Raw genomic sequence first — 57,487 nt, 5'->3', positions numbered from 1 at the left:
CTCCCCAGATCCAAGGAGCGATCATGAGTGTTGCAGGCGAGTCCGGCAGCCGTGCCCAGCAGATGCGTGACCAGGCGCAGAAGATTGAGCAGGCCGCGGAGCGTGCCACCGACCCGGCGGAGCGTCAGCGGCTGAAGGAAAAGGCCCGCCGGATCTTGGAACAGAGCAAGATGGAGAGCGGCAGGGGCAGCGGGGACGTCGACCCCATGTGACGGCTCTGCGACATGTACCGGCCGGTTGCTGCCCGCGCGATCCTCTCTGCGCCGGGGGAGACAACCGGCCGACGTTTGGTGTCCGAGCGCCGCAACCTACGTCGGGTGGTGACGAGCGGGTCCGTGGGCCGGGCCAGGGCGGCGGGGGTGATGCCTCGGTTCGCGGGTGCGTGCCAACGGAGTGGCAGATGGACGCGTCCTCGGCGTCGGGGGGCGGCGCGAAGGCCGTTTGCGCCCCGGACTTGATCGAGCGGCGCGCCCTGGAGTTCATCGACGCCCACGCCGACGAGCCGTTCCTGCTGCTGCTCACCCCGAACGTGTCGCACGCGCCCAGCGACGTACCCGACACCAGCGCCTACGCCGACCGCGGCTGGACCGTGGCCAACCAGGGGCACGCGGCCCAGGTCAGCCACCTCGACACCGTCGTCCTCGTCACCAGCGACAACGGCCCCCACGAGGAGGGCGGGATCAACCCGGACCTGTTCGACGCCAACGGCCCACTGCGCGGCTACAAGCGCAACCTCTACGAGGGCGGCGTACGGGTCCCGCTCATCGCCTGGGGACCCGGCCGCGTCCGGCAGGGCACCAGCGACCGTCCGACCCCGCTGACCGACCTGCTCCCCACCCTCGCCGAACTCGGCGGCGCCCCCTCCCCCACCGATGTGGACGGCCTGTCCGCCGCTCCCCTGCTCGCCGGCAGCGCCGACTCGGCCCGCCACGGACACCTGTACTGGTTCCGCGACGAGTGGGGTGTCACCAGCCGGGCCAACGCGCAGGACAACAAGCGCGCCACGTGGCTGGCGGAGGCGGCCCGCAGGGACGACTGGAAGGCCGTCCGCTTCGCCCCCGAACGAGACCACAACCTCCCCGACGACAAGTGGCAGGTGGAGCTGTGCGACCTGGCCACCGACCCCGGCGAGACCCGCAACGTCATCGACACGCACTCGGCGGTGGCCGGCGAACTCGTGGCACTGATGCGCTCCTCCTGGAAGGACACCTGTCCCCGCAAGCCGTTCGGCACGCGGCTGACCCTGCCCCGGCCGGCCGTCCCCGGTGAGGCGTTCACCGTGACCGCCACGCTGGACAACGGCTCCGCACGGCTCTGGACCGACGCCGCGCTCGTCCTGCGCGCCCCCACCGGCTGGTCCGTGGCCCCCGTCTCCCCGGCCACGACGGGCCGGCTCGCCGCGGGCGGTCGCCTCACCACCTCCTGGCAGGTGACCCCGCCCGCGAACGCCACCCCGGCGAGCGCGTGGGAGCTCACCGCGGAAGGCACCGCCGAAACTCCGTCCGGACCGGTCCGCTACCCGGCGACGGGCACCGTCCCCACCCCGCCGCCCGCTCCCGTCCGCGACGCGCACCTCTCCGACCTCACCTGGATCAGCGCCACCAACGGCTGGGGGCCGGTGGAGCGCGACACCTCCAACGGCAAGAACGCCGCCGGCGACGGGCCCCTGATCTCCTTCGGCGGTACGACGTACCCCAAGGGCCTGGGCGTCCACGCACCCAGCGACATCGCCTACCACCTCGGCGCTGCTGCCGTGCGGTTCACCTCCCTGGTCGGCATCGACGGGACCAGGCCCGGCAGCTCGCCGACCTGCTGCGCCACCAGATCCTTGCGGGCGGCTTCCCCGGCAACATCGGCTTCCGCGTGGCCGCGGACAGCACCGAGCCCGGCCCGTAGGCCGACGGAGGGCATCACGGGCCGGAGGCTCGCACCTCAGCGGTGCGGGTCGGCGGTGGCTTCGATGTGCTCGGCGACTGCGACGAGCAGCACCCGGGTGCCGGGGGTGGTGGCCCGCCAGTGGTGGCGAACACCGCCGGACAGGTAGAGCGTGTCGCCGCGGCCCAGCCGGTGGACCTGCCCCTCCGCCTCGACCTCCGCGGCACCGTCGGCGACGTACATCAGCTCGTCGTTCCGGTGCCGGAACTCGCGCCGGCCGTCGTGGTCACCGGTGAACTCCAGGGCGTGCAACTGGTGATGGCCGCGCACGAGGGGGCGTACGCGGCTCGTCGTACCGCCGGCCTCCTCGCCCGCGGCGGCGAGGCCGGGATCGTCCTCGGCCCGTACGACATCCACCCGGCGCGGGTTCTCGGAAGCGGCGAGCAACTGCACGGCGGTCGTACCGAGTGCGTCCGCGACAAGCTGCAACGAGCGCATGCTGGGCCGGGCGCGGTCGTTCTCGATCTGACTCAGGAACGGTACGGACAGGCCGGTTCTGGCGGCGATGTCGGCGAGGGTGAGGTCCAGCGCGCGCCTGCGCCTTCGGACACCGGGGCCCAATCGCGGCACGGTTGCCTCGCCCATGATCCCTCCCGACCCCCACGCTTCGTTCTGCCCGCACCCTAACGCGCTCCGGCGGCCGCCGACGCCGCGGTCGGCAGGGCGGCCCGCGGCATCGAGCGATTTCGTACTGCCGTCACAGCGCTGACACACAACCCCCCTAGCGTCTAAGTCACTTGAACTTGTCAAAGAAACTTTGACCGCAGAGATGTGAGGGACACCCATGCCCCCCGTGGACCAGAACGCCCGCCGCCGGCGCGGCACTGGCCTGATCGCGATCGACACCGAAGCCGCTTCCCCCGGATACACCTTGTTCGCCCCGCTCACCGGCACCGGCGAGGTCTACCTCGTCGACCTGCACGGCCGCGTCGTACACGAGTGGCGGTTCCCGTACCGCCCGGGCCGCCACGCCCGCCTGCTCGACAACGGCCACCTCGCCTACAACGGCGTGCTCCCGGACGAGCCCGCCCTCTTCCCCATGTGGCACAAGTACCGCGGCGGCATCATGCTCGAAGCCGCACCCGACGGCACGGTCCTGCGCGAGCGCCGCGACCCGCTCCAGCACCACGACGCCCACCACCTCGGCGACGGCCGCATCCTCTACACCGCGCTGGAGCCCCTGCGCGGCGGCGAGGCGACGGACGTGCGCGGCGGGGTCGAGGGTTCGGAGGCCGAGGGCGGCACCGTCTGGGCCGACACCATCAGGGAAGTCGATGCGGACGGCAACGTGCTCTGGTCCTGGCGGGCCGCCGAGCACCTGGACCGGGACGCGTACGCCTTGCACCGCGACTATGCCCGCGAGCACTGGCCGCTGATCAACAGCGTGACGCCGCTGGCGGACGGGAACATCCTGGCCAGCCTGCGCAGCGTCTCCGCGGTCGTCGTCATCAGCCGGGAGACGGGCGAGATCCTGTGGCGCACCGAGCCGGGGGCGGTCTCCCAGCAGCATGCGCCCACCGAGCTGCCGAGCGGCAACTTCCTCATCTTCGACAACGGCGTGTTCCGGCCCGGCCGGGACGTGCCGTTCTCCCGGGTCATCGAGGTCGAGCGGGCGAGCGGTGCGATCGCGTGGGAGTACCACGACCCGGCGCGCGAGTCCTTCTTCGCGCCCTTCATGGGCAGCGCGCAGCGGCTACCGAACGGCAACACCCTCGTCACGGACTCGCCGTCGGGCCGGCTCTTCGAGGTGACGGCGGAGGGCTACCTCTGCTGGGAGTACGTGGTCCCGTACTTCGGCGCCTACCACGAGTCCGAGGTGCGGCAGCTCTTCCCGGCCGAGCCGAACGCCGTCTTCCGTGCGTATCGTTACGGCCCCGAGCAGCTGCCATGGCTGACTGCCGGGGTGCGGCCATGAGCACCTCCGCCGGGACGCCCGCGGCCTCGGGCGCACCTGCCGCCGCCGTCCACCCCGTCGACGAGCGGCTGCCCCTGCGGCGGCTCGCGCCGCTCTCCGCCCAGCACGTCCTCGCCATGATCGCGGCTCCTGTCTCCACCGCGTTCCTGGCCGCCGACGCACTGGGGCTGTCCGGCGAGCGCACCGCGTCGCTGCTCAGCGCCACCCTGGTCCTGTGCGGCATCGGCGCACTGCTGCAGTCCTTCGGGACGTTGCGGGTCGGTGCCCGGCTGCCGTTCGTGATGCTGCCCGGCGGAGCCGCGACCGCGATCTTCCTGCAGGTCGCGGCCGAGCACGGAGCGGCGACCGCGAGCGGCGCGGTACTGCTCGCGGCGGCCCTGCTGCTGGCCGTCCTACCGCTCTACTCGCGGATCGTACGGCTCTTCCCGCCGCTGGTCATGGGCGTCACCGTGCTGCTGATCGGAGTGGCCATGGTGCGCGTCGCCGCGCAGCTGATCGTCGGGCCGGGTGGCGGCCGGCCCGCCGCACCGGCCGCTGTCGCCCTCGCCGGGCTGACCGTCGGCTGCACTCTCGCCGCGTACCTGCTGTTGCGCGGCGTGTGGCGGCAGATGGCGGTGCTGATCGGCATGGCCGCGGGGACGGGGATCGCGGCCGCCACCGGGTTGGGCGCGTTCAGGCCGACTCAGGGATCCGGGCTCGCGCTCCCGCACCCCTTTCCGTACGGGACCCCGCACCTCGACGTCCTCGCCGCACTGCCCCTGCTGATCTTCAGTCTGGCCTCGCTGGCGGAGGCGACCGGGCAGACCGTCCTCAACAGCGAGACCGTGGGCCGTACTCCGGAACCGGGACGGGACGTGCCGCGCGTCGTCCGCGCGGACGCCGTGGTCTCCCTGCTGGGCGGTGTCTTCGGCACCTCCCTCTTGGTGACCAGCTCGGAGAACATCGGCATCGGCAAGCTGACCGGCGTGCGCAGCCGGTTCGTCACGGCGGGCGCGGGCGCGCTGCTGATCGGCGCCGGGCTGCTGGCGCCGGTCTCCCGGCTGCTGGCGGGCATCCCGGCGCCCGTCGTCGCGGGCTCCGCGCTGGTGGTGTACGCGGTGATCGTGGTGATGGGCGTGGAGATGCTCAACCGGGCAGACCTCACGGACCGTACGACCTCCATGGTCGTGGCGGTCTCGCTGGCCGCGGGGCTGCTGCCGGTCGTCTCCCCGGGCCTGTACGACGGCTTCCCGGGCTGGGTGCGTACGGTCCCGGGCAGCGGGGTGGTCGCGGGCACCCTCACCGCAGTCGTGCTGAACGCGGTGTTCCGGTGGGCACGGGGCTCGCACACTCAAGCTGTCGCTACGCGGCGCCCGCTGCGGTCAGGGCCGCGATCGGCAGGAGGAGGATCCACTGCGGCAGGCGGAGCAGCGGGTTCGGCCAGCCGACCGAGAGGGTGACGACCAGGAAGGCGGCTGTGTACGCGAGGAAGTGTGCGGCCACGAACCATGCCGTCAGGCCGGTCGCCGACGTGTCGTCCGCCAGGGCCAGGTACACCAGGGCGGCCGCGGAGAGCACCAGGTCGACGCTCACTATGTGCCAGACGGCGTGGAGGACGCGTTTGGGTTCGTCCGCGAGTCCGCAGGACAGCAGCGGGCGGACCACGTCCCGGTGCCCGGCGACGATGTGCACCGCGGCCACACCGAACGCGGTGATGCCCGCTGCGAGAAGCCAGCCGTTCATCGGATCTCGATTCCTTTGGCTATGGCGGCGGCCAGCCAGTCGGCCAGCTGCGGGTCGAGGTGTTCGCCGATCAGACCGACGTGGAAGAACACGGCTCCTGCCAGCGTGTCCAGGACCAGGTCCACGGGCGTGTCGGCCGCGATCTCTCCGCGCGCCACGGCTCGTCCGAAGACGATCAGCAGCCGCTCCTTCGACGGGGCCAGGAAGTCGCTGCGGATGCGCGCCTTCAGTACCGGATCGGCGGCGAAGTCGGCGAGCAGTCCCGGGAGGGCCGCGGCGGCGGCAGGCGCGTGGAACTCGTCGATCAGGCCCCGCAGGAGTGCGGTCAGGTCCCCGGCCAGCGTTCCGGTGTCGGGGACCGGAGCGTCGTCGGTGGTCGTGAACACGGCCTCGAAGACCAGCTCCGGTTTGCCCCGCCACCGCCGGTAGACCGTGTCCTTGCCGACGCCGGCACGGGCGGCCACCGCGCCGATCGAGGTCGCTGCGTAGCCGACCTCGGTCACCAGCTCTGTGGCCGCGCTGACGATCGCCTCGTGCGAGCGGGGATCCCTGGGACGTCCCCTGGAGGACGGAGAGGAGCTCATACGAATTACGATACGGGTCGACCCGTTTGGTAAGCAAGCCCCTGGCCCCCTAAGGCCTGGCGGACGGCCCCGGGTGGCCCTGGTGGATGAACGCGGCCCAGGTCGCAGGGCGGCTCAGGTCCGGGCCGCGGGTCAGCTCGTCGAGGAGGCTGCCGCCGAGCGACCCCGGGGGTTTGCGCTCCGGGTCGAGCATCCACCGCTGGGCGACGTGGAGCGCGTCGACCGGGCTCAGGCCCTCGACGGTCAGGTAGTGGTGGAACACGGCCATCATCAGCGCCGCGGCCGAGTCCCGGGTCGCCCACCGGGAGCCCACCACGTCCCGCGCGCCGCCCGCCACGAAGGCGGTCGTCAGGGTGAGCGCCTCGTCGTGGTCGCGCTTGCTCAGGTCCGTCTCGCAGGCACTGAGCACCACCAGCGGCCCGTCCGGGCGGTCCTGTTCGTCCGTCGGGCGGTCGAGCAGCCGCGAGACGGTCAGCAGGTCGGTGTCCGCGTCGGGTGCCAGGCGCAGCGCGGAGGTCGTCGGGTTGGTGCCGGCCGATCCGTGGCACGCCACGTGGAGCAGGGACGGAGTGCCGGCGAGTACGTCGAGGAGGTCGCCCGGGGTGCCGGCCGCCGCGCCCCCGGCGGGCGGTTCGTAGAACTCCCCGTACAGACGCGCCCGCGGGTACAGGGACTGCTGGAGCGCCGCCACCTCCAACTCCGCGTACGGCAGGCTCATCGTGGGGTCCGACACCAGGACGGGGGCGTCGGCCGGGGCGCGCCGGGCGCGCCGGACCGTGTTCAGGAACTGGCGGCCGGACGCCGCGTAGCTGATGACCATGATCTGGCAGGCGTAGTCGCTGGGGGACTTGGCCGGCAGGCGGGCCGCGTGCCAGGGAACGATCCCGAGGCGGCCGCAGGGCACCAGCACGATCCTGGGCGGGCCGGGGCGGTCCTTGCGCCGGTTCTCGTTCTCGGCGAGCCGTTCCCCGATGCCGCTCATCACCGGGAGGATCACCGCGGACGTCGCCCAGTCGCAGAGATCGGACAGGGCGTCCTCCCAGGTCTGCGCGGCGGCGGGGACGCCGGGGCGCTCCTGGTGGGCGGCCGCGGCGTCGAGGTACCGCTCCAGGGGGCCGCTCCGCTCGCCGGACAGCAGGGGGAGTGCCCGTACTCCGGTGCCGGTGTCCGGGCCCACGATCACTGCCATGCCGGGCGTGGCGCCCTCGCCCGCGAGCAGGTAGACGAGCGCGTCCGCGTTGCCCTCGGCGACCCCGGCCTTGAGCTCGTCGACCGTGGGAGTACGGAAGAGGACACCGCCCGGCTCGCGCGGGCCCAGGGCCTCCAGGGCGCGGCGCCGCAGGGAGCTGGGCAGTTCCCAGAGGACCGTGTCGGGTGCCGCGCCGCTTCCGGCTCCGGGTCGGGGTCCGGCCACGGCGCGTTCGCGTTCCGCCGCGCGCCATTCGCCCGCGAGGTCGTGGTGGCCGCGGGACTCCAGCAGTTCGGGCACGGCCCGGGAGGTGGACGCCGCGCGCAGCACCAGGGCCCGGCCCAGTTCGAGCGCGGCGACCGCATCCTCGACCCGGCCCTGGGAGGCGGCCCAGACGGCGGCCCGCACGCCGCGGTCGGAGCCGGACCGGGCGGCCAGCAGGCCGTGGTCGGAGCCGGCCTGCAGGACGACCTCACCGGCCAGCGCCTGTAGCGATTCCATGGCCGCGTCCGTGGCGGCGTCCCGGTCCGCCGGGTCCCGGGTGCGGTCCAGGCGGCGGCGGTAGTTCTCCGCGAGCTGCCACAGGGCCGAAGCCGCGAGCTGCGGAGCCCGGCCCTGCCGGATGTCGTCGCGGACCTGCTCCAGTCCGCTGATGGCTGCGTCCAGGTCGGCGTGGTCCTGGGTGGTGGAGTGCCGGAGGGTTGCCGTCAGGGCGGCGAGGTAACGGGTGCCCGTGTCGGCGCCCGGGGCCGGCGGAGCGGGGTCGGGCATGAGGCCGGGGGTGTCGCCCAGCACGGCCCGCGCGGCCCGGAGCGCTTCGCCGAGCGCCACGATCTGCTCCGGGGGAAAGCCCGCTTCCGTCGCGGCCCGGCCCGAGAGGGCGGCTTCCTGCCGCGCCAGGCCGCGTACGAGCATCTCCTTGTCGCCGGTGCGCTCGGCCATCGAGGTGAGTGCGGTGCCGTGGATGAGTTCCACCAGCCAGCGGAAGCCGTGCTCCGCCGGCGTCGCCCGTTCGAGAGCCTCCACCTCGCCGACCAGCCTCAGGTGCTCCTTCTCGTTCCCCGCCTCCTGCGCCGCGTTCATTCTGGTGAACAGTTCGTACGCGCGCACCAAGGTGGTGAGGTCGGCCGCTCCGGGATCTCCGGCCGTCCACTGCGCGAAGTGCTCCACGACCGAGTCGATCTGCCCGTGGGCCGCGCCGCTGTCCGCCCGGCTGCCTCCCAGCGGCCCGGCCGTCTGGAGCACCATGCGCATCAGGTTCTCGATCTCGGAGGCCCGGCCGTGCCCCGCGGGCAGGCGGTCGAGCTGCCCGCCCAGCCGGTGGAGAAGCCGGTTGAGGGACTCGGGATCGCCGGTTTGCAGGGCATCCGGCAGGCCGAGCATGGCGGTGAACCACGCGCTCGTGACGGCCGTGGTGGCCTCGGATTCCGACTGCGGCTCCTGGCCGGCGGCCTCCGGTACCGGCAGCTCGCGCGATTCGGATTGGTCGGCCGGGGCGGCTTGGTCGGGCAGGGCGGCTTGGTCGGGCGGGGCGGCTTGGTCGGGCAGGGCGGCTTGGTCGGGCAGGGTTGCCAGGATGTCCGTCAAGATCCGCAGCTGCTCGCGGAACGGCAGGTCGGGGGGCAGCATGGCCAGCAGGGCCTCGGGGTCGGAGAGGCCGGTCTCCGACACGTACGCCAACGCGTCCTGCATCTGCCCCAGCCGGGCCCGGAGTTCCGGTGGCACCGGCAGTTGCCCGACCTCGGCGGCCAGCGCCGACATCCGGGCCGCCTCGGCAGCGGCCCCTTCCGGCCCCGCCGCCATCGCCCGGTCGAAGACGGACCAGAAGTCCGGGGGCGCCCCCGCCGGGCGGCCCGGCTCCGTATGACCCGACACCATCATCAGGAACATCGCCGCCCACTGCCTGCCGTCCTCCGCCATCCGCTCCCCGACGGCCGTCGTCCGGTCCCGGACCTCCTCCAGCAGCCGCCGGGCCCGGACCGGGTCGTCCGGTGTGCCGCGCCCGGTGGCGTGGCGGGTGGCGAGCAGGGTGCCGAGCACCAGGGTGACCCTGCCGAGCAGCTCCGGGGCGTGGTCCAGGAGGGTCCGTAGCCGCGAGAGTTCGGCGACGGACCCCTCGAACTCCTCGGCGGACACGGGGTCGCCCTCGCCTCCCCGCCCCACCAGCCGGGCAGCGCGTTCGGCCGCCTCGGTGGCCCAGGCCCGAAGGGCCCGTACCCCGCCGCTCTCCCCGTCCTCCGCCATGCCCCCACACCCCGTCCGCCTCGGTGGATCCGTCCGCCCGTTCCCGCCGCCCATGATGGCCGCGGAGTGCTCCCGTGGTACCCGATCGCGGTCAACTCTCCCCGCCCGACCGGAAATCAACCGGCGACCACCCCGGCACCGCCCATGGCACCCCCCGCTCCCGGCACCACTGGGCGGCAACGGGTCGGGCACCGGTCGAAGTCCGGGCCGGGCCTTCACCCGGCGCACCCTCCCCTGCTTCGCTTGTCGTGCGGGGAATGAGGGGGGGCCGCGTGGACATCGGTGTGGTGACCGCTCCGCTGACAGCGGTCGCGGGTGTCGTCGGCACACTGATGTCCGCGCTGCTGACGCAGCGGGCGGCTGATCGCAGCCGCCAGCGCGAGCAGGAGCGGACCGAGGAGTTGTGGGACCAACGCGCCGCGGCCCAGGACCTGTGGGCGTGCTACGTGGCCCTCAACACCTCCGGCCGGCACTATCTGGCCGCGCTCACCGACCAGTTGTACGCGCTGGGACGCGACGCCGACGCGCCCCACGCACGGCAACGGCTCGTCGGTGCGCGCGACCACCACCGGGAGGTGTACGCGGAGGCGCAGATGCGGCTGCCGGAGCGGGTCCTCGATCACGCGGCCGCCGTCAGCCACGGTCTCGGAATGGTCTACGGCATGGTCCGAAGGCTGGATGGCGGCGCGCGGCGCCCGGGGGACTCACCGGCCGCCGCACACGCGGCCATCGAGTCGCTGTGGTCCCGACTGCGCGCGATGCGGCGGGAGATGCGGGCCGATCTGGGCACCTCGAGGTCGGAAGCCGGTCGTTGACCGGGAGAAGCGGAGAACTCGCCTCCACGCCCCGCCACGGATGTGCATAGTGGGGATTCGTGGGCTGTTGGGGACGTGTGGGGGCCGTTCGTGGCCCGGAGAGGCGGATTGCCGATGAGCCGGGAGGAGAGCGGTGGCGTCGAGGGCCTGCGCGCCTGGGTGTCGGACGCGGTGGAGCGGGCGAAAGGGCTGCTCGCCGGCCTCCAGGGAGCGGCCGGTCCGGTGTCGCCCCGCGCCTGCGAGGCCTCGGTCGCGGAACTCGAACAGCTCGCCGGGCTGCTGGACCACGACGAGCAACTGCGCGGCTCGGTGAACGTATGGCTCGCGGGTGCGCTGACCGTGCGGCACGCGAACGGGGGCGGTACGGCGGCGGACCGGGACCGGGCCGCGGCGCTGCTGCGGGCCGCCCGGGACCGTACGACACCGCTGGGCGCGGTGGTGACCGAGGAGGAGCGGCGATGGGCGGCCCTCTTCCTGATCAGCCACGTCTCACCGATCCAGCCCCAGCAGGGATACGGCGGCGCACCCGACCTCTCCGGCTATCTCGACTGGCTCACGCGGTCGGGCCCCGCCGAGATGATGACCTCGGCGACGGAGATCCGCGAGCTGGTGCTCGACATGGCGCAACTCTCCCTGCCGGACGAGGTGATGGGTCAGCTGCGCCAGCTCCAGGAGAACCTCGCTGCCCCGTCCCTGCAAGGGCTCTCCGAGATGATGGCGGGCATGGTGCCGGGCGGGTCGCCGATCGCGGATCAGTACCGGCAGATGATGGAGCAGGTGTTCGCCCGCGCCGGGGGCTTCGCAGGCGGTCGGGCGAACGGCGGGACGACGCCGACCGCCCCGCCCTCGCCGCCCGCCCCGCCCCCGCGGCCGGAGCCCGCCCCGCCTCCGCAGCCGGAAGCGGAGCCGGGGCTCACTCCTGACGCCCTGCGGAACATGGTCCGCGCCTGGGACGCCGTCCACGCGACTACCCAGGGACTGGACCCCGTCCTGCGCAGCGGTGATCCCGAGGCGCTCAACGGCCTGTTGCGCAAGCTGCGTTCGGCACAGGACCTGCCGCTCCCGGATCCGGCGCAGACCTCCGCGCTGGAGGGCATGAGGGCGCTCCTGCTCGGCATCAGTCCGGCCGTGGGCGGCACCCGCCAGGACATGTCGGCCGGCCGCGCCCACATGGGCTCGATCATCGCCCACCTGGAGGCGGTCTCCGGCTCGCTGCCCGAGGCCCTGGGTGACCCTGCCGCCCTGGGCCGTGCGATGGACATCGGGTCCCGGGCGATGGACGCGCGGGAGGCGCAGGACGTGCCGGCGATCCACGCGCTCGTGGCAGAGGCGGAGGCCCTGGCGGCGACCGTCCCCGAGAGCGCTCCGCTCCGGTTCGCGGTCGACGGTGCGCTCGCCGCGGCGTACGGCGCGCTCGGGATCGTCACCCGGGACCGGGAGACGCTGCTGCGGACCATGGCCCTCATGGAGCAGACGATGAACCGCGCCAAGGAGAGCGGACTGCCGTTCGCCGACGAGCTGCCCCTCCACGGAATGGGGGACCTCGCCCTCATCCGCGCCGCCCTCGCCGGGGAGCCGACGAGCTCGGTCTACGACCACGTTCCGCTGCCCCCGGACGCCTCGATGGAGGATCTCCACGCCTCCACGCTCTCCCTGATCGTGCGCGTCAGCCTCGACCGCGACCCGGCCGTGCTCGATGTCCTGATCGGCGAACTCGAACGCCTCCGGGACGGGGTCCGGGAGGGCAGGGCGCCGCGGATCGCGGCCGACGCGCTGTGGCACCTGGCCGAGGCCTACGAACTGCGCCGTCGGCTTCGGAAGGACGCCGCCGACCCGGCGGACAGCGGCGGCGCGCTCGAAGCCGCCGAGGAGGCTTTGACGGCCCTCGCCGGCGACGTCCTGCTCCAGGCGGGCGCCGAGCACGGCCTGCTGGCCGCCCGCACCGGAGCCAGCCGGGGCGTACGGGCGGCCCGGATCGCCGCCTCGTACGGAAAGCTGCACGAGGCCGTGGCCGCGCTGGAACTGGGCCGGGCCCTGGTGCTGCAGGCGGCCTCCACCTCCTCGGCCGTGCCCGAACTCCTGGACGCGGCCGGGCACCAGGACCTCGCGGAGGCCTGGCGGACGGCCGCCGGCGACGGCCGCGGGCCGGACGGTGCGGGCGAGGTTCCCGGTCTGCTGCCGAGCACCCTGCGCCGCCAGGCCCTCGACGCCCTCGGCTACCGCCGGGACGGTGGCCTGCTGGGCACGCCCACGCTGAGCGAGCTCGCGGACGGGCTCGCCGACGCCGGTGCGGACGTACTCCTCTACCTGGTGGCCGGGGACGACGCGGGCCCGGGCCTGACGATCGCGGTGGGGCCGCAGCTGGGGGCGGGGGCGGGCGCCCTGCCCCAGCTCCGCGACGGCGAGGACGGCCCACTGGCACGGTACGTCGAGGCAGCAGCGGCACGGGACCGCGACCACGGCGACGCCGCCGTCGCCCGGGCGTGGGAAGAGGCCCTGGAGGAGTTGTGCGACTGGGCGTTCCAGGCGCTCGGCCCGGTCCTCAGCGGCATCGAGGAGCGCCTGGCGGCGGCCGACGAGGGGCGGGGGCGCGAGGACGGGGGCGACGACGGGGGCGAGGACGGGGACCGGCCGCTCCGCGTCGTACTGGTGCCCTGCGGGCGCCTGGGGATCGTGCCGTGGCACGCCGCGCGGCTCCCGGCCGAGGCGGACCACGAGCGGCTCTGCCAGGTGGCGGTCATCAGTTACGCGGCATCCGGCGGCCAGTTCCTGCGGACGGCACGACGGGCGCCGCGGGACCCGGTGGCCGCCCCCGTACTGGTCGCCGACCCGACGATGAGCCTGGGGTTCTCCGACACGGAGGTCACCGCCCTGCGGGACGCCTTCTATCCGGACGCCCGGCTGTTCGGCGCGCTCTACGGCGAGGAACTGCCGCCCGGCACGCCCGAAGCGGTGCTGGGGTTCCTCGGCGACGACACCTCCATGCTGCACGTGGTCTCGCACGGGTCGGCGGGCACCCGCCCCACGGTCTCGGCCCTGGACCTCGCGGCCGACGAGCAGTGCACACCGGCGCCGTTGACCGTGACCCGACTGCTCGATCGGAAGGGACAACAGGACGGAGCCGACGGGCCGTTGGTCGTCCTGAGCGCATGCCAGACAGATCTGAGCAAGGGCGACCACGACGAGGCGCTGACCTTGACCACGGCGTTCGCGGCCGCCGGAGCGCGGGACGTCGTGGGATCGCGGTGGCTCGCCCAGGACAGCGCCTCGGCGCTGCTGATGGCGGTGTTCCACCACCATCTGGTCGTCGACGGGCTCAGCCCCGTGGACGCCCTGCGGGCCGCGCAGTTGTGGATGCTCGACCCCGGCCGCGAGAACCCCGGCTCCCTCCAGGGCGACCTGCTCAGGGAGATGGGACGGCCGGGACTGGAACGGGCCGCGCTCTGGGCCGCCTTCATCCATCAGGGGCATCCGGGACCGGGTGCGACGAAGACAGCAGAAGGGACAGCATGAACGAGGAGGGCCGCGGACCATCCGCGGAGCCGCTGCTCGCCCTGATCGGCGAGCACCGGGAGTCGATCCGCACGGCGCTCGACGACGAGCAGCACGCGCTGCTGCTCACCCGGCTGACCGCGCTCGCCGAGGCGCCGCCGGACGACACGATGGCGGTGCGCAGGGCGCTCCAGGGGGTCCGGCTGGCGCTGCGGCCGCTGCCGTTCGAGCATCCGGTACGCGTCGCGCTGGACGGCGTACGGCTGGTGGCCGCGCCCCCCGGGCCGGCGACCGTGACGGAGGCGCTGGCACTGATCGACCTGATGTCCGCCCCGGATCCGGTGCCCGCCGGGCCCCCTCCCGCCGCCCCGCCCGCCGTGGGGGCCGGCGACGACCGCGCGCCCGACCCGCTGCTGCGGGAGCCGGCGCTCTCGGCGGCCGAGGCGACCGCCCGCTGCGGTGGTGCGCCACCGCCCGAACTGATCAGGCTGCCGGACCCGCCGAACGGCGACCGCTACCCGCGGTTCCAGTTCCCCACCGGGGGTGGCGCCCCGCACGAGGTCGTCCTCGAAGTCAACCGGCTGCTCCTGGCGGACATCGATCCCCGGGGCGCCGCTTCCTGGTGGCTCGGCGCAAACACCTGGCTGGGCGGGACCCCCGCATCGTTCCTGGGACGGCTGCCCGACCACGAACTCGTCGGTGCGGCCACCGCACTCGTGGAGGGAGAGTGATGAGCAGCCTCCTGCCCGCAATCAAGTTCTTTCCCATGATCAAGAACGAACTGGACCCCAACCTTGAGGTGATCCCGGCCGGCACGGAGCTGTGGCGGGTGCACAGGTCCAAGTACAGGCCCACCCAGTTCAACCCGACGCTCGCGGACCTCCACTTCAACGGCGGCCGCTTCGAGGGCACGGTGCTGGACCCGTACCGGAGTCTGTACGTGGCCAACAGCGCCTTGACCGCGGTCGCGGAGAGCGTGCTGCGCTCGGTGCCCTGGACGGGCGGCCGCCGGGAGGTCCCGTACGCCGCCGTGCGCGAGCGGACGCTGAGCGTGCTGCGCACCACGCGCGAGCTGACCTTGGTCTCACTGCTGGAGGAGAAGGACCTGGCCGCCGTCCATCAGACCGCCAACCTCCTGGACGACGAGCGGAGCTATCCGATGGCACGGCGGTGGGCGAGCGAGATCCGGGCGCAGACCCCCGACGCCATGGGGCTGGTCTGGCTGTCCCGCCGCAACCGGCCCATGCACGCCATGGTGCTCTTCCACGACCGCTTCGACGACTGCCACTGCAACGCGCTGGAGGTGCTGCCGGGACGGGGCATCGCGGACCTCGGCTCCCCGGAGGGCCTGGAGGAGGTGAACGCACTGCTCGATCCTCTGCGGGCGCAGGTGTCGGAGCCCGTGGCGCGGTGAACCTTCCCGGTCACGGCACCGGCTAGGCGCCGATGCGGGCGACGAGGAGGGCTACGTCGTCGTCGGCGGCAGCCGGGACGAGGTGGGTGATCAGCGAGTCGCACAGGTGGTCCAGCTGCCGCTGCGGGTCCGCGAGCAGTCGGGTCAGCTCGGCCAGTCGCTCGTCGAGGTCGCAGCCGCGGGCTTCGATCAGCCCGTCGGTGTAGAGCACGAGGAGGCTGCCCGGGGGTACGTCGATCTCGGTGGGAGAGAAGTCGATGCCCCCGACGCCCAGGGGGACCCCGGGCGGGGTGTCGAGGAGCCGGACCGTGCCGTCGGGGAGCACGAGTGCGGGTGGCGGATGTCCGGCCCGGGTGACGGTGCAGTGCCCGGTGGCCGGGTCGCAGACGACGTACAGGAAGGTGGCCAGCATCGGCTCGGCGAGATCGCCGAGGACTTCCTCCAGCTGGTGCAGCAGTTGTACGGGTGGAAGGTCCAGGCGGGCGAGGGCCCGTACGGAGGCGGCCAGCCGGCCCATGACCGCGGCCGCGGCGATGCCGTGGCCCATCACGTCGCCGATGAGCAGGGCCGCCTTGCCGCCCGTCAGGGCGAGTACGTCGTACCAGTCCCCGCCGACCTCGTTGACGTCGCTGGCGGGGAGGTACCGGTGGCTGACCTCGATGCCGGACGGCGGGGTGATGTGCTGGGGCAGCATGCTGCGCTGCAGGATCACCGCGGTCTCGTGCTCACGGTGGTAGAGCCGGGCGTTGTCGATGCTCAGCGCGGCGCGGGCGGCGAGTTCACCGGCGAGGGTGACGTCCTCGGATCCGAAGGGGCCTATCGGGCGGGTGCGGTAGAAGGTGGCGACGCCGAGCACCGTCTCGCGCGCTACCAGGGGTGCCATGACGAACGAGTGCACTCCCACCGCGAGCAGTTGGGCGGGTTTGGCCGAGTGCCGGGCGGCGGGGGCGATGGCCTCCTCGTCGAGGCGGGCGACCAGGAAGGGCTGCCGGGCAGCCAGGGACTGGGTGTAGGGGGCGGCCGCGGGGAAGGTGAGCGCCCTGCCGAGGGGGGCGAGGATGTCGGTCACCCTGGATCCGGACAGCGGGGCCTTGCCGAGGCGCCGCAGGGCGACCCCGCCGGCCAGCCCCATGCCGGGCTCGTCCCCGCCCGCCAGCGAGTCCAGGACGTCCACGGTGACGGCATCGGCGAGGCGCGGCACGGCGAGATCGGCGAGTTCCTGCGCGGTGCGCTCCAGATCGAGGCTGGCGCCGACGCGCATGCTTGCCTCGCTGAGCAGGGCGAGCCGGCGCCGGGCCGCTTCGGCCTCGACGTGGTCGCGCTGCTGCTCGGTGATGTCGACGAGCGAGGCGATGACGCCGATCGGCATCCGGGCGGGGTCCTCCACCCGGACGTACGAGCAGGACCACACCCGGTCGTGTTCCGGTTCGGCCGGCGTCCGCCCGACACGGCGCCGGTCGAGGACCGGCCGCCCCGTCTCCAGCACCTGCAGCATGGCCTCCTCCATCTCCCGGGCGTTCACCTCCGGGAGGATCTGGGCCAGGCGGCGCCCCACGTGCGCCGATTCCGGCAGGCCGTTCATGGCTTCGAGCGCGGCGTTGACCTGGAGGAACCGCAGCTGCGTGTCGAGGATGGCGATTCCGACCGGGGAGCGGGCGAACAGGCCGTCCCACACCGCCGACGCTCCCCGGATGCGGCGTGCGGCGTGGGCGTCGGCGGCGAAGACCAGGACCGTGGCCGCACCGTGCCTGCGATCGGACACCGGGCAGGCCCAGATCTCCAGCTCCAGCGGGTGTCCGTCACGGTGCCAGGCGGTCACCGTGCCCATCACGCCCCGCCCGGTGGCCGCGGCTTCCCAGAGGGAGCGGCCCAGACTGCGGTCGGATCCCGGGTGCAGGAGGTCCGCGATGTTGCGTCCCAGCATCTGGGGCGGGGCGTAGCCGAGCAGTTCCTGCGCGACCTGGTTCCAGCGCACGATCGTTCCGTCGGCGCTGGTGGCCACCAGGGCGACCGGCAGCGCACCCAGCCATCCGCCGGCCGCCTGCGCGGCGCCGCTGATCAGCTCGTCGACCGGGAGCTCGTTCATCCGGCCGCCCGTACCGGCGGACCTTCCCGGAACCGTGTCTCCACGGATCCATCGTCTGCCGGTACGCGCGGCGCCGCCTGCTGGTCGAGCCGCCTGACGCGCCGTACTCGTTCAGTCGCTCACGGTCACGGTCACGGTCGCTACAGCTTGCGGCACAGCAGGGCGTCCGGTGTCCTGCCCTTGGCCCAGGCTCCGGTGAAGGCGATGCCCGCGGCGTACTCGTCGGTCGCGCACTGCCCCTTGTAGTTGCCGTGGGCGAACTCTCCTCCGGGGCCTCCGGCCGGCCGGCTGTCACCGCGGTCGAACCAGACGGTACGGCCGCTGGTGCCGAGGGTCCGGGCCGCCTGGGCGCACAGGACCGCGGAGACGGCCTGGCCGCGCACGCTGTAGCCGATCATGAACTGGTTGGGGCCGCACTGGTACTTCGTGTAGCCGCCCGCCCAGTCGCCCTGCTGTACGTAGCGCTCGTCGGTCACGACGGTCGGCGCCGGGCCGGCGGCCGCCAGGCCCGCGGCCCCGGCATCGGTGCACAGGCCGCGCCCGTCGCGGTGTGCCAGGCCGACGAGCCGCTGCCCGTCGGGGCACACGCCCTTGCGGGCTCCCGAGTCCCAGTCCCCGGCCGACCGTACGCGCACCGACTGGACCGCGTCGGCGTGGTCGAGGTTGAGCATGTCCCAGGTGGCGGGGACGGCTACCTGGCCGGTCTTCTGGGGCGAGGTGACCAGGCGGTTCCAGTTGGCGGCGCGCCAGTCAGCGCCGTCGAGGATGCCGGAACGGCGGCCTGCCGCGTCGAAGTTGAGGATGGACCAGGTGCCGTGTCCGGACCAGCCGACCAGGGGCCAGTAGGCGAAGTCGGTGTCGTTGGCGACCAGGTAGTCGACGAAGTTGCCGAACCAGGCGCGCGCCTGGGGGTTGGTCTCGTCGCTGCCGATGCCGAACTCGCTGATCCACAGGGGTGCGGTGAAGTGGCTGCCCGTGTCGGACGCGACGTAGAACGCCTGGCGCTGGAGGGTCGCGAACAGGTCCTCGCGGGAGAGTTCCTGGTAGCGCGGGTCGTGGGTCTCGCCCATGCCGGTCGCGCCGGTGTGGTTCGGTCCGGTGTAGCCGTAGAAGTGCGCCGCGTACACCAGCTTGTTGGAGGCGACGAGGGTGTGCGAGAGGGTGCGCACCGGTTCGAGCGTGGGGCGCCCGTGGGGCAGTCCGTCGGCGGGGATGCCCTGCCAGTTGATGCCTTCGACGATCACCAGGAGGTCCGGGCTCACCTCGGTGAGGAGCCGGTCGCCGAGGCGCTGGGACGCGGCCCACCAGTCGTGGTCGTTGCCCCAGTTCCAGTTGGCGTCGTCGGTGACGGTGCGGCGGACCTCGTTGTAGAGGTCGGCGCCGACGACGCGCTTGTTGTCCTTGTAGCGGCGGGTGAGGTCGATCCAGTCGTTCTCCCACTGCGCGGTGGACTGGCTGGTGTTCCAGCGTTCGTTGCCGTCGAGGCCGCAGCAGAAGCGTGAGGTGTTGGTGTGGTTGTTGAGGATCACCGCGAAGCCGTCGGCCGTGGTGGCGGCGATGACGGCGTCGAAGACCTGGAGCGGGGTCTTGCCGCGCAGGTGCGGGTTGGCTGCGACCGAGGCGTCGGAGACGGGGCGCTGGTCGTGCAGCATCTCGTTCGAGAACGGCAACCGGATGCTGTTGATGCCCAGTTCGTGGAATCCGGCGAGGATCTGCGGGATCGGGGCGCGGTCCAGGCCCAGGGGCATCTGGTCGGCCTTCTCGCCGTCGTGGTGGCTGGCCGGGTCGTTGATGTCACCGGAGCCGCTCCAGGACCCTTGGGCGCCGTGCCAGTTCGCGGACTTGAGCTTGAAGCGGTTGCCGTCGGCGTCGACGACGTAGCGGCCGCGGGTGCTGAGGGGCGGCCGCCAGGAGTCGGCCAGGGACGCCGCGGCGCCGACCGCCGCCGGGGTCGCGGTCGTCTCGGCCGCGGTGGTGGACGCGAGCGTCGGGGAGGCGGCGCCTAGTGCTCCGAGCAGGAGCGCCGCGGCGAATATCGCCGGCAGTACGGGTCTTCTCACAGTGTCCTCCGAATGCCTGGGGGGGGTGGGGACGTGCGTGGTGGACGTGCCTGGTGGGGCGACGGGGCGCTCGACTCCCTCAGCTGCCGAGGACGGCGACGCCCCGCGGTTCGAGGGTCAGGCGGCGGACGAGCGGCCGTTGGTCGTCGAGGAGGTCCCGTCGGGCGGCCGGCAGCATCAACTGGTAGGTGTCCTCGGTGTGGTTGAGCAGGACGAGGACGTCGTGGTCCGCGCCGTGGCGGATCGCCGCCTGGATTCCGGTGGGCAGGCCGGGCACGACGGGGGCGACTCCCGCGTCGGCGAGCGAGCGGTCGACGATGGCCCGCATCGTGACGGGATCGGGCCGCGTCGCGACGTAGCGGGCGGTCCCGCGGCCGTGGGTGTGCACGGTGGCCGCCGGGCGGTCGTCCCAGTCGGGTCCCGCGAAGAGGAGTTCGGGGCGGGCGCCGGTGAGCTTCACGTCCTCGCGCCACAGCGACGCCGGCGCGGGCACGGGGTCGCCGCCCGCCGGGGCCCGCAGCGGGACCGCCTCACCCTCGGCGGCCGGCCAGAACTCCTCGACCCGTACGCCCAGTACGTCGCCGAGCGGGGCGGGGTAGCCGCCCGTGTGCACGCGGTCGTGCTCGTCGACGATCCCGGTGAAGAACGAGGCGAGGAGGGAGCCCCCGTCCGCCACGAAGGCGCGTATCCGCACGGTGGTCTCGGCGGAGAGCAGGTAGTGGCTGGGCAGCACGAGCAGCTTGTACGGCGAGAGGTCCGCGGAGGGGTGGACGACGTCGATGCCTACGCCGGCTTCGAACAGGGGGGCGTAGTGGTCGAGGACCCGGTCGAGGCAGCGCACGCCGTCCGAGGGGTGCGAGTCGAGTTCGAGCGCCCACCAGTTGTCCCAGTCGAACATGACCGCGACCTCGTTGCGGATGCGTGTACCGGCCAGCTCGGGCACCAGGGCCAGTTCACGGCCCAGCTCGCGCACCTCGGCGTGCACCCGGGTGCCGGCCCCCGCGTGCGGGACCATGCCGGAGTGGAACTTCTCCGCGCCGCCCCGGGACTGCCTCCACTGGAAGTACATGACGGCGTCCGCGCCCTGCGCGACGGCCTGCCAGCTCCACAGGCGCATCCGGCCGGGGCTCTTGCCCCCGTTGCGGCCCCGCCAGTTGACGGCGGACGGGGCCTGCTCGGTCAGCAGCCACGGCTTGCCCCCGGCCGCCCCGCGCAGGAGGTCGTACGACAGGGCGGCGCCGATGTGTGCGGCCTCCCAGTGGGGGTCCGGGTAGCTGTCCAGGGCGAGTACGTCCATCTCCGGCGCCCAGGAGTGGACGTCGACGGCCTTGTGCCCGGCGAGGAAGTTCGTGGTCACCGGGGTATCGGGGGTGATGCGCCGCAGCACGTCGCGTTCGAGGGTGAAGCACGTGCGCAGCGCGTCGCTGCTGAAGCGCTTGAAGTCGAGCTGCTGGGAGGGGTTGGGGTAGGTGGGGGCGGCGCGCGGGGGCAGGATCTGGTCGAAGGAGGTGTAGCACTGCGACCAGAAGTCCGTGGACCAGGCGTCGTTGAGCGCGTCGACATCGCCGTAGCGGGCGGTCAGCCAGTTGCGGAAGTCGGCGGCGGAGACGTCGCAGAAGCATTCGGCGACATGGATCCCGTACTCGTTGCCGATGTGCCACAGGCCCAGCGCCGGGTGGTCGCGGTAGTGCGTGGCGACGGCTTCGACGAGGCGGACGGCCCGGTCGCGGAAGACCGGGCTGGAGGGGCAGAAGTGCTGGCGGCCCCCCGGGGACAGGATGCCGCCCGCGGCGGTGACCGGCAGGATCTCGGGGTGCTCGACGGCGAGCCACGGGGGTGGCGACGCGGTCATGGTGGCGAGGTCGGCGGTGATGCCGTGGGCGGCCAGGTCGTCCATGACGGTGTCGAAGAAGCCGAAGTCGTAGGTGTCGCGGGAGGGTTCGACGCGGGCCCAGGCGAAGATGGCGAGGTTGACGAGGTTGACGCCCGCCTCGTTCATCAGGCGCAGGTCTTCGGCACGGGTGGCCTTGTCCCACTGCTCGGGGTTGTAGTCGCCGCCGAATCCGAGGCCGCCCAGTCGCGCACCGAGGGCTCGGGCACGCTCTGGTGTCGGAGAGTTCATCTTCCTTACCCCTTCAGGTACTTCGGTCAGCTACGCGGTGGCGCCGTGCTGTCGCGCGCCACCAGGGTCGGCATGACCGACACGATGGAGGAGTCCGTCGAGGGGACGCCTTCGATCTGGCTCAGGAGCCGGTCCACGCAGGCCGCACCGACCCGGGAGAGGTCCTGGTCCACGGTGGTCAGCGGCGGGAGGAAGTGGGCGGATTCGGCGATGTTGTCGAACCCGACCACGCTCACGTCCTCGGGCACGCGGCGCCCCGCCTCGCGGAGCGCCCGGACCAGGCCGAGTGCCATCTGGTCGTTGGCCGCGAACACCGCGGTGACCTCCGGCCGGTCGGCGAGCTCCCGACCCACCCGGTAGCCGCTGTCCGCGCTCCAGTCGCCGTGGACGGCCTGCGGGATCGGGGCGCCAGCCACCCGGAGCACGCGTTGCCACGCCTCGGCCCGGCGGCGCGCCGGGTGTGAGTCCTGCGGGCCGGCCAGGTGCCACACCGTGGTGTGGCCGAGCCCCAGCAGGTGGTTCACGGCGATCTCGGCGCCGGCCGCGTGGTCGGTGTGGACGCCGGGGTAGCGGTGGCCGTCGCCTCCGTCGACGACGACGACCGGGAGCCCCAGGGGGAGCACCAGCGAACCGGTCAGGATCTGGGCCTCGTTGACGATGACCCCGTCGACCGCATGGCCGCTCAGCCGGTGGAACGCCTCCAGTACCGCTTCCTGGGTCTGCGCCTGCGGGACGACGACGTTGACCGAGTAGTCGGTGGACTGCACGGCGGAGACGATCGACTCCAGCGTGCGTGCGTTCCCGTGCGCCTTGAGGTCGAAGCTGATGACGCCGATCGTCCGGAACTTGCCGGTGGCCAGCGCCCTGGCAGCGGTGTTGGGCCGGTACCCGAGCATGCGGACGGCCCGGACGACCTTGTCGCGGGTCGCCTCGTCGACGCGGGCGGTCGCGTTGACCACTCGGGAGACGGTCTGCGCCGAGACTCCCGCCATGGCCGCGACATCCGCCATCGACGGGGGCCTGGGGCGGTCCGCGGCCGGGGAACGGGGCTTGCGTGGCTGCTGCCCATCCTTCGCCATGGTGCAGTTCCTCTCGCACTGTGCTGTCCGGGCATCTTCCTGAACGGCATCATGTTTGCGCGAACATGCCTCATTGGTCAACAGGCCACAGAGCGGCTTCGGACAACAAGGCCACCTGGTTGCCTCCTTCACAGTCTCCCAAATCTCTTGAAATACATGAGAACTGACGATGCGACAGAAAAGTCGACCAAAAGCCTTGACACCCGCCGAGAGCTGTCGACACACTTCCGAACCGCGCCACCATGTTGGCGCAAACATGCATCGGAGGTCTTACCCGTGAGAGCCGCAGTACGGCGCAACCTCACCGCCCACGCGTTCCTCCTGCCGTTCCTCTGCGTCTTCGCCGTCGGAGTCGTCGCGCCACTGGTGTACTCGGTCAACCTGAGCCTCTATCAGGAGCGCATGATCGGCGGGATGGTCTTCACAGGGCTGGACAACTACACCAAGGCCTTCAAGGACAACCTGTTCCATGCCGGCCTCGGCCGCGTCGCCCTCTTCTTCGCGATCCAGGTACCGGTCATGCTCGGCCTCGCGCTGGCGGCCGCCCTCGCGATCGACAGCGGGCGGCTGCGCGCGCCGGGCCTCTTCCGCATCGGCATCTTCGTCCCGTACGCCGTTCCCGGTGTGGTCGCGGCCCTCATGTGGGGCTACCTGTACGGCGACCGCTACGGCCTGGCCCACGAGATCGGCGACCTCCTGCACACCGAGGTGCCCGACCTGCTCTCCGGGAGCTGGATGCTCGCGTCGATCGGCAACATCGTCACGTGGTCGTACGTCGGCTACAACATGCTGATCTTCTTCGCCGCGCTGCGGTCCGTACCCCAGGAGCTGTACGAGGCGGCCGAGGTCGACGGCGCCGGCGCCTTCCGCAAGGCGTTCAGCATCAAACTGCCGGCGCTGCGCCCGGCATTGCTGATGGCCACGACGTTCTCGGTGATCGGCAGCTTCCAGCTCTTCAACGAGCCGAGCGTGCTCCAGTCCCTGGCGCCGGCCGCCGTCTCCACCAACTACACGCCCAACATGTACGCCTACAACCTCGCCTTCGACGGGCGCCAGTTCAACTACTCGGCTGCCATAGCCGTACTGCTCGGCCTGGTGACCGTGATCGTCGCGTACGGCGTCCAGCGCGCGACCGGCCGCAGGGAGCGCATGCTGTGACGACCGCAACACCCCGGCCCACCCGACCCACTCGCAGCCGTAGTCGCAGCCGTAGTCGCAGCCGCAGCAGCCGCCGCCGTCCGGGCAGTTCCACCCCCCTGACCGTGGCGATGGGCCTGATGCTCGCGTACACGCTGATCCCCCTGGCCTGGCTCGCCATCAGCGCGACCAAGTCCAACCAGACCCTGTTCGACTCCCCCGGCCTGTGGTTCGGGGACGGCTTCCACCTGTTCGACAACATCCGGGACGTCTTCACCTACGACGACGGGATCTACCTGCGCTGGTTCGGCAACACCCTGCTCTACTCGGTGGTCGGGGCGGGCGGCGCCTCGATCATCGCGACCATGGGCGGCTACGCCCTGGCCAAGTACGGGTTCGTGGGCCGTCGGGCGGTCTCCGCCCTCGTCATCGGAGCGATCTCGATCCCGGCCTCCGCACTCGCGGTCCCGACGTACCTGCTGTTCAGCGACATGGGCATCGTCAACACTCCGTGGGCGGTCCTCCTGCCCTCCCTCGCCAGCCCCTTCGGGCTCTACCTGATGCGGGTGTACGCGGCCGAGGCCGTCCCGGACGCCATGCTGGAGGCCGCCCGCATCGACGGCGCCGGAGAGCTGCGGATCTTCCTCACCATCTCGCTGCGCCTGCTGGCCCCCGGTTTCGTGACCGTGCTGCTGTTCACCCTCGTCGCCACCTGGAACAACTACTTCCTGCCGCTGATCGTGCTCAACGATCCGGAGCTGTTCCCCCTCACCGTGGGGCTGCGCCAGTGGGACTCGCTCGCGCAGGGCGGCGCCGGCGCCGCCGCCATACCGATCCTCCCGCTGGTGATCACGGGGAGCCTCCTGGCGATCGTCCCGCTGATCGTCGCCTTCCTCTTCCTCCAGCGGTTCTGGCAGTCGGGCCTGGCCGCCGGCGGCGTCAAGCAGTAGCCCGCCCCCGCCCCCTCCCCCTTCCCCTCCCCCCTCCCTCCTCGTGCACGTCCAGTACGAAAGGATTCGAAATGAGCAGGTTCCTGCGGCTGCCGGTTCTCACCCGTACGCTCACCGCGGCCACCGTCGCGGCCCTCTCCCTCTCCCTCACCGCGTGCGGCGGCGGATCGGGCGCCTCCGACGGCGGCCGGAAGAGCGACCCCGAGGCCGTGCGGGCCGCGCTCGACGAGCCCGCCGAGATCACCTTCTGGAGCTGGGTCCCGAACATCGACAAGACGGTCGCGCTGTTCCAGAAGAAGTACCCGAAGGTCAAGGTCAACCTCGTCAACGCGGGCCGCTCCAAGGACGAGTACACGAAGCTGACGACCACGCTCAAGGCGGGCACGGGCGCCCCCGACGTCGTTCAGATCGAATACTTCGCACTCCCCCAGTTCGCGATGACCAAGTCCCTGGTCAACCTCGCCGACTACGGCGCGGCCGGCCTCAAGGACCGGTTCGCGGAGTCGGCCTGGTCCCAGGTCAGCGTCGCCGGCGGGGTCTACGGCATACCCCAGGACACCGGCCCGATGGCGATGTTCTACCGCCAGGACATCCTCGACCGGTTCGGCGCGACGCCGCCGAAGACGTGGGAGGAGTACGGCGCGCTGGCCAAGAAGATCCACGACGCCGATCCGAACGTCCGGATCACCTACGTCGACCCCGGCGACGCGGGCACGTCCAACAGCCTGATCTGGGACTTCGGCGGCAAGCCGTACACCGTCGACGGCTCCACCGACGTCACCGTCAACCTCAAGGACGACCCCGGCGCCAAGGCCTACGCCGACACCTGGGGACCGATGATCGAGAACAAGCTGGTCGACTCCACCGCGAGCTGGAACGACGAGTGGTGGAAGTCGATGGCCTCCGGAAGGTACGCGACCTGGCTGGCCGGTGCCTGGGCGCCCGCCGTGCTGGACCAGAACATCCCGCAGAGCAGGGGCCAGTGGTCGGTCGCCCCCATGCCGGGCGGAGTCAGCGCGGAGAACGGCGGCTCGTCGGTCGCGGTGACCACGCAGGCGAAGAACAAGGAGGCCTCGGTGGCCTTCGCCCAGTGGCTCAACTCCGACCCGGAGGCCGTGAAGTCGCTCAACTCCGAGGTCGGCCTGTTCCCCGCGACCAAGGCGCTGCTCGACGATCCCGGCTTCCGCGGCGGCGAAGTGCCGTTCTTCCCCGGCAGCAAGCCGAACGAGACCTTCGCCGACATGTCGAAGGCCGTACGGCCCGGCTGGCAGTACCTGCCGTTCCAGGTCTACGCGAACAGCGTCTTCAAGGACTCCGTCGGCCAGGCCCTCCAGCCCGGCGGAAACCTGCCGGGCGCGCTGGCCACCTGGCAGGAACGACTGGTGGCCTACGGCAAGGAACAGGGCTTCACCGTCAAGTAGTCCACAGCTCCGCGAGTCCACAGAAGGAGGAACCCCACAAGCATGACGACACTCGAACTCCCCCTCCTCGACGGGGAACACTGGTGGGGCGGCGCGGTCGCCGAAGGGCGCCGCATGCCCTACCCCGACGGCTACACCTTCGACCTGCGCGACGTGCTGGCCAACCAGGGCATGCCGCTCCTGCTCTCCGACCGCGGCCGCTGGGTGCACAGCGAGCGCACCTTCACCTTCACGATCGCCGACGGGCTGCTGACCGCGCACTCGCACGAACCGCACGCGGTCATCGAGTACGGCGAGGGCCACGGGACCCTGCGCGGGGCGTACGGCAACGCCATCGCCCGCCACTACCCGCCGTCGGGCACGATGCCCGACCCGCTCCTCTTCGGCGCACCGCAGTACAACCTGTGGATCGAGACGGTGTTCGAGCCGACCCAGGCGAAGGTGCTGGCGTACGCGGAGCGGCTGCTCGCGGAGGGCTTCCCGCCCGGCGTGCTGATGATCGACGACCGGTGGAGCAACGACTACGGGGACTGGACCTTCCATCCCGGCCGCTTCCCCGATCCGGCGGGCATGGTCTCCCGGCTCCATGAGCTCGGCTTCAAGGTGATGCTGTGGCTCGTCCCCTACGTGACCCCGGACTCCCCCACCGCGCGACACCTAGGCGACCAGGGCCTGTTGGTCCGCGACACCGGTACCGACGCGCAGGGGCGGGCCAAGGTCGCCTGGTGGTGGAACGGCTGGAGCGCCGGGCTCGACCTCCTCGATCCGCGGGCGCGGGCCTGGCTCACCGGGCGCCTGGAGGCCCTGCGGGACGACATCGGCATCGACGGGTTCAAGTTCGACGGCGGCGACGCGCCCTGGTGGCGATCGCTCGGCTGCGCGGACCCCGAGGCGTACACCCATGCCTGGAACCGCTTCGGCGTCGACTGGCCGCTCAACGAGTTCCGTGACGCCTGGCGCGCCGCGGGCCTGCCGCTCGCCCAGCGCCAGCAGGACAAGTACCACCTGTGGGAAGGCCGGTTCGGGCTGGACAGCCTGATCCCGAACGCCCTGGCCCAGGGGGTGACCGGCCACGCGTTCACCTGTCCGGACATGATCGGCGGCGGCGAGTTCCGCTTCGTCCCGGGCGAGGACGGCGAGGGCTTCGACGAGGAACTCTTCGTCCGCTACGCCCAGATCGCCGCGCTCTTCCCCATGATGCAGTTCTCCACCGCGCCGTGGCGCGTGCTCTCGGCCGACGGCCTGGCGATCGTCCGCGCGGCCGCCCGCCTCCACGCCGAACTCGCCCCGGAGATCCTCGCGCTCGCCGAGCACGCCGCATCCACGGGCGAGCCGATCCAACGCCCGCTGGAGTGGGCCTTCCCCCACCAGGGCTACGCGGCGGTCACCGACCAGTTCATGCTGGGCGACTCCCTGATGGTGGCCCCGGTGGTGACCAAGGGCTCGGAGGGGCGCGAGGTCCGCATCCCGCCCGGCACCTGGCTGGCCGACGACGGCCGGTCGTACGCGGGCCCGGCGAGGGTGTGGATCGAGGCGCCCCTGGCCCGGCTGCCGTACCTGCGCAAGACCGCCGCGCCGAACGGGTGAGGCGCTGCCGGGCAGCGGGCTGCGCGCCCCTGCCCGGCAGCCGCCGGCTACCGCACGGGTGCCGGCTCGACGCGGCGGGCGCCTGCGGCGGGGGTGACCGTGAGGATGCGCGGGGGTTGGTGGCCGGCAGCTCGGAAGGCGGCCGTGACGCTCTCGCCCACCACGCCTTCCCGCCCGGCCCGCACCAGGGCGATGACGGAGCCTCCGAAGCCGCCTCCCGTCATCCGGGCGCCCAGTGCCCCGGCGCGCAGCGCGACCGCCACGGCGAGGTCGGTTTCCCGGCAGGAGACGCGGTAGTCGTCGCGGAGCGAGGCGTGGCCGGCGGTGAGGATCGGGCCGAGCGCGGCCGCGTCCCCCTCCCGTAGCCGGGCGACGGCTTCGTCGACGCGGGCGTTCTCGGTCACCACATGGCGGACCAGCGGGACGAGTTCCGGCGGCAGGGCGTCCAGCGCCTTCGGGAGTTCCCCGGCGGGCAGGTCGCGCAGGGCGGGCAGGCCGAGCAGTCCGGCCGCGCGTTCACAGCCCGCGCGCAGTGCGGCGTACGCCCCGTCCCCGAGGTCGTGCGTGACCCGGGTGTCGATCACCAGCAGCCGCAGTCCCTGGCCCTCCAGGTCGAAGGGGACCTGCCGGTGGCGCTCCGGGGTGCGGGCGTCGAGGTGGAGTGCGGCTCCGGCGGTACAGCAGACGGAGGCCATCTGATCCATGATCCCGCAGGGGACGCCGGCGAAGCCGTTCTCCGCGCGCTGGGCGGTCCGGGCCAGTTCGGCCCCGTCCAGTCCCAGCCCGTACAGCTCGTCGTAGGCGACGGCGACGGCGCATTCCAGCGCGGCGGAGGAGGACAGGCCGGCGCCGGTGGGCACCGTGCTGTCGAAGTGGAGGTCCGCGCCGCCGACGGCGTGTCCCGCCTCGGTCAACGCCCAGACCACGCCGGCCGGGTAGGCGGCCCAGCTCGTGACGGCGCCGGGGGCCAGCGCCGCCACCGCCAGTTCGGTGATCCGGCCGTCGCCTTGCGCGCTGTGCAGCCGCAGTCGTCCGTCCGTACGGGTGCGGGCGGCGAGCAGCGTGGTCTGCGGGAGGGCGATCGGGAGGGCGAAGCCGTCGTTGTAGTCGGTGTGTTCGCCGATGAGGTTGACCCGGCCCGGTGCCGCCCAGACCCCGTCAGGGGAGTCGCCGAAGATCTGCCGGAAGGTGTCCGCGGCCCGGGCCGCCCGGTTGTCCTCCTGCGAGCGGTACGTCTGGTTCACGACCGGGCCTCCCGCAGTCGCCGCGCGGCTGCCTCGGGGGCCACGTCGTTGATGAAGGCTTCCGTCCCGGACTCGGTCCCGGCGAGGAACTTGAGCTTGTCGGGGGTCCGCCGGATCGTGAACAGCTCCAGGTGCAGGGCCAGTTCGCCGCCATGGGTGCGGGGCGCCTGATGCCAGGCGGAGACGTACGGAGTGGGGGGCGGCCCTTGCGGCCGGTCCGGTACGGGGAACAGCCGGTCGAAGCGGCGCAGCAGGTCCAGGTAGATGCCGGGGAACTCGGCCCGCTCGGCCTCGGTGAGGCGGGTCAGGTCGGGGACGCGGCGGTGGGGGTACAGGTGCACCTCGTACGGCCAGCGGGCGGCGTAGGGCACGAAGGCCGTCCAGTGCTCCCCGGCGGTCACCACCCGCTCGGTGGCGCCGCGGGCGCGGGTCAGCAGGTCCTCGAAGAGGTTGCGTCCGGTGGTGGCGCGGTGGGCGGCCGCGGCGGCGGTCATCTTGGCGGTGCGCGGTGTGACGAAGGGGAAGGCGTAGATCTGGCCGTGCGGGTGGGCGAGCGTCACCCCGATCTCGGCGCCCCGGTTCTCGAAGCAGTACACCTGCTCGATGCCCGGGAGGGCGGAGAGTTCGGCGGTGCGGTCGGTCCACGCGTCCAGGACCAGGCGGGCGGCGGCCGGGGTGAGGTCGGCGAATCCGGCCTCGTGCTCCGGGGTGAAGCACACGACCTCGCAGCGTCCGGCTTCGCCCGCGAGGGAGGGGAAGCGGTTCTCGAAGACGGCCACCTCGTAGTCGGCGGCGGGGATCTCGCCGAGCCGGCCGTCCCGGGAGGGGCAGAGCGGGCACTCGCCGGCGGGCGGGTGGTAGGTCCGGCCCTGCCGGTGGGAGGCGATCGTGATCCAGTCGCCGGTGGCCTCGTCGCGTCGTAGTTCCGGGTGGCTCTGCACGCGGTCCAGGGGGCGCAGGTCGGGCGCGTCGCGCACGGCGCTCTCGTCGCTGTCGAAGTAGATCAGTTCGCGGCCGTCCGCGAGTTTCGCGAGGGTCTTCTTCACCCCCCAAGACTAAACAGATTCCAAAACAAATCAACAGCTTTGAGCCAGGATTCCCCAGAATTCAGCAACCACTGCGTGCTATGTTGTTGCTTTCTGACCGTTTCCCCGACGCCCGGGAGGGACCTCGTGGCCGAGCAGGCTGCACAACTGGCCCATCAGCGACGCGCGTTCATCCTCGACGCGATCCTGCGCGACGGCACGGTACGGGTGGCGGACCTGGTGGGACAGCTCGGCGTCTCCGACATGACGATCCGCCGCGACCTGGACGCCCTCGCCCGGCGCGGCGCCGTGGAGAAGGTCTACGGCGGGGCCGTCGCCACCGCCGGGGCCAGCGGTCACGAGCCCGGATTCGACGCCAAGTCCGATCTGGAGGGGGCCGCCAAGGCCGCCATCGCGGCAACGGCGGCGACCCTGGTGGAACCGGGCAGCGTGGTCGCGCTCTCGGGCGGCACCACCGCGCACGCGGTCGCCTCCCGGCTGCTCGGCGTCCCGGGGCTCACGATCGTCACCAACTCCCTGCCCGTGGCAGACCTGGTACGCGCCGCCGGCCGCGACGGCGGGGGTCCGGCCCCCACCCTGCTGCTCACCGGCGGCACCCCCACCCCCTCGGCCGCACTGGTCGGCCCGGTCGCGGACCTGGTGATCGGCTCCCTGCACGTGGACCTGCTGATCCTCGGCGCGCACGGGGTGGCGGAAGGAGCCGGGCTGACCACCCCCAACCTCACGGAGGCCCAGACCAACCGGGCGCTGGTCGCCTCGGCGCGGCGGGTCGCCGTCGTGGCCGACCACAGCAAGTGGGGGGTGGTCGGACTCAGCGGTTTCGCGGCGCTGGACCAGGCCGACTGGTTCGTGACGGACGCGGGCATGCCCGCGGCGGCCCGCGCCGTGCTCACGGAGGCGGTGGGCGAACTCCTCGTCGCGGGCGAGGAGGAGCACTGACCACGGGGCTCCTGAAGCCCGCAGGCCCGCAGGCCCGCAGCCCCGATCAGGCTCCGGCGCCGGGTTCCCCCGGAGCCGGCCCGGTGGTCGCCCGGATGACCAGTTCGGGGTCGAACAGCAGCTCCCCCGCCGGTACGTCCCGGTTGCTGACCAGGGCCAGCACGCTGCGGCCCACCTCCAGCGCCAGCCGGTCGGCGGGCTGGCGCACCGTGGTCAGCGGCGGGTCCGTGAACTCGGTGATGGCCGAGCCGTCGTAGCCCACCACCGACACGTCACCCGGTACGGAGCGGCCCTGGCGGCGGACGCCCCGGATCGCGCCGAGGGCCATGTAGTCGCTGGCCGCGACGATCGCGGTGGCACCCAGGGCCAGCAGCGGGCCGACGGCGGCCTGGCCGCCCTCTACCGTGTACGACTGGCGTACCACCCAGCGCTCCGGGTCCTCGATGCCCCGCTTGGCCATGGCCTCCAGGAAGCCCCGTACCCTGCGGTCGGCGGGCTGGTTGCCCGCCGGTCCCGAGGCCATCCCGATCCTCCGGTGGCCCAGCCGGTGGAGGTGGTCCACGGCCAGTTCGGCGGCGAGCGCGTCGTCCGTGGAGAAGACCGGGGTGGGCACGCCGTCCGCGAACTCGCCGTTGATCCCGACGTAGGGGACCCGGCGCTGGCGCAGCAGTTCGTACGTCTCGGTGTCCGCGCCCTCGACGGTGTTGGACGCGGAGAGGAAGACGACGGCCGCGACACCCTTGTCGACGAGCGCGGAGATGAAGTCCCGCTCCTGCACCCCGCCGGGGAAGGCGGGGCACAGGACCGTCTTCAGTCCGTGCGGGGCGAGCGCCGACTCGATGCGCTCGGCCACGTCCGCGAAGAACGGGTTGGACACGAACTCGGTGATGACCGCCACCAGTTGGCCCTGGGTCTGGCGTTCGTAGCCGAGCTCCGCCATGGCCTGTTCGACCGCGTCCCGGGTCTTCTTCGACACGCCCTGGCGTCGGTTGATCACCCGGCTGACGGTCGCCTCGCTGACCTGGGCGCGGGCTGCGACCTCGGTGATCCCGACCTTCATCGCGGTCCTTCCGTGATCGTGAGCGATGCCAGACCGCCGCGCGGCACGGCCAGCGAGTGTGCTCCGTCCGGCAGGAACGCGGGCGGACCGTCCATGATACGGCCGTCCGGCCCCTGGACCACGCCCTTGATCGGGCCGCCGCCGCCCCGTACCTCGACCATCACCCGGTCCCGGTCCGAGCCGTTGACCAGGTGGAAGTGCCGGTGCGCGGAGAAGTCCAGCGGGACGACCCGGTCGCCGTGCACGCTGAGCAGGCAGTGCTCCCCGGCGCTCGCCCGCACCAGCGGGTACAGCTCGTCGGGCCGGCCCGGTTCGACCTCCCCGTCCAGCAGCAGCTCGCGGTGCAGCCGCCACTGCCGCAGCCAGAAGCCGACCGCCTCCCGGTGCGCCACCGGTACCCGGTCCAGCCGTACGGAGATCTGCGGCACCGAGTGCAGGGCCCCGATCAGCTGCCGGGCCACCGCGGCCACCGGCGCGTCGGGCGACCACAGGAGCATGTCGGAGTGGACGGCTCCGCCGACGGCGAGCAGTGCGGTGTCGAGGGTGCGGACCCGGTTGGCGGTCGCGTCCGCCGGGCAGTCGAAGGAGCGCAGCATGTTGCCGAACGGGGCCATGCCGGGTCCCGTGTAGGGCTGGCGCAGCTCCAGCAGCAGGCCCGGGCGTACGGCTTCCAGGGCCGCGCGCAGTTCGGTCAGCAGGACCACCATCGCCTGCCCGACGTCGCCCGCGCCGTCGTCCGCGTACACCATGGCCTGGTCGAGGAAGTCGAGCTTGAGTCCGTCGAGTCCGTACTCCCGGACCAGCCGGACGCAGAACCCGACGACGTGGTCCCGTACCTCGGGGCGGCGCGGGTCGAGCACCTGCGCGCCGGGCACGGTGGCGGGGGCGGGCGCGCAGTGCGCCCACCGCTCGTGGCAGGCGGCCCCGGGACCGAGCAGCAGGGGCGCCACCCAGGCCAGGTAGGCCAGCCCGTGGGCCCGGACCCGGGCCACGTGCCCGGCGAAGTCCGGGAACTTGGCCGGGTCGGGCCGCCAGTCGCCGCAGCCGGAGTAGCCGCGCCCGTGGCCGTGTTCCTGCCAGCCGTCGTCCAGGATCAGGGCGCCGCAGCCGAGGTCGCCGGCCAGTTCGGCCTGGGTCTCGACGGCGCCCGCGCTGACGTCCTGGTTGAAGGCGTACCAGGTGGAGTAGACGGGGGTGCGGGCGGCGTCGGGCACCGGCATGGGGGTGAGTGCGGCGGCGAACCAGGCGCGCAGGGCCCGCGCGGCCACGGCCACGGACGGCGAGCGGGGGACGAGGAGGATCCGGTGGGGCTCCCGCGAGGCGGGCAGGCGCAGGTGGACGACGTGGGTGTCGTTCTCCTCGGACACCCCGAACCGCAGGGTCGCCTCGGGGACCGGGTCGGCCGCGGCGAAGGTCAGCAGGGTGGCGCCGGTGTGGTCATAGAGGCATCCGGCGGCGTGTCCGTCGACCAGCGAGACCCGGGTGCGGCCCTCCCAGTCGGCGAGGAGCGTACGCCGCCAGCCGCCCTGGGGGTGCCAGTATCCGGCGGCGTCGCCGAGGGGTACGGAGAAGCGGACCTCGACGGGGGCGCCGTCGGAGCGCACTTCCAGCAGGCGCACACCACCGGCGGGTGCGGCGAGGGACCAGGCGGGGCGGACGCCGGGGGCGAGGACGGCGAGCGAGACCCCGTCGAGGAGGGGGTCGTACCGGGCGGGTTCCAGCCCCGCCGTGGTCACGGCCTCGGTCGAGTCCGCCGGGGCGGTGGTGGTCTGCACGGTCACTCCTTCACGGCGCCGGCGAGCAGGCCGGACACGAACTGGCGCTGGAGCGCCAGGAATACGAGGGCCATCGGGATCGCGGCGGCCGCGGTTCCGGCGAGGATCGCGCCGTAGTCGGTCTCGTCGAGGCCCTGGAGGGAGGCCAGGGCCACCGGGATGGTGAACGAGGCTCCGTCGCGCAGGACGATCAGCGGCCAGATGAAGTCGTTCCACTGGTAGAGGAAGAGGAAGATCGCCAGGGCGGCCAGCGCGGGCTTCATCGGCGGCAGCACCACCTTCCAGAACAGCCGCAGTTCGCCGCAGCCGTCCATGCGGCCCGAGTCGAGGAGCTCGTCGGGGAGCGCGGCCATCGACTGGCGCATCAGGAAGATGCCGAAGGGCAGGGCCAGGTTGGGCATGATCACGGCCTGGTAGGTGTTCAGCCAGTGCAGTTCGGCCATCATCTGGAAGAGCGGTACGAGGGTGACCTGGGCGGGGATCACGAGCCCGAGCATGAGCAGCCCGAACAGGGCCTCGCGGCCGCGGAAGCGGTACTTGGCGAAGCCGTAGCCGGCCAGGGTGCAGACGGCTCCGGCGCACAGCGTGTAGACGACCGCGATGAGCAGGGAGTTGAGGACGACCCGGCCGAACTGGGCGGTGTCCTGGAGGGTCTGGAGGTTGGTGGCGAGGTGGCCGCCGGGCAGCAGTGGCGGCGGGCTGTCGAAGATCTCCGCGGAGCTGTGGGTGGCGGCGACCACGAGCCAGTAGAAGGGGAGCAGGACGGCGGCGAGCGCGATGGCGAGTCCGGAGGTGAGCAGGATGCTCCTGCCGCGGTGGCGGGCGGCGGTCATGGCTTCTCCCCCAGGAGGCGGAACTGGATCACGCCGAGGATGCCGATGAGCACGGCCAGGGCGTAGGCGATGGCGGAGGCGTATCCGAAGTCGAAGTATTTGAAGGCGTTCTGGTAGAGGTACACGCCGATGGTCAGGGTGGCGTTGTCCGGGCCGCCGCCGGTGAGCACGAACGGCTCGTCGAAGATCTGCAGGGTGCCGATGGTGGAGAGCACGGTGGTGAGCAGGAGCGCGGGGCGCAGTCCCGGCAGGGTGACGTGGCGGAAGGAAGCCCAGGCCCCGGCCCCGTCCACGGCCGCTGCGTCGTACAGCTCGGCGGGTACGGACTGCAGGCGCGCGAGCAGGATCACGGCGTTGTAGCCGGTGTAGTGCCAGGTCAGTGCGATTCCGAGGGAGACCTTCGCCCACAGGGGGTCGGTCAGCCACGGGACGGGGTCCGCGCCCACGAGCCCCAGCAGCCAGTTGACGAGCCCGTAGTCCTTGCCCAGCAGGACGGAGAACATGATGCCGTAGGCGACCAGACCGGTGATCATCGGCAGGAAGAAGCCGAGCCGGAAGACCGCGCGGCCGCGCAGCAGCGTGGAGTTGAGGGCCACGGCGAGCCCGGTGGCGAGGCCCAGCATCAGCGGCACCTGGACGGCGAGGATCACCGCGGTGTTCTTCAAGGCGGTCCAGAACAGCGAATCGCTCAGCAGCCGGGTGTAGTTGTCGGCGCCGACGAACCGCTCGGTCCCGCCGACGGTCTTGTGGAGGCTGATCACGAAGGACCGGCCGATGGGGTAGAGCTTGAAGGCGGCGAACAGCAGCAGCGCGGGCAGTACGAAGAGGTACGGGGCGACGCGGCGGCGCGGCCGGGTCCGCGGGGCCGCCCCCTTCGCGGGGGCGGCGGGTGCCGTGCGGCCGGTGAGCGTCGCGGTCATCGGGAGACCTTGCGCCCGGTCTGCTGGGCGAGCTGGTCGGCGGCCTCCTTGAGGACCTTCGCCGGGTCGGCGCCCTTGAGCAGCACCTTGGACTGGGCGTCGGTGACGAGCTTGAGGGCGCGGGCGTAGTCGGCGGTGTAATTGAAGGAGGGCGAGGGGGCCTTGAGGGCCTCCAGGAAGATCTCGCCCTTCTTCTGGCCGCCGAAGAAGGCCGCGGGCTCGTGGAAGACCGCGTCGTCGTAGGCCTTCATGAGGGCGGGGGCGATGCCCTTGCCCTTGTAGATCTGGACCTGGGACGCCGGGCGGGTGAGGACGAACTCGATGAAGGACCAGGCGGCGGCCTGGTGCTTGCTGCTGCCCGCGATGGCGAGGTGGGTGGAGTTGACGGTGGCCGCGGTGGCGCCGCCCCGGCGTACGGCCGGGGGAAGGCGGACCTTCCACTTGCCGGCCTCCTCGGGGACCTGCTCCTCCAGAATGCCGCCGAACCAGGTGGGCAGCGGCAGGACGGCCGCGGTCCCCTGCTTCAGCGAGCTCATGAGGGCGTTCCAGCCGCCGGCGAGGTCGCTGACGAGGCCGGCGTCGTTCATCGTCTTGATGAGGGTCATGGCCTTCAAGGCCTCCGGGGAGTCGAGCGTGATGTCCCCGGCGAGGTTGAAGTAGAAGGCGCCCTGGAGTTGCAGGAGCGTCTGGAAGAAGTTGGCGGCGTCGGCCTGTGAGGCGGGCTTGTCGATGCCCAGCAGGTGGGCGCCGGTCTTCTGCTTGATCTCCTTGCCGGCCTCGATGGTCTCCTCCCAGGTCTGGAGGGCTCCGGCGTCGACCCCGGCCTTCTCGAAGAGGTCGGCGCGGTAGTAGAAGCCCGCCGAGTTCGCCTCCCAGGGAAGGGCGTTGACGCGCTTGCCGTCGGGGGACACGGTCTGCCACAGGCCCTGGGCGAAGGCGTCCCGGTGTGCGTTCGCGCCGAGCGGGCCGAGGTCGGCGAGGCCGCCGGGGAACTTCTCCACGTAGCCCGGCAGGTAGTCGACGCCGATGTGCAGGACGTCGGCGAGGCCCTGGCCGCCCGATGCCAGACCGGTGGTGATCTTGTCCCAGATCGCCGGGTTGCCGATGTCCTCGACCGTCACCTCGATGTCCGGGTACTTCTTGTTGAACTCCGGGACGAGGGCCTTCATTTCGGCCGCCGGTCCCTGCCAGGACCAGACCGAGATCCTGCCCTTGTCCTTCTCGCCGCCGGCTCCGCCCTGGCCGGTGTCGCCGGTGCCCGAGCAGGCGGTCAGCCCGGTGAGCCCGGCTCCCGCCGCGATCGCGCCGCCGATCCGCAGCACTCTTCGACGTTCCAGTTCCATTGCTGACCACCCCTGCTCGCACCGTTGCGGAAGCCTGACTGGCCGGGACTGTAACAACGTCAACTCTTGACTTGCAAGAGTGAGATGAAAACTTTCAGTTCGATCCGGCAAGTGATTCTTGTGAGATCCATTGCAATCCGTCATCGCGGGTTGCTAGCGTGCCGCGCGCCCAGCTCACCGCAGACCGGTCGCCCCACCCCAACCCGGGAGAACCCGATGATGCGTTCCCGTGTGTCACTGCTGTCCGCCCTCGCCCTGCTCGTCCCGCTCACCCCGCTCACCCCCCTCGCCCTCGGCAGCCCCGCCGCGGCGGCGCCGCCGGGCCCGGCGGCCGGCCAGGCCGCTCCCGCTGCGCTCGCCCTCGCCGATCCCGGTTTCGAACAGGGCGGTACGGGCTGGCAGTTCACCTCCGGCACCGGGGTCGCCACGAACTACCCGCACGGCGGGGCGCGGCTCGCGTACCTCGACGGCGGGCCCGGGATGAAGGTGTCCCAGACCGTGACGGCCACGGGCCGGGGCGTGTACGACATATCCGCCTGGATCGCGACGGGCGGTCCGAACGGCCGGTACGTGGCCCGAGTCAACGGCGTGGTCGCCGCGGCGCTGACCCTGCCCAGCGCCTCCAACTACCGGCGCTACACGCTCAGTCGGATCCCCCTCGCCCCGGGCGACACGCTGGAGATCGCCTTCGAGTCGGGGGACGCCTGGGTCAACTCCGACGACGTGATGCTCTCCCCCGCCTCCCCGGCGGACCCCCGGATCAGCTCCTCGGACCCGAAGATCGTCGAGATGTTCGACTGGTCGAAGCGCAAGGCCAACAGCTGGGTCCACCTGCCCGGCACCCTGGGCCCGCTCAACGTGGACGAGCGCAACACCGGCGGCAGCGGCACCGGGACCTACGCCGCCTCGTACTGGGCCGGCTACGCCAACCGCAGCGGCTACTACTCGCGCGACATGGCCCACCAGCTGGCCGGCGCCGGGGTCCTCGGCCTGCACGCGGAGAACAAGGCGATGCTGCGCTCCTTCGCCGCGTCCGCCACCGCCGCGCACAAGTACTACCCGGCGTGGGCACTCAACTTCGACGCGCGGACGTACCTGTCGATCGACTACAAGAGCCCCGGCAACTTCGTCCGCGAGGTGCCCGCCACCTTCGAGCTGGTACAGAAGTCCGAGGAGGCCTACCGCTGGAGCGGGGACCGCTCCTACCTCGACGACCCCGCGCTGTGGGACTTCTACCGGCACGCCACCGACGAGTTCGTCACCCTGCACGACGGGCTCAAGGACAACGGCGCGGTCAAGGTGGCCGAAGGCACCGGCCAGGGCATCTTCCAGGGCACGGCCAGCTACAACGAGCAGAGCGACGAGCCCCTCGCCGAGGCCGGCGACGCGATCGGCTCCCAGTACCAGGCGTACGTGGCGATGGCCTCGCTCGCCCGCGGCAAGGGGGACTGCGCCCTCGCCGACCGGTACGAGGCCAAGGCCCGGAACCTGAAGGCGTACTTCAACTCGACCTGGAGCGGCACCGGTTCGGGCGCGGACATGGTGCGCGGCTACACCACGGACGGGCGCGCCCTGACCGGCTGGGGCAAGGAGAACAGCTGGTTCATGCCGATGAAGCAGATCCTCGAACCGGGCCCCCGCCGGGAGGCCTACCTGGACTACATCGACCAGCAGGCCTCGGGACCGGACCGGCCGGACAACATCGAGGCCCTCACCTACCTGCCCGACACGTTCTTCCGGAACAACCGCAACGACACCGCCTGGAAGTGGATGAAGGACGTCTACGACCGCAAGGACATCCAGCACGTGAACACCAAGCAGGGCACCAACGGGGACTACCCCGAGGTCTCCTTCACCCTGGTCGGCCAGACCGTCGAGGGCCTGATGGGCGTCGTCCCCAACGCACCGGCGCGCACCCTGAGCACCCAGTCCCGGCTCCCGTCGGGCATGGACTGGCTGCAGATCGACGACCTCCGGGTCGGGGGGTCGACCTTCTCCCTGCGCCACGACGGGGCGACCAAGTCGTCGCTGACGCACGGCTCGGGCGCCGCCTCGTACACCTGGGAGGCCCGCTTCCCGGGCTCGTACGCCACGGTCACGGTCGACGGGGTCGCCCGGCCGGCTCGTACGAAGGTGGTCGACGGGGTGACGTACACCTACGTGACCCCGGTCGTGGCCCCGGGCCGCACGGTCACGGTCCAGGTCGGCTGACACCGGGACCGACGCCGCGGCTGACACCGGGGCGGGCCGGTCGCCACCGGCGGCCGGCCCGCGTACCCGGCGGCGCCTCGGATCAGTCCGACTCCGCGAGGCCGGTGACCTGCCGCACGTGCAGCAGGCTCGGGGCCGCGAGGACGTCGTGCAGCTGCTGGAACGTGCGGCGGGCCGCCACCGCGTTCCAGTCCGCCGGGAGCAGCTCGCTGGGCAGACCCGGGTCGAGGTAGGGCAGTCGGCGCCACTGGGTGAGCATCGGGACGTAGTGGCCGAAGGCCTCGGCGCCGTCGATGTCGCGCTGCTGCGCCAGCCCTTCGGCGACGGGACCGTACGCCTCGGTGAAGGTGGCGTACTGCTCCTGGATCGCCGGGAAGTCCCACCACGAGCTGACCGTCTCGGGCAGCTCGCTGAAGGCGGCGTAGTCCGCGGCGAAGAGGTGCACGTAGTCGCTGAGCCCGAGCCGGATGAGCATGTCCCGGGCGTCGCCGAGGAGCCGGCCGGGTGCCAGCCACACGCCCGGGGCGATGTTGCCGAACCCCAGCCAGGTCAGCCGGGTGCGCAGCTGGTAGCGGTACGACCGCTCGGACTCCGGTACGGAGAAGACGGCCATCGCCCAGCCGTCGCTCAGCTTCGCCGCTTCCAGGCTGCCGAAGATGCGCCGGTCGCCCTCGTCGAAGACGGGCTGCGCGGCCGGGCTCAGCCGGTAGCCGGTGGCGCCCCGGCGCTCCGGTTCGAGCACGCCCTTCTTCTTGAGGCGGGAGATCGCCGAGCGCACCGCCGGGCCGTCGACGTCCAGCTCGGACATCAGGGTGATCAGGTCGGCGACGGAGATCCACCCGCCGAGGCGGCGCGCGAACGCCCCGTAGACCGTGTTGATCAACGAGCTGGGCCTGAGGGGAGTGTCCGCCATGATCGCCTTCCGTCGTGTGCGGTCGCGATCCTACCGAGCCGGGAGGACGGGGCGCCGTCCAGGCCCGGGTGGCGGCTCGGCGGGTGCGCTACGACGGGGCGGCGCGGCGGCGTCATCGCGCGTAGGCCCCCGACAGGAGGTGGCCCGCTCCGGGGGCCACCGCCGGGAGGTCCAGGGCGCGCAGCATCTGGTGGGCGGTGCACACGGCCGCCGAGACCACGGGCTTGCCGAGGATCTGCTCGGCCTCGTCGATCGCGCCCAGCGAGGGCATCTGGACACAGGCGGAGAGCACCACGGCGTCGGCGTCGCTGTGGTCCAGGGCCTTGGCGAGGCCGGGGAGGCGGGCGGGGTCGTGGGCGGCGACGTCCAGGTTGTTGGGGATCTCCAGGGCCCGGTAGTCGAGCACCTCGATGCCCTCGTGGGTGAGGTAGTCGACGACGGTCTGCGTGAGCGGGCGCATGTACGGGGCGATGAGGGCGATCTTCTTCGCCCCGAGGGTCTGCAGACCGTGGACGAGGGCGCCGGCGCTGGTGACGACCGGGGCGGGCGCGCCGTTCTCCACCGTACGGGTGTGCAGGCGCTCCTCGGAGGCGCGGTGGTAGCCGAGACCCATGCTCATGATGGCGACCAGGCAGGCGTAGCCGAGCACGTCGACGTGCGCGTCGGAGAGCTCGACGGCGCAGCGGTCGGAGTCGGCGTCCATGGCCTTCAGCTGTTCCGGGGTCACATGGGTCATGCGCATCCGGCTGGAGTGGAAGGTGAAGCGTTCCGGCGCGATGGCCTCGCGGGCCCGCAGGATCGCCGGGACCTCGGTCTCCATCGTGACGTTGGAGCTCGGCACGATCTGGCCGATGCGGTAGGTGCGGGCGGCGGGGTGGGCAGGCTGGGCGAGGTGGGCGGGGTGGGACACGTTCGCTCCTCAGCGGGCGTCGACGACGCGGTTGGTGAGGGTGCCGATGCCTTGGACGGTGGCCTCGACGGTGTCGCCGGGGTGCAGGAACTCCGGCGGGACCATGCCGGCGCCCACACCCGCGGGCGATCCGGTGGCGATGACGTCCCCGGGTTCGAGGGTGACCCCGGAGGAGATGTCGGCGATGAGGCGGGCGATGGGGAAGAGCATGTGGCGGGTGTTGGACCTCTGCTTGGTGACGCCGTTGACGCGCAGCGAGAGGTCGAGGTCCATCGGGTCCTGGATCTCGTCGGCCGTGACGACGGCCGGGCCGAAGGGCGCGTAGGAATCCTGGCCCTTGGAGAAGAACCACTGGCCGGAGCGCCGCTGGTCGCGGGCGCTGATGTCGTTGACGATGCTGTAGCCGAAGATGTGCCCGTACGCCTCCTCCTCGCTGACGCGGAAGGCGGTGCGGCCGATGACGACGGCGAGTTCGCACTCCCAGTCCAGCTGTGTGGTCAGGTCGGCGTTGTGCAGGATCGGCTGTCCGGGGCCGGTGACGGCCGTGGCGGGCTTGCTGAAGAGCACCGGGCGCGTGGGCCGCTCCTTGTCGGTGTCCAGGCTGCGGCTGGACTCCTCGACGTGCTCGACGTAGTTCAGTCCGACGCCGATGATCTTGCCGGGGCGCAGTGGGGCCGCCAGGGTCACGTCGTCGAGCCGGTGGACGGCGCCGGCCGGCCGGTCGGCCGCGGCGCCGGCGAGCAGTCCGCGGACGGTCTGCTGCGCGGCGGCGCCCGCCCGGATGAAGGACATCAGGTCCAGGGGGACTTGTACGCCGGTCCGGTCGGCCAGGGCGGCGATGTCGAGGACGAGGTCGTCGACCTGCGCTCCCAGGCGGTGGGGCGAGTCGTCGAGGGTGTAGGTGACCAGCCGCATCGGGTGCTCCTTGCTGTGAAGGGAAGAGGGGAAGAGGGGGCTCGGGGCCGGAGGTGCTCCGCCGCGCCGGGGCCGGTGTCAGGGCCGGCGGCGTCCGCCGCGGCGGAGCGGTTCAGGAGGTGGGCTGGTGCCCGCCGTTGTCCGTGTACGCCTCTTCGCGGTGGAAGCCGAGGGAGCGCATGACGGGGAAGTCGTTGAAGGAGAAGAGGCAGGCGTCCTCGGACTGGTCGAGGTTGTGGTGCTCGTGCCAGGCCCATGAGGGCACGCAGAACATGTCGCCCTGCTGCCACTCGAACCGCTGTCCGGCGATCACCGAGACCCCGCGCCCCTTGGCGGCCGTGTAGATCACCGAACCGGTGTGGCGGTGGGCCGAGGTCGCCTGGCCGGGTCGCAGGAGCTGCATGTGCGCGCCCATGGTGGGCATCACCGAGCCGCCGGTGAGCGGGTTGGTGTACTCCGCGATCACGCCGTCGTACGGGGATCCCTCGGTGGCCCTGGCGAGGTTGCGGAGGGCCTCGTAGGTGGGCTCCCAGGGGAACGCCAGGAGCGGCGAGTAGGGCCGGGTCCACTTCTCCACGCCGTAGGGCAGGAGGTTCGCGCCGTAGGTCAGCACGGAGGAGTTGATGACCTTCCCCGGGGTCTGGTACAGCTCGGGGTGGACCTCGTAGAAGCCCGCGTCCAGGGCGTTGACCAGCGGGATGTCGAGTCCGTCCTGCCAGATGACGGGGGCGTCGTCGGCCTCGTTGCCGTGTTCGTGCCAGGTGCCGTTCGGGGTGATCGCGAAGTCGCCGGGTCCGACCTTGAGCTTCTGGCCGTCGACGATCGTCCACGCGCCGGTGCCCTCGTGGACGAAGCGCAGGGCGGCGGCCTGGTGGCGGTGGGCGGTCATGGCCTCTCCCGGGCCCATGATCTGCAGGCCGGTGTAGAGGAGTCCGACGGCGGCGCTGACGTCCTTGCGGCCCGGGTTGACGAGCATCACCACGCGGCGGCCCGCGTCGTCGGCCTTGACCAGGTCGAGGGCCTTGCGGACCAGGGGCCGCAGCTCGCTGTAGCGCCACAGCACGGGGACGGACTTCGGCTGCGGGTACCAGGGCTCGATGTCGTTGGCCACGGTCCACAGGGCGCCGGCTTCGAGCTGGGCGAGTTCGCCGTAGAACGCGGCGAGTTCGGGAGAGTCGGCCACGCGTGCTCGGCCCGGTCGGTTGTCGTCGTACTCGGTGGTCATGCGTCCTCCTTCGGGATGGCGGCGGGTTCGGTGGTGAGGGGCCCGGCGGTCAGGGGCCCGGCGGTGTGCGCGGGGTCGGTCGCGAAGGTCACCGGGGTGCGCGGCCGGTTGTCGACGTGGAGCTGGAAGACGTCGAACCGGTTGTAGTGGCCGACGATGTCGTGCATCTGCTTCGGCTGGATGCACTTGGCCAGGTCGATCTCGGCGTAGACGATGCCCTCGGTGTCGATCAGCGGCTCGGTGACGGGCCGGCCGTCGGGGCCGAAGATCCCGGACAGGGCGCTGCGGGGGCGGGCGAGCATGCGGCGTACGTCCTCGTCGTCACCCGCGATGGTGTCGACGATCTCCGGCGAGATGGTCGAGCAGGCCACGACGGAGAAGACCTTGCCCTCGAAGCTGTGGGCGGCGGTGCGCACGGCGATGGCGTCGGCCATGTCGTAGTCGGAGGGCGCCACCGGGAGGGCGATGTAGCAGGAGGCGTGCACCAGTTCGCCCTGAGCGAGCAGGGTGAAGCGGGCCAGCGTGTTGGTGTTCTCCCCGCAGGCGAGTGCTCCGAGGGGGCCGACGGGGGTGGGGTGGACGCGCAGTGAACTGCCGTCGCCGCCGGTCCAGGTGAGCTTCTCGGCCCAGGTGGGCACCAGCTTGCGGTGGACTCCGAGGAGTTCGCCGTCCGGGCCGATGGTGAGCAGGGTGTTGTAGAGGACGCCGAGGCTGTACGGGCCCCGCTCGTTGACGCCGATGACGAGGACGACACCGTACTGGCGTGCGGCGGCCCGCAGTTGGTCGACGTACGGGCCGGGAACGTCGATGGCCGAGCGGTAGAGGCGCTCGAACCACGGTGAGCCCTGGACCGGGGTCATCGTCCAGTTCCAGTACGGGTATCCGGGGACGAACACCTCGGGGAAGACGACCAGTTCGGCGCCGGCGGCCGCGGCCTGCGCGATCAGGGCGATCGCCTTGTCGACGGTCGCCGCGGCGTTCAGGTACACGGGGGCCGCCTGCACGGCCGCGGCGGTGAAGCGTGGCAGGTTGTCCATCGGTTCTCCAGGTCAGCGGGCGGCCGCGGCGGCGGCCGCGGGGACGTGCGGAACCCAGCGCTGGTGCACGGGGGCGGAGGCCTCGCGGAGCAGTTGGAGGCGGGGCGGCACCCGGTCGGTGCGGGCGCGCGGGGGGCGGCCGCTGCCCGCCCGCCAGGATGCGGGCCAGGGCGCCGCGGGGCCGCTGTAGCCCTGGGCGGCCGCGGCGTGCAGGGTCCACAGGGGGTCGTGCAGCTGGGCACGGCCGACGGCGCACAGGTCGGCCCGGCCGGCCAGGATGATCGAGTTCACGTCGTCGTACGTGGAGATCGCCCCGACGGCGATGGTGGGCATGCCGGTGGCGTTGCGGATCAGATCCGCGAAGGGGGTCTGGTAACTGCGGCCGTAGCGGGGCCTTTCGTACGCGACGACCTCGCCGGTGGACACGTCGATCGCGTCGGCTCCGGCCGCGCCCAGGGCGCGGGCGATCTCCACCGTGTCGGCCTCGCTGGTGCCGCCCTCGGCCCAGTCCGCGGCGGAGATGCGGACCACGAGCGCCTTGCCCGCGGGCCAGACGGACCGCACGGCGCGGAGGACTTCCAGGGGGAAGCGGAGCCGTCCGGCGAGGCTGCCGCCGTATGCGTCCGTTCGTACGTTCGTCAGCGGGGAGAGGAAGCCGGACATCAAGTGGCCGTGGCCGTACTGGAGTTCCAGTGCGTCGAACCCTGCGCGATGGGCACGTTCGGCCGCGGCGGCGAAGTCGCGCGCGATGGTGTCCATGTCCTCGCGGGTCGCTTCGCGCGGGATCACGGCGCCGGCGCCCCAGGCCAGCGGCGAGGCGGCGACGAGGGGCCACCCCTCGGCGCCGAGCGGGACGGCCCGGCCGTCCGGCCGGGGTACGCCGGTCGCGGCGCGGCGGCCGGCGTGGGTGAGCTGGATGCCGAGGCAGGTGTCCGACTGCCCGTGCACGAAGTCGGTGATGCGCCGCCAGGCGGCCTCCTGCCCGTCCGTGTACAGGCCGGGGCAGCCCGGGGTGGCGCGGCCGTCCGCGCTGACCGCGGTCATCCCGGCGAAGACCAGGCCGCAGCCGCCCAGGGCCTGGGTGCTCAGGTGGACGAGTTCGAAGTCGCCCGGGATCCCCTCGCGCGCGGTGTACAGCGCGGTGGGCGGTACGACGACGCGGTTGCGCAGGCGCAGGCCGCCCAGTCGCATCGGGCGGAACATCGGCGGGGCGGCGGCCGGCGCACTCCCGCTCCCGCTGCCGTCCGTGTGCCAGGCGTCGACCGCGGTGGTGAACTCCTCGTCCCGCACGCGCAGGTTGTCGTAGGTGACGCGGCGGCTGCGGGTCAGGAGGTTGAAGGCGAACTGCGGGGGGTCCTGGGCCGTGTAGCGGCCGACGTTCTCGAACCATTCCAGGCTGGCCTGCGCGGCGCGCTGGGTGGATTCGACCACCGGCCGGCGCTCGGCCTCGTAGGCGGCGAGCGCCGAGGCCACGTCGGGGTGTTCGTGCAGGCAGGCGACCAGGGCGAGCGAGTCCTCCATGGCGAGCTTGGTGCCGGAGCCGATGGAGAAGTGAGCGGTGTGGGCGGCGTCGCCGAGCAGGACGACGTTGCCGTGGCGCCAGGAGGCGTTGCGTACGGTCGTGAAGCGTATCCACTTCGAGGCGTTGGGGATCAGGCGGTGGCCGTCGAGGTGGTCGGCCAGGATCTCCTCGCAGAGTCGCACGCTCGCCTCGTCGCTCTCACCGCGGGCGAACTCCCGGTCGGCGAGGGCCTCGAAGCCCGCCCGCCGCCAGTCATCCTCCGCGATCTCCACGATGAACGTGCTGCGCTTGTCGTCGTACGGGTAGGCGTGGACCTGGACGCTGCCGAAGTCGCGCTTCTCGACGATGAAGGTGAAGGCCTCGAAGACACGGTCGGTGGACAGCCACATGTAGCGGCAGTGGCGCTCGTCCAGGTCCGGCCGGAAGCTTTCCGCGTACGTGTCGCGGGTCGCGGAGCGGATCCCGTCCGCGGCGACCACCAGGTCGTAGCCGGCGGAGAGTTCCTCGACGGGCGGCGCCTGGGTGCCGTAGTACACATCCACCCCGAGCTCCGCACAGCGCCTCTGCAGGATCTCCCGCAGCCGGTTGCGGTCCAGGGCGGCGAAGCCGTGGCCACCGGAGACGTGGACCTCGCCGCCGTAGCGGACGTCGATGTCGCTCCACCGGGCGAACTGGGCGGACATCGCCGCGAACACCTCGGGATCGGCCTGGGCGATGCCGTCCAGCGTCTCGTCGGAGAAGACGACGCCGAAGCCGAACGCGTCGTCGCGGGCGTTGCGCTCCCAGACCGTGATCTCCCACTCCGGTGAGAGCTGCTGGGCCAGGGCCGCGAAGTACAGCCCGCCCGGCCCCCCTCCGATGACTGCTACACGCACGGTGTTCCTCCTAGTGGTTCTGAACAACAGAATATGTTGACTATTTGGCGACCGTCAAGAATGCGACACATCCTGTTGGTGCGCCCCCTTGCTCATGCGATTGCTCATGCGATGAGTTCGGGAGCCTGCGGGCCGGCCTTCGTGAGGACCTCCCGCACGTCGTCGGGCCAGGGCGTGGATCCGGTGGCGCGCGCGGCCGAGTGGGCGATGACCATGCGCCCGGTGGCGGCCGGCTCCTCCCCCTCGCCGCGCACGGTGAAGGCGTAGTGCAGGGAGCTGGCCCCGACCCTGACGACCTTCAGTTCGGTACGGACGGCTTCGCCGAACCACAGCCGGGCCCGGTAGTCGGCCTCGAAGTGGACGCGGGGCGTGCTGCCGAAGAGGTGGGCCAGTCCCAGCCGGCGCAGCAGGACCGCCTCGGCCGCCTCGACCCAGCGCACGACGGTGGAGTGGTGGTAGTGGCCGGCCGCGTCCGTGTCGGGCCATTCGACCCGCCGCTCGATGACGACGCTGGGCAGGTTCGGCTCGTGCGCTTCGGGGCATCCGGCGGCGCAACTGCCGGTCGGAGCGGAGGCCGTCTGCTGCTGGGGGGCGGACCGGGGGGTGGAGGTGTCCATGGCCGTGCCTTTCAGGGGGTGTCCGGGTTGGCGCGCCTGCGCAGTTCGGCGCGCCGGAGCTTGCCGTTGCTGGTGCGCGGGAGGTCGGTGACGAACTCGACGGCGCGCGGGTACTTGTAGGGCGCGACGGTCTGCTTGACGTGGTCCTGGAGCTCCTTGACGGTCGCCCCGTCGGGCGCGACACCCGGACGCAGGACCACGTACGCCTTGACGAGCATCCCGCGCTTGGCGTCCGGGGCTCCGACCACGCCGCATTCCTCGACGTAGGGGTGGACGGCCAGCGCCTTCTCCACCTCGGGGCCGGCGATGTTGTACCCGGAGGAGACGATCATGTCGTCGCTGCGGGCCACGTACCAGAAGTAGCCGTCGGCATCCCGGACGTAGGTGTCGCCGGTGATGTTCCAGCCGCCCCGCACGTACGCGCTCTGGCGCGGGTCCTCCATGTACCGGCAGCCGGTGGGGCCGGTGACCGCGAGGAGGCCGGGCTGCCCGTCCGGTACGGGCTCGCCGCCTTCGTCGACCACCCGGGCGCGGTATCCGGGGACGGGCCTGCCGGTCGAGCCGGGCCGGATGTCGCCGTCGGAGGCCGAGATGAACACGTGGAGCATCTCGGTGGCGCCGATGCCGTCGATGATTCCGAGCCCGGTGGCGGCGTGGAACTCCTCCCACACCGCGACCGGCAGCGCCTCCCCCGCGGACACGCAGCGGCGCAGGCCGGCCAGCTGGTGCACCGCGCCGGCGTCCATGATCGCCCGGTAGGCGGTGGGCGCGGTGAAGAGCACGGTGACCCGGTGCTCCTCCACGAGGTCGGCCAGCCGCTGCGGGCCCGCCTGCTCGACCAGCAGGGTCGCCGCACCCACGGAGAGCGGGAAGACCACCAGGCCGCCGAGCCCGAACGTGAACGCCAGCGGCGGGGTGCCGGTGAACACGTCGTCCCGGCGGGGCCGCAGGACGTGGCGGGAGAAGGTGTCGGCGTTGGCCATGACGTCCCGGTGGAAGTGCAGGGTCGCCTTCGGCCGTCCGGTGGTGCCCGAGGTGAAGGCGATCAGCGCGACGTCGTCCGCCGCGGTGGCGACGTCGGCGAAGCGCCCGTCCTTCGCGGCGCAGCGCGCGACCAGGTCCTCCTCGCCGGGTCCGCCGTAGGCGAGCACGGCCGGGCCGGGGGCGCCGGCGGCGGGGAGCTCGCCGAGGAAGCGGTGGTCGCACAGGGTGACGGCCGGCCGGCTGATCCCGTACAGCTCGGCGAGCTCACCGGCGCGCAGCAGCGGCATGGTGGTGACGGCGACCCCGCCGGCCTTCAGGACGCCGAACCAGGCGGCCACCAGCCAGGGGTTGTTGGGGCCGCGAAGCAGGACCCGGTTGCCGGGGACGAGGCCGAAGTCCTCGGTCAGGACCCGGGCGACCTGGTTGGCGCGCTCCAGCAGGTCGCCGTAGGTCCAGCGCTCGGTGGGGGTCAGCAGGCAGGGCCTGTCGGGCCCCCAGCGCCGGACGGCGTCGTCGAGCAGCCGGTGGGCGCAGTTGAGCCGGTCCGGGTACGCCAACTCCGGTAGGTCGAAGTGGAGTTCGGGCCACAGGGGGAAGGGAGGGAGCCGATCGCGACAGAACGTATCGACATGGGCGGACGGGGAGAGCTCCATGGGGGCGGCACCTCGATCTCGGGGCGGCGGGGAGAGTGGAGCAAGTATCTCGCTAATCTTGCGACCGTCAATGATTCGCAATAGATGGATTCGGTTAACAGCTTGTTACACGTGTAACACGCGATATGCTAGGCACCACCCGGAGATCAGTTCAAGCATTTCGGACAAATCCCACGATCGGCACATCGGGGCTGAGGCACGTGTAACCGGCGGCGTCGGGTGCGCCGGTCGTGGATCACGCGCGGCGCAGAGGGGGCCGGTGGTGCTGGACGGTCCGGGACAAGGTACGAAGTCCCCTGTGAAGGAACAGATCCAGCCCGCGACCGTTCGCGTGTTCATCGCTCTCGCCCCGCCCGACGACGCGAAGGAGGAACTCGCGCGGGAGCTGCGCCCTGCCTACGCCGCCTACCCGCACATGCGGTGGAACCGCATCGAGGACTGGCACATCACCTTGGCGTTCCTCGGCGAGCTCCCGGTCGGGACCGTTCCGCTCCTGCGGCCGCCGCTGGCCGGGCTCGCGGCGCGGCGCCGGCCGCTGGAACTGGCGCTGCGCGGCGGCGGGCACTTCGGCGAGCGGGTGCTGTGGAGCGGGATCGACGGGGAGCTCGACGGGCTGCACCTGCTCGCCACCGAGGTGCGCGCCGTGGTCAAGGAGTGCGGCATCCCCTTCGAGGACCGGCCGCTACGCCCCCACCTGACGCTGGCCAGGTCCCGCCGCAACGATTTCTCCAGCGCGGTGGAGGCCGCCGACGGGCTCGGCGCGTTCACGGGCCGCCGCTGGCCGGCCGAGCGCCTGCACCTGGTCGGCAGCAACATCGGCCGCGGCCCGGGCCCGATCCACTACCGCGACATCGAGTCCTGGGGCTTCGCCGGCGGGTCCTGAGCGGGGGCGCGCCTTTGCGGGCCGGGGCCGGGTGCCCGGACGAGGCGCCGCATGGCCCGGCGGGGCCGGGGTGCTCGGGGTCGGCCGGGGCCCCGCGCGGGCGGCGCGGGCCGCCGGCCGGGCCGGGCCCGTACCGCGTCCGGCGGTGGTGGCCGACGGGCGGCCGCGTCGGCCAGTTGGTCAGCAGTGCGAGCCAGGCCTCGGGCCCATGCCGGTCGGTGTCCTCGGTACGAGCCGACTCGCCTGGACGGCAGCGAGGGCGGCGACCCTCACGGTGGCGGCATCGCGGTTCCAGCGGGAGCGGTCCTGCCCGGCGGACGGGACCGGGCTGCCGCCGGGTTCGTTACGGGCCGTGCGGCGGGCGCCGGTGAGCAGCCCGGGCCACCTCGCCGTCGGCGCACCGCCTCGGCGGCGGGCGCTGCTACGCCCGACCGATCCGCCGGGCCGAGGCCGCCACGGGCGCCAGGCGGGCGGGGGCGATCCCCGCGGCGGCCGGGTCCCGACGGCGCAGCGGCTGAGGGCGACTCCCGCCCGACGGCGGTGTCACGGACCCGACGCCCGGTCATCGGCGGGGGGCGGATCGCGTCGGCGGCGGGCCGAGGCCGCCACCGGCGCCACGCGGGCGGGGGCGATCCCCGCGGTGGTCGGGTCCCCCGACGGCGCGGCGGTGTCGCGGACTCGGCGCCCGGGTCATCGCCGCGGCCCCGATCAGACACCCGCGCGGGGCGCCGAGGGCCTGGGGCGCCGGTTGGCGCGGCAGGTCCTCGGCGGCCTAGGTGTGCGTCACGTCTCGCGCCCCGAGCGACCGCGCAGTTCGGGGAGCGGTGCGCGGGAGGTCGACGGTCCAGTACCCCGCCGGGGTGCCGTCGGCGGCGGTCACGGACCGGGCCCCTGCCCGCCGACGGACCCGCCGGCCTCGGCCGCGGACGTCCGCCAGACACCACCCACTACGGAGGCCCCGGGCTGTGCTGCCGGCCGTGGGTGGAGCCGTGCTCCGGGCCGTGTTCCGCGCCGTGGGACTCGCCCGACTCGATCGTTCCGCCGAGGCGCTCGCGCAGTGGCGTCAGGGCTTCGGCGGAAGCCGCGGTGACCACCCACCGGTCGCCGACGAGGTAGGTGCCCCCGTACATCCGCGATTCCGCCAGCCACGCCCGCTGCCCCTGCCCGGCGGCGAAGGTGGCCATGCGGTACGCCTCCGGCCCCGTCCCGCACGCCCCCTCCTTCAACTCCTCCGCGTCGACGGTGATCTCGGCCGTGCAGCCGAGCGCCGCCGCGATCTCCGCCACCGTGGTGCCGGGCGGGGCCGCCGCCTCGTGCTCCGTACGGTGACCGGCCGTGCATCCGCCGCACCACAGCGAGGCGAGGAGCACGGCCACGCAGGGCACCAGGTGGCGGCCGGTGACGCGGGCCGGGCGGGACACGGCCCGGTCACCCACCGGCTCCACCGGCCGGGACCTTCTTGCCGGCGTCGGTCACGGCGAACCACAGGCCCTGCTTGTTGTGCCCGTTGGTCTGCCCGGGCTCGGTGTCACCGGTGAACAGGTAGACCGGCCAGCAGTCGATCGTCAACTGCTCCGATCCGTCGGGCCGCTTCACCGATCCGACCAATTGCGACTTGATTCCCGAGACCTTCGACTTGTCCACGGCGGCCGCGGGCTTCCAGGTGTCGAGGCAGGCGCCGAGGCAGCCGAATTTCATCGGCCAGGCGCTGTCCTTGTCGAATCGGTAGAGCGTACGCCCCTCACCGTCCACGAGAATCTTCCCGAGTTTCGAATCGGCCGAAACGGAGAGCTCTCCGGCGGATTCATTCTTCGAATGCTCCATCTTTCCGGTACTTTCCGCATTCTCCGACTCCTCCGCCTTCTCCGTATTCTGCGCGCCCTTCTTGTCGACGGCCTTCTTCCCGTCGGCCGCCAGCGCGTGCCAGGTACCGCCGACCCCCTCGCCCTTCGCCTCGCCCGGCCCGCCGTCCTTGGCGTAGCGGTACACGGGCCAGCCCCCGAGCGTCAGCTGCCGGGTGCCGTCGGAGCGCAGGACCGAGCCGAGCATCGCCGCGTCGATGCCCCCCGAGGCCGTGACGTCGTCCGCGGGGACCACCGGCCAGGCCTTGGCGCAGTCGCCTTCGCAGTTGGACGCGGGGGGCTTGGCCGTGTCCTTGTCGAACCGGTAGAGCGTGGCCCCGGCGCTGTCGGTGACGACGCTGCCGACGTCCGCGATCTCCCGTACGGCCAGCTGCCCGGCCCGTCCGTTCACCTCCTTGCCCGCCCCCTCCCCGGCCGACGGGTCCGCCCCCGCACCGCCCGAGCCGTACCCGGAGCCGAATCCCGAGTCGTATCCGCCGCCCAGGGCCTTGCTGTCACTGGCCGGCTGTACGGAATTCACGTTGCGGGAGGTTTCGCCGCCGCTGCCGCAGCCCGCGGCCAGCAGCAGTACCGCGATCACCGATCCGGCAGTCGTCACCCGACGCCTGTTGTCCACGATCACTCACTCCTTCGAGTTCAGCCCGACGCTTTCGCTTACGTGTTCATTCATATGGCCTGAACGGTTCGTCGAATTGAAAATCCAAGGAATTTGTCAGATCGCGCCAATCGGTGAACTCGCCCCGGCGGCAGCCGTTCACCGCCGGCTCATTCCTGAATACGCAGGGCGAGGGCCGGGCAGCGCCGCACCGCCCGCAGCGCCTTCGGCCGCAGCCGTCCCGGCACCGGCATGACCCCCTGCGCGGGGTACCCGTCGGCGTCCAGCCGGACCACGTCGGGCAGCAGGTCCACGCACAGGCCGTGGCCCTTGCACAGCGTCCAGTCCACGACGAGCCGTTCGGGGTTCTCGTCCGCCGGCAGCGGCAGCGCCCCCAGGACGCGCCGCCCGCACCCGCTGCCCAGCGCGTGGTCGCGGAACTCGTCGGGGAAGACGGCCAGCGCGGAGGCCACGAAGGACGAGGTGCCGTCGGGGTGGCTGCACGCGCCGCGCCCGCGTACGGCGCGCATCCGCGCCTCCACGGCCTCCAGCGCGGCTCTCCCTCCGCCGCCCGCGAGGTCCTCCACCGCACTGGCCAGCGACGGCAGCCCCCTGACGCACGGCCCGCACTGCCCGGCGGACTCGTCCGCCATCCAGCGGGCCACCCGGGCCACTTCCCCGGCCGGGCAGGTGTCCTCGGGCAGCGGCAGGACCGCCCCCGCCCCGAGGACCGCGTCGTAGGCGGCGAGGGAGGCCCGGGACAGCGCCGCCGACTGCGCCGCGGCAGGCGTCAGCCACCGGCCGTGGTAGCCGCCGACCAGGACGCCCTGGCCGGGGGCCGATCCGCACAGGTCGAGGACGTACGCGAGCGAGGTCCCGGTCGGCACCTCGACGACGGTGGAGCCGCCGACCGTCAGCAGGATCGTGCCCGGCTCGGCCGGCAGGCCGGCCGTCCGGTAGCCCTCCGCGCCGAGTCGGGCCGCGACGGCGAGCTGGGCGTAGGTCTCGGTGTTGGACAGGAGGGTGGGCAGCGTGCCCAGTCCCCGTTCGCTGGTGCGCACCTTCTGCCCGGACGGCCTGGCGGCGCCGCCCTCCAGCCCGTTGACGAGGGAGGTCCCCTCGCCCGTGACGAACCGTTCGGGGAGTCTGACGACGCGGACCCGGCTGCCGACCGGGCCGCGTTCGGCGACGGCGGCGCGCAGCGACTGCTCCACGTCCTCGCGGGTCACTCCGACGACGATGTCCTCGGCGCCCAGTGCGGCGGCGGCCAGCAGGGCGCCGTCGAGCACGAGGTGCGGTACGTGCAGCAGCAGTGCGGTGTCCTTGAGGCAACTGGGCTCTCCCTCGCTGCCGTTGACGACGACGGCGGTACGTCCCTCCCGCGCCCGGGCGGACCGGGTGACGGCCCGGAGTTTTCGGGCGAACGGAAAGCCCGCCCCGCCGCGCCCCCTCAGGTCGATGCCCTCGGCGAGTTGCACGAGGGCGTCGATCGGGTACGGGGGCAGCGCGCCGTGCACGGTCAGGTGGCCGACCCGGTCGAGTCGGGCGGCCATGTCGAGGCCGGCCAGCAGCCTGGGCTGCCCCACGCACCCGAGGGCCGGGCTCGTCACCCCGGTCATCGCCGCCCCCGACCGACCGGGGAGGGCAGGACGAGGGGCTGTTCAAGCGTCTGTTCGCCGGGTGGCTGGTCCAGTTGCCGTGCGAGCCGCGCCGTCAGCAGCGCCGTGGGCTGTTCCAGGGGCTGGCGTACGAAGGGCTGTGGGGGCCGCGCCGGCGGCGCCGGGGCCGCCTTGGGGGCGGCGGCCGGGGCAGGGGGCGCGGGCCGGGCGGGCGCCGAGCGGATCCGCGCCCGCAGGCGCAGGGTGAGTACGGCGGCCACGCCGATCAGGCAGAGGGCGTATGCGACGGTCACCCAACCGCTCGCGGGGCGGCCGGACTTGAGCCCGTGGACGAGCGAGGCGCCCCAGGCCGGGTACGCGCCCATGTGCAGGGCGCGCCACCACACCGACCGGCCCTTGGTGGCGAAGGCGCTGCGGACGGCGCCGGAGACCGCGACGGCGACGAAGAGGTACCCGGCGAGGGTGCCGAGTCCGATGAGCAGGGGCCGGTCCCGATCCGCGAAGGGCACGACGGCGGCGGCGACCGAGGTCTGCGCCTCGGCGACCTTGACCCAGACGTGCAGGACGAGGAAGCCCAACCCGGAGACGGCGAGGGCCCGGTGGGCCCCCTGGGCGACGATCCGGTGCCCGGAGGTGAGCACCGTACGGTCCGTGGCGGCCAGGCCCCACAGGACGGCGGAGGTGAGCGAGACGAGCGAGAGCACGCCCGCGCCGTAGTCCAGGAAGTCCCACAGGTGCGTCAGGGCTCCCGCCCGGGCCGCCACGAAGAGGGAGACGAGGGCGGCGAGGGCGCCCACGACCAGGGAGGCCGGGTTCGGTCCGCCGCCGGCGGACAGCAGGGGCGGGCGCCGTACGGCCCGCCGACCGACGGCCGCGGCGGTGGCCGCGCCGGCATGCCGTCTGGTGCGCCGGGCCCGATGAGAGCGGGGCATACGGGTCTGGGGCAAGGGCATCGAGTTCTCCCATACGCCAGGGCCCGAGCGCTCCACCTCGCACTCGGCGCCCGGGGTAGTCGTCGGAACTGCTCCGCAGCGGGCGGGAGATGGATGCCTCGCCGACCGGGGAGCGGGGGCCGGAGTGCAGAAGCATCGTGGACCTTCGCAACGCCTCCACAGTATTTATCGAATCGTGACAAGTTCTTGTGGCCGCGGCATCATCACGTCGAACACCCCCGGAAGATTCCCTTCCAACGGTGCGGTGGCGACCGGGTCCAGGCCTTGTCGGCCGCCACACCTCCCCGACGGCAAATTCGAGGCAAAGTCGCGGGACTGCAAGTGGACGGCACTCTCCTGGAGGGAGTACGAGGTGCTCAACTCACCTGTCGGCACCGGCCGGCGGGGAGGGTGGCGGTCTCGGCAGGCTGGTCACCCTTCCACGGGGCGGGCCGTACCCCGGCATGAACGAGGTAACAATGTGCGAACTTCTGAACCGCATCTGGTCCCGCCCGCGGGGCGAGTGGACCCGGGTCCTGCGAAGGGAGCTGCCCGCGCTGGCCGCCGGGATAGTGGACGAACTCCGGGAGGGTATCCCCGGATTCGCCGAGCTGATCGAGGAGGTCGGCGAGGACCTGGTCAGACAGCGGCTGGAGACGGGCCTGCTCACCTCCCTGGGCTACCGCGAACCGGCGGACGGCGGCCGTCGGGCCGACCCGCAGCACGGCCTGGGCGAGGACTGCGGCCTGGGCGATGACCACGGCCCGGCCGGGGACGGGGGTCTGGTCGGGGACGGAGCTCTCGAAAAGGGAGTCCTCGGGGAGGGAGTCCTCGGGGAGGAGCACGCCCGGGAGCCGGACTCGGCCCTGGATCACCGCGAACGGCACAGGGTGCGCACGCTGGCCCCGTTGACCGTCGTCCCCCCGCAGGGTCTGGGGCCGGGGCCCGAGCGCGCCCGGCGCGAGCTCTTCGCCGCCCTTACGGGTGACATGGCCATGTCTGAAATTGCCCTCGCGGAACTCGCCTCGGCGGCCGGCTGGCCCCTCCCCACGGCCGTACGGGCCATCGCCCTCTCCACTCCCGGCGAGGCCCAGCAGCTGGCGGCCGCCCTGGACGACGGCCTCGTCGGCATGGTCGGCGGCCAGCCCTGCCTGCTCGTCCCGGACCAGGACCCCGAGGCCCGTACCGCTCTGGAGGCCGCGCTGCGCGGCCGGTTCGCCGCCGTCGGCCACACCGTCGGCCTCCGCGACACCGCCTCCTCGCTGCGCTGGGCGCTGCGGCTGCTGTCCCTCACCCCCACCCGGGCCGGCCTGGACGCACGGGCCGTCTTCGTCGACGACCACCTCTCGACCCTCTTGCTGCTCCAGGACGAGCCCCTGGCGCACGCGCTGGCGGCGCGCTGGCTGCGGCCGCTCGCGGACCTGACCCCGCGCCAGAGCGAGCGGCTCGAAGTGACGCTCCTCGCCTGGCTGGAGGGCGGTGGCGCGCCCGAGGCGGCCAAGGCCCTGAGCGTGCACCCGCAGACGGTGCGCTACCGCATGCGGCAGCTGGAGAAGCTCTTCGGGCCCGGGCTGCGCGATCCCCGCACGCGCTTCGAGCTGGAGATGGCCCTGCGCAGCCGCCGTCTCATGGCGCAGGTACGGCGCCAGGCCTCCCGGGTGAGCCGCCGGCCGCGCCCGGTGACGACGGACTTCCGGCCGCAGCTGGGCATGGGCCGCATGGCCCGCGTCAACGGCCTCTAGGAACCGGATAGTCCCCGACCGGGCGGTCCCCGGCCCCCGCCCACGCGGCGCGAGGGGCCGGGGACCGCCCGTCTTCGCTACTGGCCGACGAGTACGGCCGAAGCACCGGCGCGCAGCGCGGCGTTGAGGTCGAGCAGCTCGGCGTACGCCCGGGAGCAGGACCGGCAGGCGGCCAGGTGGCGGCTGAGCCCCCGCCCGCGCGGCGCCCCGCGGCGCCGGACCGCCGCCCCGAGTACGGAGCTGTAGTGGCGGCAGCGGTCATCGGCCGCGGTGTCGAGGTGGGCGTTCAGGTAGGCCTCGCGCAGCCCTTCGCGCGCGCGGAAGGCCAGCGAGGTCACCGCGCTCGGGGTGATGCCCAGCAGCAGCGCGACGGGATGCCGGCAGTCGTCCTCGACGAGCGTGTGCCACAGGACGGCCTTCCAGCGCTCGGGCAGGGTGTGGAAGGAGCGTGCGACGAGCCGGCGGTCCTCGCTGTCGAGCAGTTCGCGCTGCGGATCCCCGTCGGACGGGGCCGGCCGGCACCAGGACTCGACGTCGGGCGTCAGCACGGTCCGCCCGTCGCCGGCCCGCCACTCGATCGCCGTGTGGCGGACCACGGCCAGGAGGTACGGGCGCCAGTGCTCGCGGGGCCCGGCGCCGGACCGGACGGCCTGGAGGGTACGGATGAAGGCCTCCGAGACCAGGTCCTCGGCGTCCTGCGGTGCGCGGCAGCAGGCCCGCGCGCAGGCGAGGGCGGCGGCGCTGTGGCGCCGGTACAAGAGGTCGCAGACGCCGGGGTCCGCCGCGCCGGACGCGTAGGACCGCCTCAGGCGCAGGATGAGGTCCCAGTCGCCGGGCGGGGTCTCGTACCCGCCCTCGCGTCCCGGAGCGGCCTTGGTGTGACGAGAGCCGGACATGACACTCCTCATGTGTTCCAGGGCCCGCGGGCCCCTTCGGGCGACGGCAAGGTGCGGGGGGGGGGGGGGGGGGGGGGGGGGGGGGGGGGGGGAGGGCGCGGGGGGGGGGGGGGGGGGGGGGGGGGGGGAGGGGGGGGGGGGGGGGGGGGCCCTCCGGGCGGGGGAGGAAACAAGAAAAAAAAGA

The 57,487-nt window shown here is 72.6% G+C and carries 44 protein-coding genes; 16 read left to right on the top strand and 28 right to left on the bottom strand.

Annotated elements, in window-relative coordinates; genetic code table 11:
- Positions 1–23: 23 nt before the first annotated feature.
- Both ACZ7GJ_RS23735 and ACZ7GJ_RS23730 read left to right on the top strand, forming a co-directional pair.
- Positions 24–212 (top strand): DUF6381 family protein, encoded by a 189-nt coding sequence (locus ACZ7GJ_RS23735; RefSeq protein ID WP_362235937.1) that lies wholly within the window; start codon positions 24–26, stop codon positions 210–212.
- 188 nt (positions 213–400) lie between these two features.
- Complete coding sequence (locus tag ACZ7GJ_RS23730; RefSeq protein WP_470754471.1) at positions 401–2,044, top strand: NPCBM/NEW2 domain-containing protein; 1,644 nt, start codon at positions 401–403, stop codon at positions 2,042–2,044.
- On the opposite strand, the gene ACZ7GJ_RS23725 is transcribed toward ACZ7GJ_RS23730, so the two are convergent.
- Positions 1,933–2,520: a helix-turn-helix domain-containing protein gene (locus tag ACZ7GJ_RS23725; RefSeq protein WP_470754469.1), complete on the bottom strand. Its 588-nt coding sequence runs from the start codon at positions 2,518–2,520 to the stop codon at positions 1,933–1,935. The genes ACZ7GJ_RS23730 and ACZ7GJ_RS23725 overlap by 112 nt on opposite strands.
- Positions 2,521–2,719: 199 nt before the next feature.
- Here ACZ7GJ_RS23725 and ACZ7GJ_RS23720 point away from each other — a divergent pair, with 199 nt between their 5' ends.
- Together ACZ7GJ_RS23720 and ACZ7GJ_RS23715 are read left to right on the top strand one after the other, a co-directional pair.
- Complete coding sequence (locus ACZ7GJ_RS23720; protein WP_470754467.1) at positions 2,720–3,850, top strand: aryl-sulfate sulfotransferase; 1,131 nt, start codon at positions 2,720–2,722, stop codon at positions 3,848–3,850.
- Entirely contained in the window at positions 3,847–5,289 is a 1,443-nt protein-coding gene (locus ACZ7GJ_RS23715; protein WP_470754464.1) for a uracil-xanthine permease family protein, read from the top strand. The genes ACZ7GJ_RS23720 and ACZ7GJ_RS23715 overlap by 4 nt, the downstream gene beginning before the upstream one ends.
- Here ACZ7GJ_RS23715 and ACZ7GJ_RS23710 read toward each other — a convergent pair.
- From ACZ7GJ_RS23710 to ACZ7GJ_RS23700, 3 genes are read right to left on the bottom strand one after another with little or no spacing between them, the layout of a single operon-like run.
- Entirely contained in the window at positions 5,192–5,572 is a 381-nt protein-coding gene (locus ACZ7GJ_RS23710; RefSeq protein ID WP_470754462.1) for a hypothetical protein, read from the bottom strand. The two genes, ACZ7GJ_RS23715 and ACZ7GJ_RS23710, sit on opposite strands and share 98 nt — an antisense overlap.
- On the bottom strand, positions 5,569–6,156 hold the full coding sequence (locus tag ACZ7GJ_RS23705) for a TetR/AcrR family transcriptional regulator (RefSeq protein WP_470754459.1): 588 nt from the start codon (positions 6,154–6,156) through the stop codon (positions 5,569–5,571). The genes ACZ7GJ_RS23710 and ACZ7GJ_RS23705 overlap by 4 nt, the downstream gene beginning before the upstream one ends.
- A gap of 49 nt (positions 6,157–6,205) precedes the next feature.
- Complete coding sequence (locus ACZ7GJ_RS23700; protein ID WP_470754457.1) at positions 6,206–9,589, bottom strand: CHAT domain-containing protein; 3,384 nt, start codon at positions 9,587–9,589, stop codon at positions 6,206–6,208.
- 272 nt (positions 9,590–9,861) lie between these two features.
- Here ACZ7GJ_RS23700 and ACZ7GJ_RS23695 point away from each other — a divergent pair, with 272 nt between their 5' ends.
- The 4 genes from ACZ7GJ_RS23695 (at position 9,862) to ACZ7GJ_RS23680 (ending at position 15,310) form a co-directional block, all read left to right on the top strand.
- On the top strand, positions 9,862–10,404 hold the full coding sequence (locus ACZ7GJ_RS23695; protein ID WP_470754455.1) for a hypothetical protein: 543 nt from the start codon (positions 9,862–9,864) through the stop codon (positions 10,402–10,404).
- Positions 10,405–10,518: 114 nt separating this feature from the next.
- Entirely contained in the window at positions 10,519–13,917 is a 3,399-nt protein-coding gene (locus ACZ7GJ_RS23690; RefSeq protein ID WP_470754454.1) for a CHAT domain-containing protein, read from the top strand.
- On the top strand, positions 13,914–14,627 hold the full coding sequence (locus ACZ7GJ_RS23685) for a hypothetical protein (protein WP_470754452.1): 714 nt from the start codon (positions 13,914–13,916) through the stop codon (positions 14,625–14,627). The genes ACZ7GJ_RS23690 and ACZ7GJ_RS23685 overlap by 4 nt, the downstream gene beginning before the upstream one ends.
- Positions 14,628–14,662: 35 nt before the next feature.
- Positions 14,663–15,310 carry an RES family NAD+ phosphorylase gene (locus tag ACZ7GJ_RS23680; protein WP_470754449.1) on the top strand — a complete coding sequence of 216 codons (648 nt, stop codon included), beginning with the start codon at positions 14,663–14,665 and terminating at the stop codon, positions 15,308–15,310.
- Positions 15,311–15,332: 22 nt separating this feature from the next.
- On the opposite strand, the gene ACZ7GJ_RS23675 is transcribed toward ACZ7GJ_RS23680, so the two are convergent.
- From ACZ7GJ_RS23675 to ACZ7GJ_RS23660, 4 genes are all read right to left on the bottom strand, one after another.
- A complete protein-coding gene (locus ACZ7GJ_RS23675) occupies positions 15,333–17,396 on the bottom strand; it encodes a SpoIIE family protein phosphatase (protein WP_470754448.1) in 2,064 nt (687 codons plus the stop codon).
- A 140-nt stretch (positions 17,397–17,536) separates the two neighbouring features.
- Positions 17,537–19,456 (bottom strand): glycoside hydrolase family 5 protein, encoded by a 1,920-nt coding sequence (locus ACZ7GJ_RS23670; RefSeq protein WP_470754447.1) that lies wholly within the window; start codon positions 19,454–19,456, stop codon positions 17,537–17,539.
- 79 nt (positions 19,457–19,535) lie between these two features.
- Positions 19,536–21,578 carry a beta-galactosidase gene (locus ACZ7GJ_RS23665; RefSeq protein ID WP_470754446.1) on the bottom strand — a complete coding sequence of 681 codons (2,043 nt, stop codon included), beginning with the start codon at positions 21,576–21,578 and terminating at the stop codon, positions 19,536–19,538.
- Between the two features lie 26 nt (positions 21,579–21,604).
- On the bottom strand, positions 21,605–22,588 hold the full coding sequence (locus ACZ7GJ_RS23660; RefSeq protein ID WP_470754516.1) for a LacI family DNA-binding transcriptional regulator: 984 nt from the start codon (positions 22,586–22,588) through the stop codon (positions 21,605–21,607).
- Positions 22,589–22,933: 345 nt separating this feature from the next.
- Here ACZ7GJ_RS23660 and ACZ7GJ_RS23655 point away from each other — a divergent pair, with 345 nt between their 5' ends.
- The 4 genes from ACZ7GJ_RS23655 to ACZ7GJ_RS23640 all read left to right on the top strand — a co-directional run bounded on the left by ACZ7GJ_RS23655 (position 22,934) and on the right by ACZ7GJ_RS23640 (position 27,752).
- Entirely contained in the window at positions 22,934–23,815 is an 882-nt protein-coding gene (locus tag ACZ7GJ_RS23655; protein WP_470754444.1) for a carbohydrate ABC transporter permease, read from the top strand.
- Positions 23,812–24,744: a carbohydrate ABC transporter permease gene (locus ACZ7GJ_RS23650; RefSeq protein WP_470754442.1), complete on the top strand. Its 933-nt coding sequence runs from the start codon at positions 23,812–23,814 to the stop codon at positions 24,742–24,744. The genes ACZ7GJ_RS23655 and ACZ7GJ_RS23650 overlap by 4 nt, the downstream gene beginning before the upstream one ends.
- Positions 24,745–24,815: 71 nt before the next feature.
- The gene (locus ACZ7GJ_RS23645; RefSeq protein ID WP_470754440.1) at positions 24,816–26,165 is read left to right on the top strand and encodes an ABC transporter substrate-binding protein; all 1,350 of its coding nucleotides are present in this window, start codon (positions 24,816–24,818) and stop codon (positions 26,163–26,165) included.
- A 42-nt stretch (positions 26,166–26,207) separates the two neighbouring features.
- Entirely contained in the window at positions 26,208–27,752 is a 1,545-nt protein-coding gene (locus ACZ7GJ_RS23640; RefSeq protein WP_470754437.1) for a glycoside hydrolase family 31 protein, read from the top strand.
- A 47-nt stretch (positions 27,753–27,799) separates the two neighbouring features.
- Here the strand turns inward: ACZ7GJ_RS23640 and galK are convergent, their stop codons facing one another.
- Positions 27,800–28,996 carry a galactokinase gene (gene galK, locus ACZ7GJ_RS23635; RefSeq protein ID WP_470754436.1) on the bottom strand — a complete coding sequence of 399 codons (1,197 nt, stop codon included), beginning with the start codon at positions 28,994–28,996 and terminating at the stop codon, positions 27,800–27,802.
- A complete protein-coding gene (galT, locus tag ACZ7GJ_RS23630) occupies positions 28,993–30,042 on the bottom strand; it encodes a galactose-1-phosphate uridylyltransferase (protein ID WP_470754435.1) in 1,050 nt (349 codons plus the stop codon). The genes galK and galT overlap by 4 nt, the downstream gene beginning before the upstream one ends.
- A 126-nt stretch (positions 30,043–30,168) precedes the next feature.
- On the opposite strand from galT, the gene ACZ7GJ_RS23625 reads away from it, so the two are divergent.
- Positions 30,169–30,981, top strand: coding sequence for a DeoR/GlpR family DNA-binding transcription regulator (locus ACZ7GJ_RS23625; RefSeq protein WP_470754434.1), 813 nt, complete (start codon positions 30,169–30,171; stop codon positions 30,979–30,981).
- Positions 30,982–31,027: 46 nt separating this feature from the next.
- On the opposite strand, the gene ACZ7GJ_RS23620 is transcribed toward ACZ7GJ_RS23625, so the two are convergent.
- From ACZ7GJ_RS23620 to ACZ7GJ_RS23600, 5 genes are read right to left on the bottom strand one after another with little or no spacing between them, the layout of a single operon-like run.
- Positions 31,028–32,041, bottom strand: a complete 1,014-nt coding sequence (locus tag ACZ7GJ_RS23620; RefSeq protein ID WP_470754432.1) for a LacI family DNA-binding transcriptional regulator — start codon at positions 32,039–32,041, stop codon at positions 31,028–31,030.
- On the bottom strand, positions 32,038–33,816 hold the full coding sequence (locus ACZ7GJ_RS23615) for a glycoside hydrolase family 36 protein (protein WP_470754430.1): 1,779 nt from the start codon (positions 33,814–33,816) through the stop codon (positions 32,038–32,040). Before ACZ7GJ_RS23615 ends, ACZ7GJ_RS23620 begins: the two co-directional genes overlap by 4 nt.
- Before the next feature lie 2 nt (positions 33,817–33,818).
- On the bottom strand, positions 33,819–34,649 hold the full coding sequence (locus ACZ7GJ_RS23610; RefSeq protein ID WP_470754429.1) for a carbohydrate ABC transporter permease: 831 nt from the start codon (positions 34,647–34,649) through the stop codon (positions 33,819–33,821).
- The gene (locus ACZ7GJ_RS23605; RefSeq protein WP_470754428.1) at positions 34,646–35,569 is read right to left on the bottom strand and encodes a carbohydrate ABC transporter permease; all 924 of its coding nucleotides are present in this window, start codon (positions 35,567–35,569) and stop codon (positions 34,646–34,648) included. The genes ACZ7GJ_RS23610 and ACZ7GJ_RS23605 overlap by 4 nt, the downstream gene beginning before the upstream one ends.
- Positions 35,566–36,912 carry an ABC transporter substrate-binding protein gene (locus ACZ7GJ_RS23600; protein ID WP_470754426.1) on the bottom strand — a complete coding sequence of 449 codons (1,347 nt, stop codon included), beginning with the start codon at positions 36,910–36,912 and terminating at the stop codon, positions 35,566–35,568. Before ACZ7GJ_RS23600 ends, ACZ7GJ_RS23605 begins: the two co-directional genes overlap by 4 nt.
- Positions 36,913–37,128: 216 nt before the next feature.
- Between ACZ7GJ_RS23600 and ACZ7GJ_RS23595 the strand changes: the two genes are divergently transcribed.
- A complete protein-coding gene (locus ACZ7GJ_RS23595) occupies positions 37,129–39,123 on the top strand; it encodes a carbohydrate-binding protein (RefSeq protein WP_470754424.1) in 1,995 nt (664 codons plus the stop codon).
- A gap of 82 nt (positions 39,124–39,205) precedes the next feature.
- On the opposite strand, the gene ACZ7GJ_RS23590 is transcribed toward ACZ7GJ_RS23595, so the two are convergent.
- From ACZ7GJ_RS23590 to ACZ7GJ_RS23555, 8 genes are all read right to left on the bottom strand, one after another.
- Positions 39,206–40,036, bottom strand: a complete 831-nt coding sequence (locus ACZ7GJ_RS23590; RefSeq protein WP_470754422.1) for a PaaX family transcriptional regulator — start codon at positions 40,034–40,036, stop codon at positions 39,206–39,208.
- 112 nt (positions 40,037–40,148) lie between these two features.
- Positions 40,149–40,856, bottom strand: a complete 708-nt coding sequence (locus ACZ7GJ_RS23585) for a maleate cis-trans isomerase family protein (protein WP_470754513.1) — start codon at positions 40,854–40,856, stop codon at positions 40,149–40,151.
- Between the two features lie 99 nt (positions 40,857–40,955).
- Entirely contained in the window at positions 40,956–41,861 is a 906-nt protein-coding gene (locus ACZ7GJ_RS23580) for a fumarylacetoacetate hydrolase family protein (protein WP_470754420.1), read from the bottom strand.
- A gap of 112 nt (positions 41,862–41,973) precedes the next feature.
- Complete coding sequence (locus ACZ7GJ_RS23575) at positions 41,974–43,086, bottom strand: cupin domain-containing protein (RefSeq protein ID WP_470754419.1); 1,113 nt, start codon at positions 43,084–43,086, stop codon at positions 41,974–41,976.
- A complete protein-coding gene (locus tag ACZ7GJ_RS23570; protein WP_470754417.1) occupies positions 43,083–44,123 on the bottom strand; it encodes a carbon-nitrogen hydrolase family protein in 1,041 nt (346 codons plus the stop codon). Before ACZ7GJ_RS23570 ends, ACZ7GJ_RS23575 begins: the two co-directional genes overlap by 4 nt.
- A gap of 12 nt (positions 44,124–44,135) precedes the next feature.
- On the bottom strand, positions 44,136–46,520 hold the full coding sequence (locus tag ACZ7GJ_RS23565; protein WP_470754416.1) for a bifunctional salicylyl-CoA 5-hydroxylase/oxidoreductase: 2,385 nt from the start codon (positions 46,518–46,520) through the stop codon (positions 44,136–44,138).
- A 104-nt stretch (positions 46,521–46,624) separates the two neighbouring features.
- Complete coding sequence (locus tag ACZ7GJ_RS23560; protein ID WP_470754415.1) at positions 46,625–47,137, bottom strand: acyl-CoA thioesterase; 513 nt, start codon at positions 47,135–47,137, stop codon at positions 46,625–46,627.
- Between the two features lie 11 nt (positions 47,138–47,148).
- On the bottom strand, positions 47,149–48,774 hold the full coding sequence (locus tag ACZ7GJ_RS23555) for an AMP-binding protein (RefSeq protein ID WP_470754413.1): 1,626 nt from the start codon (positions 48,772–48,774) through the stop codon (positions 47,149–47,151).
- Positions 48,775–49,072: 298 nt separating this feature from the next.
- On the opposite strand from ACZ7GJ_RS23555, the gene thpR reads away from it, so the two are divergent.
- Positions 49,073–49,657, top strand: coding sequence for an RNA 2',3'-cyclic phosphodiesterase (gene thpR / locus ACZ7GJ_RS23550; RefSeq protein WP_470754412.1), 585 nt, complete (start codon positions 49,073–49,075; stop codon positions 49,655–49,657).
- Positions 49,658–50,604: 947 nt separating this feature from the next.
- Here the strand turns inward: thpR and ACZ7GJ_RS23545 are convergent.
- The 4 genes from ACZ7GJ_RS23545 to ACZ7GJ_RS23530 form a co-directional block, all read right to left on the bottom strand.
- Positions 50,605–51,102: a hypothetical protein gene (locus ACZ7GJ_RS23545; RefSeq protein ID WP_470754410.1), complete on the bottom strand. Its 498-nt coding sequence runs from the start codon at positions 51,100–51,102 to the stop codon at positions 50,605–50,607.
- Entirely contained in the window at positions 51,086–52,135 is a 1,050-nt protein-coding gene (locus ACZ7GJ_RS23540; protein ID WP_470754408.1) for an SCO0930 family lipoprotein, read from the bottom strand. The genes ACZ7GJ_RS23545 and ACZ7GJ_RS23540 overlap by 17 nt, the downstream gene beginning before the upstream one ends.
- Before the next feature lie 149 nt (positions 52,136–52,284).
- Positions 52,285–53,733: an NADH-ubiquinone oxidoreductase-F iron-sulfur binding region domain-containing protein gene (locus ACZ7GJ_RS23535; protein ID WP_470754406.1), complete on the bottom strand. Its 1,449-nt coding sequence runs from the start codon at positions 53,731–53,733 to the stop codon at positions 52,285–52,287.
- Positions 53,730–54,686, bottom strand: coding sequence for a hypothetical protein (locus tag ACZ7GJ_RS23530; protein WP_470754405.1), 957 nt, complete (start codon positions 54,684–54,686; stop codon positions 53,730–53,732). Before ACZ7GJ_RS23530 ends, ACZ7GJ_RS23535 begins: the two co-directional genes overlap by 4 nt.
- A gap of 458 nt (positions 54,687–55,144) precedes the next feature.
- Between ACZ7GJ_RS23530 and ACZ7GJ_RS23525 the strand changes: the two genes are divergently transcribed.
- The gene (locus tag ACZ7GJ_RS23525) at positions 55,145–56,407 is read left to right on the top strand and encodes a PucR family transcriptional regulator (RefSeq protein ID WP_470754403.1); all 1,263 of its coding nucleotides are present in this window, start codon (positions 55,145–55,147) and stop codon (positions 56,405–56,407) included.
- Between the two features lie 77 nt (positions 56,408–56,484).
- Here ACZ7GJ_RS23525 and ACZ7GJ_RS23520 read toward each other — a convergent pair whose 3' ends face one another.
- Positions 56,485–57,303, bottom strand: coding sequence for an RNA polymerase sigma factor (locus tag ACZ7GJ_RS23520; RefSeq protein WP_470754402.1), 819 nt, complete (start codon positions 57,301–57,303; stop codon positions 56,485–56,487).
- Positions 57,304–57,487: the final 184 nt, after the last annotated feature.

This window comes from Streptomyces sp. NPDC037242 (assembly GCF_055604165.1).
Note: the sequence above shows the minus strand (reverse complement) of the source record. Positions and strands in the feature narration are given on the sequence as shown.

Coding starts and splice junctions, on each gene's coding strand:
- ACZ7GJ_RS23735 (WP_362235937.1), top strand. CDS start 24: ATGAGTGTTGCAGGCGAGTCCGGCAGCCGTGCCCAGCAGATGCGTGAC.
- ACZ7GJ_RS23730 (WP_470754471.1), top strand. CDS start 401: ATGGACGCGTCCTCGGCGTCGGGGGGCGGCGCGAAGGCCGTTTGCGCC.
- ACZ7GJ_RS23725 (WP_470754469.1), bottom strand. CDS start 2,520: ATGGGCGAGGCAACCGTGCCGCGATTGGGCCCCGGTGTCCGAAGGCGC.
- ACZ7GJ_RS23720 (WP_470754467.1), top strand. CDS start 2,720: ATGCCCCCCGTGGACCAGAACGCCCGCCGCCGGCGCGGCACTGGCCTG.
- ACZ7GJ_RS23715 (WP_470754464.1), top strand. CDS start 3,847: ATGAGCACCTCCGCCGGGACGCCCGCGGCCTCGGGCGCACCTGCCGCC.
- ACZ7GJ_RS23710 (WP_470754462.1), bottom strand. CDS start 5,572: ATGAACGGCTGGCTTCTCGCAGCGGGCATCACCGCGTTCGGTGTGGCC.
- ACZ7GJ_RS23705 (WP_470754459.1), bottom strand. CDS start 6,156: ATGAGCTCCTCTCCGTCCTCCAGGGGACGTCCCAGGGATCCCCGCTCG.
- ACZ7GJ_RS23700 (WP_470754457.1), bottom strand. CDS start 9,589: ATGGCGGAGGACGGGGAGAGCGGCGGGGTACGGGCCCTTCGGGCCTGG.
- ACZ7GJ_RS23690 (WP_470754454.1), top strand. CDS start 10,519: ATGAGCCGGGAGGAGAGCGGTGGCGTCGAGGGCCTGCGCGCCTGGGTG.
- ACZ7GJ_RS23685 (WP_470754452.1), top strand. CDS start 13,914: ATGAACGAGGAGGGCCGCGGACCATCCGCGGAGCCGCTGCTCGCCCTG.
- ACZ7GJ_RS23680 (WP_470754449.1), top strand. CDS start 14,663: ATGATCAAGAACGAACTGGACCCCAACCTTGAGGTGATCCCGGCCGGC.
- ACZ7GJ_RS23675 (WP_470754448.1), bottom strand. CDS start 17,396: ATGAACGAGCTCCCGGTCGACGAGCTGATCAGCGGCGCCGCGCAGGCG.
- ACZ7GJ_RS23665 (WP_470754446.1), bottom strand. CDS start 21,578: ATGAACTCTCCGACACCAGAGCGTGCCCGAGCCCTCGGTGCGCGACTG.
- ACZ7GJ_RS23660 (WP_470754516.1), bottom strand. CDS start 22,588: ATGGCGGATGTCGCGGCCATGGCGGGAGTCTCGGCGCAGACCGTCTCC.
- ACZ7GJ_RS23645 (WP_470754440.1), top strand. CDS start 24,816: ATGAGCAGGTTCCTGCGGCTGCCGGTTCTCACCCGTACGCTCACCGCG.
- ACZ7GJ_RS23640 (WP_470754437.1), top strand. CDS start 26,208: ATGACGACACTCGAACTCCCCCTCCTCGACGGGGAACACTGGTGGGGC.
- ACZ7GJ_RS23620 (WP_470754432.1), bottom strand. CDS start 32,041: ATGAAGGTCGGGATCACCGAGGTCGCAGCCCGCGCCCAGGTCAGCGAG.
- ACZ7GJ_RS23610 (WP_470754429.1), bottom strand. CDS start 34,649: ATGACCGCCGCCCGCCACCGCGGCAGGAGCATCCTGCTCACCTCCGGA.
- ACZ7GJ_RS23605 (WP_470754428.1), bottom strand. CDS start 35,569: ATGACCGCGACGCTCACCGGCCGCACGGCACCCGCCGCCCCCGCGAAG.
- ACZ7GJ_RS23600 (WP_470754426.1), bottom strand. CDS start 36,912: ATGGAACTGGAACGTCGAAGAGTGCTGCGGATCGGCGGCGCGATCGCG.
- ACZ7GJ_RS23595 (WP_470754424.1), top strand. CDS start 37,129: ATGATGCGTTCCCGTGTGTCACTGCTGTCCGCCCTCGCCCTGCTCGTC.
- ACZ7GJ_RS23590 (WP_470754422.1), bottom strand. CDS start 40,036: ATGGCGGACACTCCCCTCAGGCCCAGCTCGTTGATCAACACGGTCTAC.
- ACZ7GJ_RS23585 (WP_470754513.1), bottom strand. CDS start 40,856: ATGGAGACCGAGGTCCCGGCGATCCTGCGGGCCCGCGAGGCCATCGCG.
- ACZ7GJ_RS23580 (WP_470754420.1), bottom strand. CDS start 41,861: ATGCGGCTGGTCACCTACACCCTCGACGACTCGCCCCACCGCCTGGGA.
- ACZ7GJ_RS23575 (WP_470754419.1), bottom strand. CDS start 43,086: ATGACCACCGAGTACGACGACAACCGACCGGGCCGAGCACGCGTGGCC.
- ACZ7GJ_RS23570 (WP_470754417.1), bottom strand. CDS start 44,123: ATGGACAACCTGCCACGCTTCACCGCCGCGGCCGTGCAGGCGGCCCCC.
- ACZ7GJ_RS23560 (WP_470754415.1), bottom strand. CDS start 47,137: ATGGACACCTCCACCCCCCGGTCCGCCCCCCAGCAGCAGACGGCCTCC.
- ACZ7GJ_RS23555 (WP_470754413.1), bottom strand. CDS start 48,774: ATGGAGCTCTCCCCGTCCGCCCATGTCGATACGTTCTGTCGCGATCGG.
- ACZ7GJ_RS23535 (WP_470754406.1), bottom strand. CDS start 53,733: ATGACCGGGGTGACGAGCCCGGCCCTCGGGTGCGTGGGGCAGCCCAGG.
- ACZ7GJ_RS23530 (WP_470754405.1), bottom strand. CDS start 54,686: ATGCCCTTGCCCCAGACCCGTATGCCCCGCTCTCATCGGGCCCGGCGC.
- ACZ7GJ_RS23525 (WP_470754403.1), top strand. CDS start 55,145: ATGTGCGAACTTCTGAACCGCATCTGGTCCCGCCCGCGGGGCGAGTGG.
- ACZ7GJ_RS23520 (WP_470754402.1), bottom strand. CDS start 57,303: ATGTCCGGCTCTCGTCACACCAAGGCCGCTCCGGGACGCGAGGGCGGG.